43 protein-coding genes and 1 pseudogene (1 of these 44 only partly in view) are annotated in these 57671 nt (G+C 71.5%); 34 read left to right on the top strand and 10 right to left on the bottom strand.

Annotated elements, in window-relative coordinates; all coding sequences use genetic code 11:
• The first annotated feature begins 8 nt into the window (after positions 1 to 8).
• From POF73_RS08185 to lpdA, 3 genes are all read left to right on the top strand, one after another.
• Complete coding sequence (locus POF73_RS08185) at positions 9 to 3194, top strand: amidohydrolase family protein (protein WP_272113855.1); 3186 nt, start codon at positions 9 to 11, stop codon at positions 3192 to 3194.
• Between the two features lie 179 nt (positions 3195 to 3373).
• Positions 3374 to 4252, top strand: a complete 879-nt coding sequence (locus POF73_RS08180) for an SCO2400 family protein (RefSeq protein ID WP_443049462.1) — start codon at positions 3374 to 3376, stop codon at positions 4250 to 4252.
• A gap of 172 nt (positions 4253 to 4424) precedes the next feature.
• Positions 4425 to 5837, top strand: a complete 1413-nt coding sequence (gene lpdA / locus POF73_RS08175; RefSeq protein WP_272113853.1) for a dihydrolipoyl dehydrogenase — start codon at positions 4425 to 4427, stop codon at positions 5835 to 5837.
• Between the two features lie 4 nt (positions 5838 to 5841).
• Here the strand turns inward: lpdA and POF73_RS08170 are convergent, their stop codons facing one another.
• Both POF73_RS08170 and POF73_RS08165 read right to left on the bottom strand, forming a co-directional pair.
• Positions 5842 to 6540 (bottom strand): CPBP family intramembrane glutamic endopeptidase, encoded by a 699-nt coding sequence (locus POF73_RS08170; protein ID WP_272113852.1) that lies wholly within the window; start codon positions 6538 to 6540, stop codon positions 5842 to 5844.
• Between the two features lie 97 nt (positions 6541 to 6637).
• A pseudogene (locus tag POF73_RS08165) lies at positions 6638 to 8574 on the bottom strand (glycoside hydrolase family 5 protein).
• Positions 8575 to 8710: 136 nt separating this feature from the next.
• Here POF73_RS08165 and POF73_RS08160 point away from each other — a divergent pair.
• The 3 genes from POF73_RS08160 to POF73_RS08150 all read left to right on the top strand — a co-directional run bounded on the left by POF73_RS08160 (position 8711) and on the right by POF73_RS08150 (position 12317).
• Positions 8711 to 9487: a class I SAM-dependent methyltransferase gene (locus POF73_RS08160; RefSeq protein ID WP_272113851.1), complete on the top strand. Its 777-nt coding sequence runs from the start codon at positions 8711 to 8713 to the stop codon at positions 9485 to 9487.
• 153 nt (positions 9488 to 9640) lie between these two features.
• A complete protein-coding gene (locus tag POF73_RS08155) occupies positions 9641 to 11701 on the top strand; it encodes a galactose-binding domain-containing protein (RefSeq protein WP_272113850.1) in 2061 nt (686 codons plus the stop codon).
• Positions 11702 to 11720: 19 nt separating this feature from the next.
• Complete coding sequence (locus POF73_RS08150) at positions 11721 to 12317, top strand: TetR/AcrR family transcriptional regulator (RefSeq protein ID WP_272113849.1); 597 nt, start codon at positions 11721 to 11723, stop codon at positions 12315 to 12317.
• A gap of 9 nt (positions 12318 to 12326) precedes the next feature.
• On the opposite strand, the gene POF73_RS08145 is transcribed toward POF73_RS08150, so the two are convergent.
• Positions 12327 to 13424 (bottom strand): acyltransferase family protein, encoded by a 1098-nt coding sequence (locus tag POF73_RS08145; RefSeq protein WP_443049461.1) that lies wholly within the window; start codon positions 13422 to 13424, stop codon positions 12327 to 12329.
• 302 nt (positions 13425 to 13726) lie between these two features.
• Between POF73_RS08145 and POF73_RS08140 the strand changes: the two genes are divergently transcribed.
• From POF73_RS08140 to POF73_RS08125, 4 genes are all read left to right on the top strand, one after another.
• A complete protein-coding gene (locus POF73_RS08140; protein ID WP_272113847.1) occupies positions 13727 to 14266 on the top strand; it encodes a hypothetical protein in 540 nt (179 codons plus the stop codon).
• A gap of 116 nt (positions 14267 to 14382) precedes the next feature.
• Complete coding sequence (locus POF73_RS08135) at positions 14383 to 15099, top strand: class F sortase (RefSeq protein WP_272113846.1); 717 nt, start codon at positions 14383 to 14385, stop codon at positions 15097 to 15099.
• A 116-nt stretch (positions 15100 to 15215) separates the two neighbouring features.
• Positions 15216 to 17114 (top strand): molecular chaperone HtpG, encoded by a 1899-nt coding sequence (htpG, locus tag POF73_RS08130; RefSeq protein ID WP_272113845.1) that lies wholly within the window; start codon positions 15216 to 15218, stop codon positions 17112 to 17114.
• Between the two features lie 100 nt (positions 17115 to 17214).
• Entirely contained in the window at positions 17215 to 17625 is a 411-nt protein-coding gene (locus tag POF73_RS08125) for a VOC family protein (RefSeq protein WP_272113844.1), read from the top strand.
• 18 nt (positions 17626 to 17643) lie between these two features.
• Here the strand turns inward: POF73_RS08125 and POF73_RS08120 are convergent, their stop codons facing one another.
• Positions 17644 to 18207 (bottom strand): hypothetical protein, encoded by a 564-nt coding sequence (locus tag POF73_RS08120; RefSeq protein WP_272113843.1) that lies wholly within the window; start codon positions 18205 to 18207, stop codon positions 17644 to 17646.
• A gap of 217 nt (positions 18208 to 18424) precedes the next feature.
• Here POF73_RS08120 and POF73_RS08115 point away from each other — a divergent pair, with 217 nt between their 5' ends.
• The 7 genes from POF73_RS08115 (at position 18425) to polX (ending at position 27925) form a co-directional block, all read left to right on the top strand.
• Positions 18425 to 19921 carry a Y4yA family PLP-dependent enzyme gene (locus tag POF73_RS08115; RefSeq protein WP_272113842.1) on the top strand — a complete coding sequence of 499 codons (1497 nt, stop codon included), beginning with the start codon at positions 18425 to 18427 and terminating at the stop codon, positions 19919 to 19921.
• Positions 19918 to 21285, top strand: a complete 1368-nt coding sequence (locus POF73_RS08110; RefSeq protein ID WP_272113841.1) for a pyridoxal-phosphate dependent enzyme — start codon at positions 19918 to 19920, stop codon at positions 21283 to 21285. The genes POF73_RS08115 and POF73_RS08110 overlap by 4 nt, the downstream gene beginning before the upstream one ends.
• 4 nt (positions 21286 to 21289) lie before the next feature.
• Complete coding sequence (locus tag POF73_RS08105; RefSeq protein ID WP_272113840.1) at positions 21290 to 22507, top strand: aminotransferase class V-fold PLP-dependent enzyme; 1218 nt, start codon at positions 21290 to 21292, stop codon at positions 22505 to 22507.
• Positions 22508 to 22600: 93 nt separating this feature from the next.
• Positions 22601 to 23365: a class I SAM-dependent methyltransferase gene (locus POF73_RS08100; protein WP_272113839.1), complete on the top strand. Its 765-nt coding sequence runs from the start codon at positions 22601 to 22603 to the stop codon at positions 23363 to 23365.
• A gap of 240 nt (positions 23366 to 23605) precedes the next feature.
• Complete coding sequence (locus tag POF73_RS08095; protein ID WP_272113838.1) at positions 23606 to 24721, top strand: GNAT family N-acetyltransferase; 1116 nt, start codon at positions 23606 to 23608, stop codon at positions 24719 to 24721.
• Between the two features lie 152 nt (positions 24722 to 24873).
• Positions 24874 to 26109 carry a DegT/DnrJ/EryC1/StrS family aminotransferase gene (locus tag POF73_RS08090; protein WP_272113837.1) on the top strand — a complete coding sequence of 412 codons (1236 nt, stop codon included), beginning with the start codon at positions 24874 to 24876 and terminating at the stop codon, positions 26107 to 26109.
• A gap of 67 nt (positions 26110 to 26176) precedes the next feature.
• On the top strand, positions 26177 to 27925 hold the full coding sequence (gene polX / locus POF73_RS08085) for a DNA polymerase/3'-5' exonuclease PolX (protein WP_272113836.1): 1749 nt from the start codon (positions 26177 to 26179) through the stop codon (positions 27923 to 27925).
• Here polX and POF73_RS08080 read toward each other — a convergent pair.
• A complete protein-coding gene (locus POF73_RS08080) occupies positions 27922 to 29103 on the bottom strand; it encodes a flavin-dependent monooxygenase (RefSeq protein ID WP_272113835.1) in 1182 nt (393 codons plus the stop codon). The genes polX and POF73_RS08080 overlap by 4 nt on opposite strands.
• Before the next feature lie 287 nt (positions 29104 to 29390).
• Between POF73_RS08080 and POF73_RS08075 the strand changes: the two genes are divergently transcribed.
• The 8 genes from POF73_RS08075 (at position 29391) to POF73_RS08040 (ending at position 36477) form a co-directional block, all read left to right on the top strand.
• The gene (locus tag POF73_RS08075) at positions 29391 to 30506 is read left to right on the top strand and encodes a Gfo/Idh/MocA family protein (RefSeq protein WP_272113834.1); all 1116 of its coding nucleotides are present in this window, start codon (positions 29391 to 29393) and stop codon (positions 30504 to 30506) included.
• Positions 30503 to 31441, top strand: a complete 939-nt coding sequence (locus tag POF73_RS08070) for a PmoA family protein (RefSeq protein ID WP_272113833.1) — start codon at positions 30503 to 30505, stop codon at positions 31439 to 31441. The genes POF73_RS08075 and POF73_RS08070 overlap by 4 nt, the downstream gene beginning before the upstream one ends.
• Positions 31435 to 32187: a cupin gene (locus tag POF73_RS08065; RefSeq protein ID WP_272113832.1), complete on the top strand. Its 753-nt coding sequence runs from the start codon at positions 31435 to 31437 to the stop codon at positions 32185 to 32187. Before POF73_RS08070 ends, POF73_RS08065 begins: the two co-directional genes overlap by 7 nt.
• A 61-nt stretch (positions 32188 to 32248) precedes the next feature.
• Positions 32249 to 33532 carry an ABC transporter substrate-binding protein gene (locus POF73_RS08060; RefSeq protein WP_272113831.1) on the top strand — a complete coding sequence of 428 codons (1284 nt, stop codon included), beginning with the start codon at positions 32249 to 32251 and terminating at the stop codon, positions 33530 to 33532.
• On the top strand, positions 33529 to 34467 hold the full coding sequence (locus tag POF73_RS08055; RefSeq protein ID WP_272113830.1) for a carbohydrate ABC transporter permease: 939 nt from the start codon (positions 33529 to 33531) through the stop codon (positions 34465 to 34467). The genes POF73_RS08060 and POF73_RS08055 overlap by 4 nt, the downstream gene beginning before the upstream one ends.
• Entirely contained in the window at positions 34464 to 35324 is an 861-nt protein-coding gene (locus POF73_RS08050; RefSeq protein ID WP_272113829.1) for a carbohydrate ABC transporter permease, read from the top strand. Before POF73_RS08055 ends, POF73_RS08050 begins: the two co-directional genes overlap by 4 nt.
• A gap of 5 nt (positions 35325 to 35329) precedes the next feature.
• On the top strand, positions 35330 to 35920 hold the full coding sequence (locus POF73_RS08045) for a hypothetical protein (protein ID WP_272113828.1): 591 nt from the start codon (positions 35330 to 35332) through the stop codon (positions 35918 to 35920).
• A gap of 104 nt (positions 35921 to 36024) precedes the next feature.
• On the top strand, positions 36025 to 36477 hold the full coding sequence (locus tag POF73_RS08040; protein WP_272113826.1) for a phospholipase: 453 nt from the start codon (positions 36025 to 36027) through the stop codon (positions 36475 to 36477).
• A gap of 108 nt (positions 36478 to 36585) precedes the next feature.
• Here POF73_RS08040 and POF73_RS08035 read toward each other — a convergent pair whose 3' ends face one another.
• Together POF73_RS08035 and POF73_RS08030 are read right to left on the bottom strand one after the other, a co-directional pair.
• Positions 36586 to 38877: a heavy metal translocating P-type ATPase gene (locus tag POF73_RS08035; RefSeq protein WP_272113825.1), complete on the bottom strand. Its 2292-nt coding sequence runs from the start codon at positions 38875 to 38877 to the stop codon at positions 36586 to 36588.
• Between the two features lie 67 nt (positions 38878 to 38944).
• Entirely contained in the window at positions 38945 to 39160 is a 216-nt protein-coding gene (locus tag POF73_RS08030; RefSeq protein WP_272113824.1) for a heavy-metal-associated domain-containing protein, read from the bottom strand.
• Positions 39161 to 39370: 210 nt separating this feature from the next.
• Between POF73_RS08030 and POF73_RS08025 the strand changes: the two genes are divergently transcribed.
• On the top strand, positions 39371 to 40333 hold the full coding sequence (locus tag POF73_RS08025; protein ID WP_272113999.1) for a hypothetical protein: 963 nt from the start codon (positions 39371 to 39373) through the stop codon (positions 40331 to 40333).
• Positions 40334 to 40370: 37 nt separating this feature from the next.
• On the opposite strand, the gene POF73_RS08020 is transcribed toward POF73_RS08025, so the two are convergent.
• The 3 genes from POF73_RS08020 to POF73_RS08010 are packed head-to-tail and all read right to left on the bottom strand — an operon-like array spanning position 40371 to position 44120.
• Entirely contained in the window at positions 40371 to 41450 is a 1080-nt protein-coding gene (locus POF73_RS08020) for a FecCD family ABC transporter permease (RefSeq protein WP_272113823.1), read from the bottom strand.
• Complete coding sequence (locus POF73_RS08015; RefSeq protein ID WP_272113822.1) at positions 41447 to 42502, bottom strand: FecCD family ABC transporter permease; 1056 nt, start codon at positions 42500 to 42502, stop codon at positions 41447 to 41449. The genes POF73_RS08020 and POF73_RS08015 overlap by 4 nt, the downstream gene beginning before the upstream one ends.
• A complete protein-coding gene (locus POF73_RS08010) occupies positions 42492 to 44120 on the bottom strand; it encodes a (2,3-dihydroxybenzoyl)adenylate synthase (protein WP_272113821.1) in 1629 nt (542 codons plus the stop codon). Before POF73_RS08010 ends, POF73_RS08015 begins: the two co-directional genes overlap by 11 nt.
• A 148-nt stretch (positions 44121 to 44268) precedes the next feature.
• On the opposite strand from POF73_RS08010, the gene POF73_RS08005 reads away from it, so the two are divergent.
• The 8 genes in view from POF73_RS08005 to POF73_RS07970 are tightly spaced (at most 34 nt apart) and all read left to right on the top strand, a layout consistent with a single transcriptional unit that may run on beyond the window.
• A complete protein-coding gene (locus POF73_RS08005) occupies positions 44269 to 45582 on the top strand; it encodes a salicylate synthase (RefSeq protein WP_272113820.1) in 1314 nt (437 codons plus the stop codon).
• Positions 45583 to 45590: 8 nt separating this feature from the next.
• The gene (gene entS, locus POF73_RS08000; protein WP_272113819.1) at positions 45591 to 46886 is read left to right on the top strand and encodes an enterobactin transporter EntS; all 1296 of its coding nucleotides are present in this window, start codon (positions 45591 to 45593) and stop codon (positions 46884 to 46886) included.
• A gap of 29 nt (positions 46887 to 46915) precedes the next feature.
• A complete protein-coding gene (locus POF73_RS07995; protein ID WP_272113818.1) occupies positions 46916 to 47761 on the top strand; it encodes an alpha/beta fold hydrolase in 846 nt (281 codons plus the stop codon).
• A 34-nt stretch (positions 47762 to 47795) separates the two neighbouring features.
• Entirely contained in the window at positions 47796 to 48251 is a 456-nt protein-coding gene (panD, locus tag POF73_RS07990) for an aspartate 1-decarboxylase (RefSeq protein WP_443049460.1), read from the top strand.
• 3 nt (positions 48252 to 48254) lie between these two features.
• Complete coding sequence (locus POF73_RS07985; protein ID WP_272113817.1) at positions 48255 to 48473, top strand: MbtH family protein; 219 nt, start codon at positions 48255 to 48257, stop codon at positions 48471 to 48473.
• On the top strand, positions 48473 to 51649 hold the full coding sequence (locus tag POF73_RS07980) for an amino acid adenylation domain-containing protein (RefSeq protein ID WP_272113816.1): 3177 nt from the start codon (positions 48473 to 48475) through the stop codon (positions 51647 to 51649). The genes POF73_RS07985 and POF73_RS07980 overlap by 1 nt, the downstream gene beginning before the upstream one ends.
• Positions 51646 to 56283: a non-ribosomal peptide synthetase gene (locus POF73_RS07975; RefSeq protein ID WP_272113815.1), complete on the top strand. Its 4638-nt coding sequence runs from the start codon at positions 51646 to 51648 to the stop codon at positions 56281 to 56283. The genes POF73_RS07980 and POF73_RS07975 overlap by 4 nt, the downstream gene beginning before the upstream one ends.
• Positions 56280 to 57671, top strand: partial view of a non-ribosomal peptide synthetase gene (locus tag POF73_RS07970; RefSeq protein ID WP_272113814.1) — the 5' end (the start) only. 6501 nt of this gene lie beyond the right edge of the window; only the first 1392 of its 7893 coding nucleotides appear in the window; it begins with the start codon at positions 56280 to 56282; its stop codon lies beyond the right edge, outside the window. Before POF73_RS07975 ends, POF73_RS07970 begins: the two co-directional genes overlap by 4 nt.

Genomic DNA, 57671 nt, shown 5'->3' with positions numbered 1-57671 from the left:
GAGCTCTCTTGGACACCGAAGACACCTCCGGCGCCCTCCGTTCCGGCCCGCTCTCCCGTCGCAGATTCCTCCAGGCGACCGCAACGGCCACAGCCGGCGTCGGCGTCACCGGCACGGTGCTCACCACCGCCGGTGCACCGGCTGCGGCCGCTGCATCCGGCACGACCACTGTCTCCCTCACGGCAGCCACCGGTGGTTCCGCGACCCTCGCCCCGGCCGGTGACCGGCTGGTCGCCGAGGTGCAGAACGTGCTGTGGTCCGTCCCGCGCAAGGTCGGCAGCGCCGTCCCGCTCACCCCGCCCGGCCTCGAACCCACCCGCCCGCAGTTCTCGCCCGACGGCAGCCGACTCGTCGTGTGCGCCTATCGCGGCGGCGGCTTCCACCTCTGGACGCTGCGCCCCGACGGCTCCGGGCTGCGGCAGCTCACCGACGGACCGTGGGACGACCGGGGTCCGGCCTGGTCGCCGGGCGGCACCCGGATCGCGTTCGCCTCCGAGCGCGGCGGCGACTCCGTGACCGGCGCCCCGTACCGCATCTGGACCGTGGACGTGCGCACGGGCGAGCTGACCCGGCTCACCGGGCGCCCCGGTCAGCAGGGCCCCGGACAGGACGCCCGCTGGGAGGACTTCGACCCGACGTGGTCTGCGGACGGGGAGCGCGTGCTGTTCGTGCGTGCCGGGGTCACCGCCACGGGCACCCTGCGCGCGACGACCGTCGCGTCGGTGGCCGCCGACGGCTCGGGCCCGGTCATCACCGAGCACACCGACGACTCCGGCGCCCAGCTCATGACGCCCGCCCTCTCGCCCTCCGGCCGCCTGGCCTACCTGCGCACCACCCCCTCACCCGCCGCCTCCTGCACCCTCGTCGTGGACGGCGAGCCGGTCGCCGTGACGGGCGACCTCCTCCCCGCGCCGCCCCGCTGGACGGCCGGCGAGCGTCTGCTCCTCACCGTCGACGGACAGTTCCGCCTGGTCGACCCGGGCGCCCCGGGCAGCGGCGAGGAGATCCCGTTCACGGCCGCACTGCCGGTGGACCGGCCCCGCTACCGCGGCAAGGAGTACGACTTCGAGGGCGCCGGCACCCGCCCGGTGCGCGCGCTGCACCTGCCCGCCCTGTCACCGGACGGCCGCAGCGTGGCCTTCGCCGCGCTCAACGCCCTGTGGATCGGCGGCACCACGGACGGCCGCGCACCCCGCAAGGTCCTTCAGGTCCCCGCCACCCGCTATGTCCTGGCGCCGACCTGGACACCCGACGGTACGGCCCTGGTGTACGCCGACGACCGCGACGGACTGTTCGCCGTACGGCGCCGTGACCTCGGCTCCGGCAAGGAGACCGTGCTCGCACGGGGCGGCCGGGTCTTCCCCGCCCTCTCGCCCGACGGCAACCGGCTGGCCTGCCTGGACATGTCCGGCAACCTCGTGGTGCGCGACCTGCCCGACGGCACCGAGCAGGTGCTCGCCGCACCGCTCGGCGCGGGTGGGCTGCCCGGCCGACCCAGCTTCTCGCCCGACGGCCGGTACGTGGCCCTGTGCGACCGCAACCGCCTCAACCAGCGGTTCCGCGAGGGCTACAACCTCATCCGGGTCGTGGACACCACCACCAAGTCCGCCACCCTGCACGCCCTCGCCCCGCACACCTCCCTCTCCGACCGCTACGACTCCGGCCCCGTCTGGTCCCCGGACGGCCGCTGGATGGCCGTGGTCGCCGAGTCCGCGCTGTGGCTGCTGCCGGTACGGGCCGACGGCACCCCGGACGGCGAGCCCCGCCAACTCACCACCGAACCCGCCGACCACCCGTCCTGGTCCGCCGACGCCCGCACCCTGCTCTACCTCTCCGCCGGCACCCTGCGCCTGATGGACGTCGGCAACGGCAGGACCCGTACCGTCCGCGTCCCGCTCGACCACCGCCGGCCGCGCCCGGCCGACACGGTCGTGCACGCGGGCCGCTTCTGGGACGGCACCGGCTCGGACGTACGCGAGGACATCGACGTCGTCATCCGTGACGGCCGTATCGCCGAGGTGACCCCGCACCGCACCGGCCGCCCGGCCGTACACCGCGTCGACGCGAGCGACCGCACCGTGATCCCGGGCCTGTGGGACGCCCACACCCACCCCTGGCAGTCCACCTACGGCGGCCGCCAGACCGCGCTTCAACTCGCGTACGGCATCACGACGGCCGTCTCGCTGGGCGGCTTCGCCTACGAGCAGGCCCGCGTCCGGGAGGCGGTCGCCGCCGGTGCCCTCGCCGGCCCCCGGCTGCTCACCACCGGCGAACTCCTCGACGGGGCCCGGGTCGCCTACAGCATGGGCCGCGCCCACCGCACCCACGAGGGCCTGCGCCGTTCACTGGCCCGCGGGGAGGCGCTGGACTGGGACTTCGTGAAGACGTACGTACGTGCCCCCGGCTGGGTGATGAGGGAGGCCGCCGCATTCGGGCACGACCGGCTCGGCGTGCGCAGCGGCAGCCATCTGTGCACCCCGGGTGTCCAGCTGGGCCAGGACCTCACCACCCATCTGCAGGCGACACAGCGACTTGAGTTCGGGCACGCGACCTCCGCGACGGGGCGCTCCTACCAGGACGTCGAGGAGATCTACACCCGCGCGGGCTTCCATCTCGTCGCCACCCCGTTCACCTCGCTTCCCCTGCTCGGCGCCGACCCCGCGCTCGCGGACGACCCGCGCGTCACCACGCTGATGCCGCCGTGGGACACCGCGCTCGTCCGCGAGCAGGCCGGACAGCCGCCCACCGAGGCCCAACTGGCCACACTGGGACGGGAGATGGGCGTCTACCGGCGGATCCTCGCGGGCGGCGGCCTGATCGCCCTCGGCACGGACCAGCCGCTCGTCCCGGTCGGACTGCATCTGCACCTGGCCCTGCGCGCCCTGCACCGCTCCGGCCTGACACCGGCCGAGGTGCTGCGCACCGCCACACTGCTGCCCGCGCGCGTCTTCGGCGCCGACGCCGACCTGGGCACCGTGGAGGAGGGCAAGCTCGCCGACCTCACGGTGGTGGACGGCGATCCGTTCACCGACTTCTCCGCACTGATCCGTACGGTGGCGGTCCTGCGCGGCGGCGTCCCGTTCGAACAGAGGGACCTGGTCGACGCCTTCGGCACCGGCACGGAGCGGCGGGCGGAGCAGGAGTGGCTGGAGGTGAGCCGCCTCATGCGCCGCGAGGGGTGCTGTGATCTGTGACCTGTGAGGCGGTCATGGTCCACACACACTTCCTGGTACATCTGCGCAGGAGCATCACTTTGGCTGCACACAGCCTGGCCAAAGCCTCGTTAGCGTTGCGGCCGTTCGACCCTTTATACGAATGTGACCAGGCCGCGGCCCAACGGGCCGGTGGCGCAGTCAAGCCAGAAAGACCGCAGATGGACTACTGCTCCTCGTGCCGGCGGCATCTCAACGGGGCCCTCGTGTGCCCCGGGTGCGGTGCCTACGCCCCGGACATCGCTCCCTCCGCGGCAGCGGGTGCCGCCATGCCGGTCTCGTCCGGCGCGGCGGCGACCGGGACGGCGGCGTGGGAAACTCCCGCCGGGACCCCCGCCGACACCAGCTGGTACGACGGCTACTTCCGGGACGAGACCGCGTCGCCGGCCCGCCCGGAGGAGACCGCGCCCGGAGCCCCCTCCGGTGACGTGGAGGGCGACGTGGAAGGCGTGGCCGTCGCCCCCGAGGGGCGGGCGGCGCGGCGTCGGCAGCGGGCCCGCTGGAAGAAGAACCAGCGCCGGGCCGTGGTCGCGACCGCCGTCGCACTGGTCGGCGGCGGCCTGACCGTCTCGGCGATGAACCGGGGCACCGCGGACAAGGCCCAGGCGGCCACCGCGCCGGAACGGCCGAACGTGGGGCTCCCGCAGCAGGAGTCGGAGCTCACCCGCCCGGCGTCCACTCCGTCGGACACGCACAAGGAGTCGCGCGCCGACACGCCCTCTTCACATCCGACCCCGACGAACGCCGCCCGGGAGCCCGTCACCACGCCGCGCACCACGCGCCACTTCACCCGACCGGACGCGGCCGGCACGCCGAGCCCCGCGGCGACCACGGTCCCGCAGACGCAGACCGTCTCCCCGGCCCCCGGAGGGGCGAACTCCGGTGACAGCACCGGCGGCGAGGCGGCCGAGCAGCCGCCGCCGGCCACCACGCCGACCGACGACTCGGACTCCGCGGCGACCCCGGCGCCGACGAGCCCGGCCCCGGAAGAGACCACGCCCGCGCAGCTCTGCGTGCTCAACCTCGTCTGCCTCGGCTGACCGCGGCGGGAACCGACCCGACCACCGCAACACACCCATCTGAGATCACCGTCACCCCGCCGCACCGCCGCACAACCCCGCGGATGCGGTCATGCTGGAAGAAGCCGGACGCCGTCCTGACGGGGTCCGGCACCGGTAGAGCAGGACGACGCGCTCAGAAAGGGAACTCCCCATGGTCGAGCAGGACGATCGCTTCGATGTCGTGGTCCTCGGAGCGGGCCCCGGCGGCTATGTCGCCGCCATCCGCGCCGCCCAGCTGGGCAAGCGGGTGGCGGTCGTGGAGGAGAAGTACTGGGGCGGCGTCTGTCTGAACGTGGGCTGCATCCCCAGCAAGGCCCTGCTGCGCAACGCCGAACTGGCGCACATCTTCACCCGCGAGGCGAAGACCTTCGGCATCAAGGTGGACGGGCAGGTCAGCTTCGACTTCGGCGAGGCGTTCCGCCGCAGCCGCAAGGTCGCCGACGGCCGGGTCAAGGGCGTCCACTACCTGATGAAGAAGAACAAGATCACCGAGATCGACGGCCGCGGCACCTTCCTCGACCCGCACACCCTCCAGGTGGCCGGCTACGACGGCGAGACCCGCACCATCGGCTTCGACCAGTGCATCATCGCCACCGGCGCCACCCCGAAGCTGCTGCCCGGCACCCGGCGCAGCGCCCGAGTGGTGACCTTCGAGGAGCAGATCCTGGCCGAGGAGCTGCCGGGCTCGATCGTCATCGCGGGCGCCGGCGCGATCGGCGTCGAGTTCGCCTACGTCCTGCACAACTACGGCGTGAAGGTCACCATCGTCGAGTTCCTGGACCGCATGGCCCCGCTGGAGGACGCCGAGGTCTCCGCCGAACTCGCCAAGCAGTACCGCCGGTTGGGCATCGACGTGCTCACCTCCACCCGGGTCGACACCGTGGACGAGTCCGGCGAGCAGGTGCGCGTCACGGTCACCGGCAAGGACGGCGCCCAGCAGGTCCTGGAGGCCGACAAGGTGCTCCAGGCGATCGGCTTCGCGCCCAACGTCACCGGGTACGGCCTGGAGAACACCGGCGTGACCGTCAACGGGCGCGGCGCGATCGACGTCGACGGCCGCTGCCGTACGTCCGTCCCGCACATCTACGCCATCGGTGACGTAACGGCGAAGCTGATGCTCGCGCACGCCGCCGAGGCGATGGGCATCGTCGCCGCCGAGACCATCGCGGACGCCGAGACGATGGAGCTCGACTATGTGATGATCCCGCGCGCCACCTACTGCCAGCCGCAGATCGCCAGCTTCGGCTGGACCGAGGCACAGGCCCGCGAGCAGGGCTTCGACGTGCAGGTGGCGAAGTTCCCGTTCACCGCGAACGGCAAGTCGCACGGCCTGGGCGACGCGACCGGCTTCGTGAAGCTGATCAGCGACGCCAAGTACGGCGAGCTCCTCGGCGGCCACCTGATCGGCCCCGACGTCACCGAGCTGCTGCCCGAGCTGACGCTCGCCCAGCAGTGGGACCTCACCGTCCACGAGGTCGCCCGCAACGTCCATGCCCACCCGACCCTCGGCGAGGCGGTCAAGGAAGCGGTGCACGGACTCGCCGGCCACATGATCAACTTCTGAGGCTTCAACCGAGCCACCAGCGGGCCGCCGCCCAGGCCAGCGCATAGCTGAGACCGTTGACCGCCCAGTGCAGGGCCATCGGTGCCAGCAGGCTGCCGGAGCGGCGGCGCAGCTCGCACAGGACCACTCCGGCCAGGGCCGTGGCGACGACCGCCATGGCCACGGTCGGTGCCACGCCAGCCGGGCCGTCGCCGAAGACCGAGCCCACCGCGGCGTTGGAGCGGTTGATGCCCCGCGAGGGCATCACATGCCACAGCCCGAACAGCAGCGACGACAGGCCGGTCGCCCACGCCGTTCCGAGCCGGCGCCGGATCATGGCCCACAGCACCCCACGGAAGGCGGTCTCCTCCAGCAGCACGGTCCCGAACGGCACCCGCACCAGCGCTCCGAACAGCATCCGCCCCACGGACAGATCCGTGGCCCTCGCGTCCCGGAACGCCTCCCGCCCGGCCGGAACGGCGAGGAGGACCACCATGACCAGCAGGACGATTCCGGCCAGCACGGGGGCCCACCGCATCCCCCGGCGCAGCCCCTCCGCGTCGAGCCCCAGGTCGGCCCGGGTGAGTCCGTCCCAGCGGGCGATGAGCAACAGGACCGCGGTCGCGGTCACGCAGATCACCACATACATGCCGGTGCTCCGCGCGAGCCAGTTGTTCAGCAGGTTCGCGACGGCGAGCACGGCGACAGCACATACCATCCGCATCCGGGTTCCAGCATCCCCCGGCGCGATCGTGCCGACGCCCCTGCCCGGGCCCGCCCGTCGGCGTGTCGTCCCGATCCGGGGGCTTGTGCACAGACTCTCAGCCCAGCTTCCGGCAGTACAACGCGTCCGGCGTCCGCGACGACCCCACCCGGCCCGTGTACGCGATGCCGGCCGCGTACTCGTCGTCCGCACACCGCCCCTTGGAGCGGCCGTACGCGAAGTCACCGCCCTTGGGCGCCGCCCCCCGGTTGTCACCCCGGTCGAACCAGACCGTACGGCCGCTGGTGCCGAGCCTCCCGGCCGAGGCGCTCGCGCACAGGGCGGCGGAGACGGCGGAGCCGCGGACGCTGTATCCGATGAGGAACCGGCCGTCGGCGCACTGGAGTTTCGTGTACCCGGAAGCCCAGTCCCGCCCCGGCGCGACATACCGCTCGTCGACGACGACCTCGTGTCCGCCGGCCCGGTCCCACAGCGCACCGGCCATCACGTCCGAGCACAGGCCCCGGTTGCCGGTGTGGGCGAGGCCGAGCAGCCGCTGTCCGTCGGGACAGACCGCCTTGCGGGCGCCGGTGTCCCAGTCGGGCAGGGCGCGCATGCGCCGTGACTGGACGAAGTCGCCGTGGTCGGGGCTGAGCATGGACCACTCGGCGACCGGCGCCACCGGCCCCGTGCGGCCGTCCGCCTCGATGAGCCGGGTCCAGGCCGCGGCCCGCCAGTCGTCCCCGTCGTAGAGGCCCATACGCCGGCCCGCGGCGTCCCAGTGCAGCAGGGCCCAGCCGTTGCCCTTGCGGTCCTGGTGCAGGCCGACGAGCGGCCAGTACGCGAAGTCGGCGTCGGTGCGGATCAGTTGGTCCACGAAGCCCTCGAACCAGGCGCGCTGCTTGTGGCCGGTCTCGGCGCGGCCTCCGACGCCGAACTCGCTGATCCAGACGGGGGCGGTGAAGTGCTGGTCCTGTTCGGCGGTGACGAAGAAGGCCTGGCGGTTCAGTACGGCCATCAGTTCGGCGGGACTCAGGTCCCGGTAGCGGGGGTCGCTGGTCTCGCCCGTTCCGGTGGCGCCGCTGTGGTTCGGGCCGGTGTAGTCGTAGAAGTGGGCCGAGTACACGAGCTTGCCGGAGTCGACGAGGGTGTGCGAGAGGCGGCGTACGGGCTCCAGGGTGGGGCGTTCGTGCGGGAGGCCGTCGACGGGGATGCCGGTCCAGTTGATGCCCTCGACGATGATCAGCAGATCCGGGTCGGCCTCGGCCAGGATGCGGTCGCCGACGCGCTGCGAGGCGGCGAACCAGTCGTGGTCGTCGCCGAGGCCCCAGTTGGGGTCGTCCCAGATGGTGCGGCGGACCTCGTTGTAGAGGTCGGCGCCGACGACGCGCGGGTTGTCCCGGTAGCGGCGGGCCATGAGGACCAGTCGCTCTCCCACGTCTGCGTGCTCCGGCTCGCGTTCCAGCGTTCGTTGCCGTCGACGCCGCAGCACCAACGGGTGGTGTTGGTGTGGTTGTTGAGGATCACGGCGAGGCCGGCGCCGGTGAGCTCACGGACCACGGCGTCGTAGACCTGGAGCGGGGTCAGGCCGCGCAGCGCGGGATTGGCCGCGACGGCTTCGTCCGTGACGGGCACGGCGTCGTGGATCATCTCGTTGGAGAAGGGCAGCCGGACGCTGTTGATCCCGATCTCCCGGAACCCGGCGATGATCTCCGCCATCGGCGCCCGGTCCAGCCCGAGCGGCATCCGGCCGGAGTTCTCACCGGCGTGGTGGTCGGCGTCGTCCTCCGGATCGCCCGAGCCGTTCCAAGTGCCGCTGGCGCCATGCCAGTTGCCGGAGCGCAGCTTGAAACGGTCACCGTCGGCGTCGACGATCCAGCGGCCACGGGTGCTCAGGGGCGCCGTCCACTCCTCCGGGGCGGGTGCGGGGCGCGGCTCGGCCGCGGCCTCGGCCCGCGGGAGCGGCGTCAGTGGGACCAGCAGGAGCACGGCGGCAAGGACTGTTCTCACCAGGGAGCCGCGCACGGTCGTCACCCCCAGGGGCGTTATTGTCATGGCGCCGTCATCATGAGGCATGGGGCGGCATTGGTCCAGACTGGGCACGGGTGATCCGCCGATCCCCACCTGTGGCGCCCCGCCCCACCAGTGCGCATCCTCGGTGGTACCGCGACCCCAGGGAGGCACGATCCCCATGCCGGCCAAGAACCTCACCGTCAACCGCGCCGCCCTCGGCCACCGCCTCGCCTACGCCCTGCGCCACCCCGACCGAGTGCCCCGCCATCTGGTCCGCACCGCCCGGGACATGTGGCTGCGCCGCCGCCACCCGGACCACGTCTCCTACTACCGTGCGGTGATGCGCTCCGACACCCGGGCCGACCCGGACGCGGCGGTCGGCAGCCACAGCAGGGAACGGTGGCTGGCGCTCGGGGAGATGCAGTTCGACTACCTCGTCGGGCACGGTCTGCGCCCCGAGCACCGGATGCTGGAGATCGGGTGCGGCAATCTGCGGGGCGGCTGGCGCTTCATCCGCCATCTCGGCCCCGGTCACTACTACGGCATCGACATCTCGCCCGACATCCTCTTCGCCGCGCAGGACACCGTCGTGGAGATGGGCCTGCGGCAACGGCTCCCCACGCTGACCCCGGTGCGCGACCTGACGCTGCGCTTCCTGCCCGACGCCCACTTCGACGTCGTGCACGCGCACAGCGTCTTCTCGCACTCTCCGCTCCCGGTGATCGAGGAGTGCCTGGCCAACGTCGGCCGGGTGCTCGCCCCCGGCGGCTGGTTCGACTTCACCTTCGACCGCACCGAGGGCGAGGAACACCAGGTCCTGCGGGAGGACTTCTACTACCGCACCGAGACCCTTCTCGCGCTGGCCGAAGAGCACGGGCTGCGGGCCCGCTTCATGGCGGACTGGGAGGAACTCCCACACGGCCAGTCCAAGATCCGGGTCACTCACGCGGCGTGAACCGATTCGCCGTCAGCGGTTCTTTTGTTTCCCGCGAGTAGGTCATCTGTCCCGGACTCTTGACTCGGCATGCGGTAGTGGCCATCCTCGTCGCATATATTGCGAGGTCATGACAATCCGACCTCGCTATCCGCCGACCGAGGGACGTGGGCCGTGACCACCGCCGGACGCCCGTATCGCAGACGCAAGAACGTCACCGTGGTGTCGATCCTCCTGCTCGTGCTGTCCATCGCGCTCGGACCCACCCCGAGTTCGGCGGCCGGCAACTGGTGGGACCCGACCGCACGGCCCGCGCCGGACTCGCAGGTCAACGTCACGGGGGAGCCCTTCACCGGCACCAACGCCAGGGGCGAGGTCCGCGGCTTCGTCGACGCGCACGACCACATCCTCGCCAACGAGGCCTTCGGTGGCCGTCTGATCTGCGGAAAGGCGTTCTCCGAACAGGGCGTGGCCGACGCCCTCAAGGACTGCCCCGAGCACTACCCCGACGGCTCACTCGCCATCTTCGACTTCATCACCAACGGCGGTGACGGCAAGCACGACCCGGTCGGCTGGCCCACCTTCAAGGACTGGCCGGCCCATGACTCGCTGACCCACCAGCAGAACTACTACGCCTGGGTGGAGCGGGCCTGGCGCGGCGGCCAGCGCGTCCTGGTCAACGACCTCGTCACCAACGGCGTGATCTGCTCGGTGTACTTCTTCAAGGACCGCAGCTGCGACGAGATGACGTCGATCCGGCTGCAGGCCAAGCTGACGTACGACATGCAGGCCTTCATCGACAAGATGTACGGCGGCACCGGAAAGGGCTGGTTCCGGATCGTCACCGACAGCGCGCAGGCCCGTCAGGTCATCCAGCAGGGCAAACTGGCGGTCATCCTCGGCGTCGAGACCTCCGAGCCGTTCGGCTGCAAGCAGATCCTCGACATCGCGCAGTGCGGCAAGGCCGACATCGACAAGGGCCTGGACGAGCTGTACTCGCTGGGCGTGCGCAGCATGTTCCTGTGCCACAAGTTCGACAACGCCCTGTGCGGCGTCCGCTTCGACTCGGGCGGGCTCGGAACGGCCATCAACGTCGGCCAGTTCCTGTCGACCGGCACCTTCTGGAAGACCGAGACGTGCAAGGGCCCGCAGCACGACAACCCGATCGGCAACGCCTCGGCTGCCGAGGCCGAGAAGAAGCTCCCCGCGGGCGTGGACGTGCCCTCGTACAGCGCGGACGCCCAGTGCAACGTCCGGGGGCTCACCGACCTCGGCGAATACGCCGTACGCGGCATGATGAAACGCAAGATGATGCTGGAGATCGACCACATGGGCGTCAAGGCCGCCGGCCGCGCGCTCGACATCTTCGAGGCCGAGTCCTACCCCGGCGTGCTCTCCTCGCACAGCTGGATGGACATGGACTGGACCGAACGGGTCTACGGCCTCGGCGGCTTCATCGCCCAGTACATGCACGGCTCCGAGGGCTTCGTCTCCGAGGCCAAGCGCACCGAGGCGCTGCGCGACAAGTACGGGGTGGGCTACGGCTACGGCACCGACATGAACGGCGTCGGCGGCTGGCCGGGACCGCGCGGCGCGGACGCCCCGAACAAGGTGACGTACCCCTTCAAGAGCGTCGACGGCGGCTCCGTCATCGACCGCCAGACCACCGGCGAGCGCACCTGGGACCTGAACACCGACGGCGCCGCCCACTATGGCCTCGTCCCGGACTGGATCGAGGACATCCGCCGCGTCGGCGGCCAGGACGTGGTCGACGACCTCTTCCGGGGCGCCGAGTCCTACCTCGACACCTGGGCGTCGTCCGAGAACCACAAGGCCGGGGCCAATCTCGCGCGCGGCGCGAGCGCGTCGGCCAGTTCCTCGGAGTGGAGCCTGTTCACCAGCTACCGGCCGGGCAGGGCCGTCGACGGCGACGGCGGCACCCGCTGGGCGAGCGACTGGAGCGACGACCAGTGGTTCCAGGTCGACCTCGGCTCCACCCAGCTGGTCAAGCGGGTCACCCTCGACTGGGAGCGCGCGTACGGTAAGGCGTACCGCATCGAGCTCTCCACCGACGGCGTGAACTGGCGGACCGCCTGGTCCACGACGTCCGGCGACGGCGGCCTGGACACGGCCAGGTTCACCGGCACACCGGCCAGATATGTACGCGTCCACGGGCAGGAGCGCGGCACCGACTGGGGCTACTCCCTCTCCGAGGTCGGCGTCCACAGCAGCTGACACCCACGAGAGGGACTCCATGGCACGGTTGCCGTCCGCCGAGCGGCGGCGACAGCTCACCGAGGCGGCGATCAGGGCGATGGCCCGGGACGGCGTACCCAACACGACGACCCGGTCCATCGCCGCCGAGGCAGGCGTCTCGCTGAGCGTCTTCCACTACTGCTTCGACTCCAAGCAGGAGCTGATCGAATCCGTCATCACGACCATCACCGGCCACTATGTGACGGTGGTGCAGGACGCCCTACGGCCCCGGGCCACCCTGGAGGAGACCGTCCGGGCCGGCTTCCAGGCGTACTGGGACCATGTGCGCGCCCACCCCGACGAGCACATGCTCACCTACGAGCTGACCCAGTACGCACTGCGCCGGCCCGGATTCGAGCATCTGGCCCGACGGCAGTACGAGCTGTACGCCGAGACGTACGCCGACCTCATCGATCAGCTGCGGCAGACCATGGGCCTGCGCCTGCGTGTTCCCGCCCCCGTCCTGGCCCGCTACCTGGCCGCCATGACCGACGGACTGACCCTCAACTACCTCGTGCTCGGCGACGAGGCCGCCTGGAACGACATCCTCGACACCGTCACCGCGCACATGGCCGGACTCGTGAGCGAGCCCTGACGGGGGACGTCACCCGGGTACGGCGACCCGGTCCCGGCCTGCTTCCCCCGACTCCCGCCGGAACAGCCATCTCGGATCCGGCTCCACCACGAAGCGCAGGGCACGCCGCACGGGCGGTGTGCACAGCAGCGTCACGATCACGGCGGCCACGACGGTGACGGCGAGCGCGCCGAGCGGCCGGTGGATCCAGGCGGGGTCGTACCAGCCCCAGTACTTGGCGCCCTGCGCGAGGAAGCCGTGCAGCAGGTAGCCGTACAGCGTGCCCGTTCCCAGCACCGTGCACCACATCCGCCGCCCGGGCACCCAGGAGAGGAAGTAGACCACCAGCACCAGCGAGCAGACGAACAGGACCGGCGTCATCACCACCCCGTACCACGCGGGCGCGCCCAGCTGCTCGGCGCTTTCGCGGTGGTAGAACCAGCCGCCCGTCATCCGCGGCACCGCCCAGTACGCCACCACGAACGCACCCGCGAACACGGGGACGGCCGCGATCCGCACAGCACGACGCCTGACCAGCCGGAAGTGCTCCGGCTTCAGCAGCAGACCCAGCACGAAGTACGGCAGGAACTGCAGGGTGCGCTGCAGATCGAGATCACTGCCGATGGACGACGAGACGGTGGCCAGCATCGCCACGGCCAGCGCGAGCGCCAGCGGCATGCGCACCCGCAGCCACAGCGGGGTGGTCAGCCGCCACAGGAACAGTGCTGCCAGGAACCAGGTCAGATACAGCGGGTCCAGCAGGCTGACCGGGCGGTCCGGCTCCTGGTCGGTCCACCGGGTGAAAAGGGTGTATGCCGTTTCGAAGACGACATAGGGGATGAAGAGCCCGGTCACCAGGCGTTTGAGGCGTTCCGGACGGCCGTCGAAGCCGCGCGAGAAATAGCCGGAAATGATGATGAATGCGGGCATATGGAAGGCGTACACAAGCATGTACATGGCGGTGACGAACCGGCTGCCGTCCCGCAGCGGCTCCCACGCATGACCCACCGCCACCAGCACGATCGCCGCGTACTTGGCGTTGTCGAAGAACGCGTCCCGCTCCTTGGCGGGCCTGGGCGGCGCGGCCGTGGCACGGCCGGGAGCGGCCTTTGTGCCCGCGCTCACCACACGGCCCCCTGGGCGCCGCGCGGGAAGCCCACGCGATCGCGTGCGGGTCTGACGGAGGTGACGGCTGCGTGGATGTGCTGAGACATCCCACGCGCCTCACCACTTCCGGGCGGCGTAAACCTCGCCGCGCGGTCATCCACACGCGCGGGGCAGGCCGCAGGGCCGTAGGGGTGTGGCCGTAACCCGTGTGATCGCTCCGAATGGTGCGTCCGGGAGGAATGGCTGACGGTGGATCACGTCAAGGTCTGGCACCAGTGGTGATGACGTGTCAGCCACCCAGGCCATGACGGAAGGACTCACCTATGCGCTCTGTCCGTATGCTGCTCGCCACCGCGACGGCCACGGCCGCCTTGGCGATCGCCCCCGCCGCCTACGCCGTCACGGCAGGTGACTGGGACCAGGAAGACAGCTCCTCCCACGGCGAGGAGCACGGCAAGGACTCCGGCAACGAACACGACAAGGACTACAGCAAGGAGCACGGCGAGGAAAGCAAGCACGACGGTCCGCGTGGCGGGATGCACACGGGTGGCGGAGCGCTGGCCCTCGTGAACAACGAGGACGACTGGGGCGGCGACCACGACAAGGGCTCCTGGGGTGGCGACCACGAGCAGGGCAAGGACGACTCGTGGAAGGGCGACCACGAGAAGGACGACTGGGGCGGTGACAACGACGAGGAGTCGTGGGGCGGCGGCCATGGCAAGCCGCACGGCGGCATGCACACCGGTGGCGGCGGCCTCGCCGACAACCCGGGTGTCACCGCCGGTGGTCTGGCCGCGCTGGCCGTCGCGGGCACCGGTGTGTACGCCATGCGCCGCAAGAAGGCCTCCGGCTCCGTCGCCTGACCCGATGCCGGACGCCATAACCGCTGTGGCCGTCGCACGTGCGCCCCACGTCGCGACGGCCCCGCTCGCTTTCCCCCGCCGTATCCACAGCCATGCCTGAATGAGGTGGTGCTCCGATGGCCGCCGGCCCTCCCTCGCCCCCCGATGCCGACCCGGCCTTTCCCTGCGACGGCTCCGCGACCTCACGGCGGACAAGACGTACGGCCGTGACGATGTTCTGGAGCGCGGTCGCCGCCGTCGTCCTGGTCGTGACCATGTCCGGTCGCGACACCGACACACCCGGAGCCGGCCGTGCCCCCCACGCCGCACCGGCGGTCGAGTCGTCCGCCCCCTCGACGGCCCGGTCCGCCCCGCCCGACCGACAGACCGAGGGCGAGCATCTGCCGCGGGCCCGGCCGCTCCGGCTGCTCATCCCCAAGATCGCCGTCAGCGCGCCCTTCACCGACCTCGCCATCGGCGGTACGGGCCAGCTCGAACCCCCACCGGCCCACAACACCAACCTCGTGGGCTGGTACGCCAAGGGCGCGTCCCCCGGCGAGCCGGGCACGTCGATCATCGCCGGGCACGTGGACACGGCGACGTCCCCCGCGGTGTTCGCGAGACTGAGCGAGCTGGAGCAGGGCGACAGCTTCCAGGTGCTGAGGGCGGACGGGCGCAGCGCGGCCTTCGTGATCGACAGCGTGGAGACGTTCGACAAGAACACCTTCCCCAGCAGACGCGTGTACGGCGACACCTCCCGGAGCCTGGTCCGGCTCATCACCTGCGCCGGGGACTACGACCGCCAGGCCAGGGACTACACCGCGAACCTGGTCGTCTTCGCCCATCTCGCCTGAATCGCCCCCCGCCCGGGCCGGACTCCTTCCCGAACCGCCGCACTCCGCGCTGACCTCGTGTCTTACAGTGACTGCGACCCATTCCGGTGACTGAGCCTGTGAGGTAGTCGCGAACCATGCCGACCGAGACGTTTGAGTTCCAGGTAGAGGCCCGTCAGCTGCTCCAGTTGATGATCCATTCGGTCTACTCGAACAAGGATGTCTTCCTGCGGGAGCTCGTCTCCAACGCCTCCGACGCGCTGGACAAGCTGCGCCTGGAGAAGCTGCGGGACGACACCCTGGACGCCGATGTGACCGATCTGCACGTCCGGATCGACCTCGACAAGGAGGCCCGCACCCTCACGGTCCGGGACAACGGCATCGGGATGTCGTACGACGAGGTCGGGAAGCTCATCGGCACCATCGCCAACTCGGGGACGGCCACGTTCCTGAAGGAGCTGCGCGAAGCGCAGGACGCGGCCGGGGCCGAGGGGCTCATCGGCCAGTTCGGCGTCGGCTTCTACTCCGGCTTCATGGTGGCGGACGAAGTGACGCTGGTGACCCGGCGCGCCGGTGAGGGCCACGGCACCCGCTGGACGTCGCGCGGTGAGGCCACCTACACGCTGGAGACGGTGGACGACGCGCCGCAGGGCACGTCCGTCACCCTCCACCTCAAGCCCGCCGACCCCGAGAACCAGCTCCACGACTACACCTCCCCCTGGACCGTCAGGGAGATCATCAAGCGCTACTCGGACTTCATCACCTGGCCGATCCGCATGGTCCCGGAGACCGGCGACGGCGACACCACGCCCGAGCCCGAGACGCTGAACTCGATGAAGGCCCTGTGGGCGCGTTCGCGTGACGAGGTGTCCGACGACGAGTACCACGAGCTCTACAAGCACATCAGCCACGACTGGCGCGAACCCCTGGAGACGATCCGCCTCCAGGCGGAGGGCACCTTCGAGTACCAGGCCCTGCTCTTCGTGCCCTCGCACGCCCCGCACGACCTGTTCACCCGGGACTTCAAGCGCGGCGTCCAGCTCTATGTGAAGCGCGTCTTCATCATGGACGACTGCGAGGCGCTGCTGCCGCCCTACCTGCGCTTCGTCAAGGGCGTCGTCGACGCGGCCGACCTCTCGCTCAACGTCTCCCGCGAGATCCTCCAGCAGGACCGGCACATCCGGATGATGCAGCGCCGGCTGACCAAGAAGGTCCTGTCCACGGTCAAGGAGTTCATGACCAAGGACAGCGACCGCTACGGCACGTTCTGGCGGGAGTTCGGCACCGTCCTCAAGGAGGGCCTGGTCACCGACTCCGAGAACCGCGAGGCCATCCTCGCCGTCGCCTCGTTCGCGACCACCCACTCCGACGACGAGCCGACCACGCTCGCGCAGTACGTGGAGCGCATGAAGGACGGCCAGGACGACATCTACTACATCACCGGCGAGTCCCGGCAGAGCATCGAGAACTCCCCGCACATGGAGGCGTTCCGGGACAAGGGCATCGAGGTCCTGCTGCTCACCGACGCCGTCGACGAGGTGTGGGTCGACACCGTCGGCGAGTACGAGGGCAAGAAGCTGCGGTCCGTCGCCAAGGGCGAGATCGACCTCGACACCGAGGGCGACGAGAAGGCCGACGGGGAGCGGGAGAAGCAGGCCGAGGAGTACGCCGGTCTGCTCGGCTGGATGCAGGAGCAGCTGGACGAGGACATCAAGGAGGTGCGGCTGTCGGCGCGGCTCACCGTATCCCCGGCCTGCGTCGTCTCCGACGCGCACGATCTGACGCCGGCCCTGGAGAACATGTACCGGGCGATGGGCCAGGAGGTGCCGCGCACCAAGCGGATCCTGGAGCTCAACCCCGGTCACCTGCTGGTGAAGGGCCTCCACCAGGCGTACCGGGAGCGCGAGGACCGCTCGGGGCTCGCCGAGTCCGCCGAACTGCTGCACACGCTGGCGGTGCTCGCCGAGGGCGGTCAGCCCAAGGACCCCGCCCGGTTCGTGAAGCTGGTGGCGGACCGGCTGGAGCGCACCCTGTAGCCGACGGCGCGTGAGCCATGTGGACGTGTGCGCGGGCCGTTGTCAGTGGCCCGCGCTACCTTCCTTGGAGTCGGCTTCCAGCCCCGTTCCTGGAGGATTCATGGCCACGCGTCTCAACCCCTACATCACCTTCGCCGGCGACGCCCGCCAGGCGATGGAGTTCTACCAGGAGGTCCTGGGCGGCACCCTGACGCTCAACACCTACGGTGATTTCGGCCAGAAGGACACCCCCATGGCCGACAAGATCATGCACGGCATGCTGGAGACCCCCAGCGACTTCACCCTCATGGGCGCCGACACCCCGACGGACGACCACAACCCCGGCAACAACTTCTCCGTGAGCCTGAGCGGCGACGACGAGGCCGAACTGCGCGGCTACTGGGAGAAGCTGTCCGAGGGCGCCCATGTGACCGTGCCGCTGGACAAGCAGATGTGGGGCGACGTCTTCGGCATGTGTACGGACCGCTTCGGCATCACCTGGATGGTCAACATCGCCGGAGAGGGCCGCTGAGCGGGCCTGCCCGGGGCGTCACTTCGGCAGCCATGCGCGCAGGGCGTCGATGAGCCGGCCGAGGGCGGGCTCATCGGTGGAGCGGTCGGTCATCACCGTACGGCCGTCGAACCGGAGCGTGTACTGGAACAGGTCCGCCGCCTCCGTGTTCTTCGTGAGGTCGGCGACATCGTCCAGGGCCGGATCGCCGAGCAGCGTACGCAGCTCGGTGAACTGGGCCGTGTCGGTACGGCGCACAGTACGTTCGCCCTTGTCGGCGGTGTGTATGGTGCCGTCGCCCCGTAGGGTCACCTCCTGGTGCACCCCGGCGAAACCACCGGTGACCTCCATGGTCACCAGCTTCTGGTCCGGTCCGGTGACGGGGACCGGCGAGGGGGCCGGGGAGGCCGGAGGCGGTGCCGAAGAGGGCGCCGAGCCGGATGCGGCGGGCGGGCTGCCGGCCGCCGCATCCGTCGGCTCCACCGCGCTGCCGTCCCCTTCGAAGGAGCAGCCGGCCGGCCCCAGCACCGCGGCCACCACCATGACAACCGCCCCCGCCGTCCGCCTGCCGAACACCGCGCCCCCAGCCGTCGATGGCGTCAACTGGAGTGTCCCTACCACGGAATGAGCGCCTCCGGACCCCGTGCGCGGCCGGTCGTCGGACAGCGGTGATTTTCGGCCCACCTGTTCACGTACCGCCCAGGAGTGCAGGTACGGGGCGTAAACACCGCGGGGGAAGGGAAGCAGCTATACGGCGAACCGCGGGGAGTGGTCGGCTGCGCCCGGGATGTCGGGCCCGAAGCGCTGGGAGGGTCCGTGCATGGGCGGGCAGCCCCTGTATCTCGCACCGCGGCTGGCAGCGCGGCTGCGCTCGTTACTGGACGCCCCGGATCTGCTGCACACGCTCACCGACGGTCTCGGGTCTCCGCTGAACCTGGTCGTGCCGGACCAACTCGTCGACAATCTCCGGCAGTTCCGCTCCGTGTACGGCAAGCACCACCTGGCCGGCCAGGTGTTCTTCGCCCACAAGGCCAACCGCTCCAGCGCCCTGCTGCGGCGGCTCGCCGCCACCGACGCCGGCGTGGACGTCGCATCGCTGGGGGAACTGCAACACGCCCTGGGCGCCGGCTTCACCCCTGACCGGATCACCGCCACCGGCCCGAAGAACCCGGAGTTCCTGTGGCTGGCGGCCCGGACCTCGGTCACCGTCAGCCTGGACACGCGCGGCGAACTGGACCAACTCGCCACGCTGATACGCAAACACACGCTGCCCAGGGCTCGCATCCTGCTGCGGCTGTCGGGCTTCGAGACGTCCGGCGTACGGGTACTGAGCAGACGCAGCCGATTCGGCACCGCGGCGGGGGAGTCGGGCCCCCTGCTGGAGGCCGTCGAGCGGCACACCGACGTGGTCGACCTGCTCGGCGTGGCCTACCACCTGGACACGACGAGCCTCACCGAGAAGGCTACGGCGCTCGAAGGCTGTCTTCGCATGCTGGAGGAGTGCCGCCGACGGGGGCTCAGGCCCCGGGCCGTCGACATCGGCGGCGGATTCGGCGTCGACTACCTTGCCGACGGCGGACAGTGGGACCGGTACACGACCGAACTCACCGAGGCCGTACTGGGCACCCGCCCGCCCCTGACCTACGGCGGTCACGGCTACGGACTGCGCAGCGAGGCCGGCACCCTGCGCGGCACGCTCGGCCTGTACCCCGCTCACCGTCCGGTCGCCGGAGCCCGCTACCTCGACGAACTGCTCTCGCACCCGGCCACGTCCATGGACGGCCGCCCTCTGGCCGCGCTGCTCCTGGAGCACCTCTACGACCTGCACACCGAACCCGGCCGAGCACTCCTCGACCAGTGCGGAGTGACGCTGGGCAAGGTGCTGGAGGTCCGCGACCAGGAGACCGGCGGCCCGCTTGCCGTACGGCTCGCGGCCAAGGCCGACGACGTGGCGCTGGAGGAACACGGCGTGCTGATGGACCCCCTCGTCATCCCCCGGGACACGGCAGGCGCGGTCACAGGTCCGGGAACCGGCCCGGTCGCCGGGGCCGAACCGGTCGCCGTCCATCTCTTCGGCAGCCGGTGCCTGGAGTCCGACCTGATCACCCGCCGTACGGTCTTCCTGCCCCACCGCCCCGAACCGGGCGATCTGTTGGCCTTCGCCAACACGGCCGGATACTGCATGGACTTCCACGCCACCCGTGCCCAGCACCAGCCCGTCGCGCGCAAGGTCGCCGCCTGGCAGGAGGGCGGCACCTGGCGCTGGTGCCTGGACGACCAGTACTGGCCGACCACACCCGTGGGGGGAGCGCAGTGAGGTACGACAGCATCACCGAGGCCATCGGCAACACACCGCTGGTACGCATCGATCCGGCCGTGCACGGCCTCGGACACATCGACCTGTACGCCAAGCTGGAACTGCTCAACCCCTTCGGTTCGGTGAAGGACCGGGCCGCCTGGAACATGGCCCGACCGCACCTGACAGCCACAGCAGCATCTGCATCCGGAGCCGCATCCGCAGGGTCGTCATCCGCCTCGGCCGGAGAACGCGGCCAGGTCGTCGAGCTGTCGAGCGGCAACACCGCCAAGGCCCTGGCCGTCCTCGCGGGTATGCACGGCCTGTCCTTCAAGAGTGTCACCAACCGGATGCGCATCCCGGAGATCAAGGACCTGCTCCTGCTGCTCGGCGCGGAGATCGAGGAACTGCCCGGCCAGAGCGAGTGCCTGGACCCGACCGCCACCGACGACCCGCTCACCCTCTTCCACCGCACGCTCGCCGAGCCCGGCAGCACGTATCTGCACACCGACCAGTACTTCAACCCGCGCAACACCGAGGCCCACTTCACCGGCACCGGACCGGAGATAGTCAAGGACCTGGACGGCCGGGCGCCCGACTGGTTCATCGCATGCGTCGGCACCGCCGGCTCCTCCACCGGAGTCGCCCGCGCCCTGCGCGAACACGACCCCGCCGTACGGGTCGTCGGCCTGGTCGCCGCCAAGTCCGACTTCATCCCCGGCATCCGCACCATCGACGAGGCGCACGAGGTGGGCCTGTTCGACCCCGGCACCTACGACACCATCGAGTCGGTGAGCGCCGACGAGGCCATCGAGGGGATGCTGACCCTCAACCGCCGCTGCGGCATCCTGGCCGGGCCCACCGGAGGGGCCGCCTACTTCGGTGCCGTACGCCAACTACGGGCCGTCGAAACGGAACTGACGGCACGCCAGTCAGCGGTCTTCATCGTCTGCGACCGCGTCGAGAGCTATCTCAGCTACGTCCGCCGACGGCGCCCCGACCTCTTCGGCGGCCCGCGCCGCAGGAACTCCCCGGCAGACCTGCCGGACGCCGAGATCCGCACGGCACCGGCCATCGGCGTCGCGGACGCCCAGGCGTGGATCGGCACCGGAGAACCGCTCGTCGTGGACCTGCGCAGCCCCTACGCCTACGCCGCCCTGCACATCGACGGCTCGCTCAACATCGTCGACGAGCTCTTCGAGGAACTCCTCCACGGCGGTCTGCCGTTCAGCCGCAACCGCCCGGTCCTGCTGGCCTGCCCGGTCGGCGAGAAGTCCGCCCGCTACGCCGCCCTGCTGACCCGGATGGGCCACCCGGACGTCCGCAGCCTGACCGGCGGCATCATCGCCTGGCGCGACGCCGGCGCACCCCTCGTACGGGACTGAGCCCATGACCGTACCCAGGACGGACGCCCACGTCCCTTGTCTCATCGATGAGTTGAGGGAGTGGCAGCGCACCCTGCGCGCCCAGTTCCCGATCATCACCGGGCACCCGGAACTGGCCTACCTGGACAGCGCGGCCACCGCCCAGAAGCCGCAGGCCGTACTGGACGCCGTGCACGCCTACCTCACCACGACCAACGCCAACGCCGGACGCGGCACCTACCCCTGGGCCAACCGGACCACGGCCCTGGTCGAGCAGGCCCGCGACCGGGTGAAGGGGTTCCTGGCCGACCCCGCACCGGAGCGCTCGGCCGTGCACTTCACCAGCGGCACCACCGAGGGCCTGCGCACCGTCGCCCGTGACTGGCTGCCCGGGCTCCTCGCCGACGGCGACGAGATCGTCGTCCCGGTCGCCGACCACGAGGCCAACATCGCGCCCTGGCTGGAGGCCCAACGGGACCTGGCCCGGCAGGGCGTGCACATCCGGGTCCGGCCGATGCCGTACCAGCGGTCGTCCGGCGACTACGACCACATCGCGCTCGCCGAACTCGCCGGTGAGCGAACCCGGTTCGTCGCCGTCACCCACGTCCACCACGTGTACGGCGGCAACATGAACATCCACCGCATCCGCCGGGCCGTCGGTCCGGACGCGGTCATCTGTCTGGACGCCGCCCAGAGCGTCGGTCATCTACCGGTGTCCGTGGCCGACCTGGACGTCGACTTCCTCGTCTTCTCCGGGCACAAGGCCATGGCCCTGCCCGGCACCGGAGCCGTCTGGGCCCGCCAGGCGCGCGGGCCGGAGTTCGCGCCGGGCGGCTGGTCCGGCACCCCCAACACGGTCGGTATCGCTTCCCTCGCCGCCGCCCTGGACTGGCTCGACACCGTCGGTACCGACCGGATCGAGCAGTGGACGGTCGCCCTGGCGGCCCGGCTCACCGACGCCCTGCGCCACCTGGACGCCTACGAGATCCTCGGCTGTCGGAGCAGCCTGGCCGCCGACTCGTCCGTGCAGCGGCGCCAGGGCATCGTGACTTTCCGTCATCGCGCCGTCGACTCCGCCGACCTGGGCTTCATCCTTTTCAGCCACGGCTTCATGGTCCGCTCCGACCACCACTGCCAGGGCGGGGCGGGGGAGCGGACCGGCTCGGTGCGGGTGAGCCTGCACATCCACAACACCGCCGAGGAGATCGACCGGCTGCTGACCGTCCTCGCCGCGCTCGGGTGAGGTGCCGCCATTAGAGCTAATGGGAACCGTTTCCACCTGTAGGGTCGGCGGCGGCAGGGGAACAGGTGCGAGACGGCAAGGTGGCACGACCGGATGGGGCTGAGTCTGGCAACGGCGGAGCGCTGGGTGGAGCGCTGGGAACGCCAGCAGCAGCGGTACGCCGTGGACCGTGAGGAGCGGTTCACGGTGATCGCCGACGTGGTGGAGCGGGCCGTGACCGGCCGGTCGGCCAGGCCGCTCGTCGTGGATCTCGGCTGTGGCCCCGGATCGCTCGCGGCGCGGCTGGTGCGTCGGCTGCCGGACGCCGACATCGTTGCCGTGGACCGCGACCCCCTGCTCTTGGAGCTGGCCCGCACCCACCACGCCGACGCCGCCCGCTACGTCGACGTCGTCATCGGCGAGGAGGGTTGGACGCACGCCCTTCGCCTCGACCGCCCGCTGGACGCGGCCGTGTCCACGACTGCCCTGCACTATCTGAGCCCGGACGCCCTGCACCGCACCTACCGGCAGCTCGCGGCACTGCTGCGGCCCGGCGGTGTCCTCGTCAACGGCGACCACTTCCCGCACGACGACACCGCGCTCGCCGAACTCGCCGGGTGGGTGGGGCGCCGGCACGCCGAGCGCCGGCACGCCCTGGCGCACGAGGACTGGGACTCCTGGTGGACGGCGGTCGCAGAGGACCCCGAGCTGGCCGACCTCCTCGCCGAACGGCGGCGCCGGGAGCCCGTCACCGGGACCGACTGCGCGGCGCGGCTGTCCGTGTCCGCACACGAACGGCTGCTGTGGCGGGCGGGGTTCGGGCATGCCGGGGTCGTCTGGCAGTACGGCGCCAGCCATGTCGTCGTCGCCGTCCGCTGACGCGGGCCGCCGCTCGCGCCCACAGCGGTCGATGTGCGCAACGTCGGCCTCACCAGGTTCCAGCTGTCGTCTGTCGGCCGGGGCCACACCAAGCACAGCTAAAGGTTCACACCGACACCTTGACAGCGTGCGTACGGTTTCGCGACGTTTGAGCCTCGCCACAAAGTTCGACATGGGGGAAAATGTGGTGAGGCGCCAGTAAGTGCGTCTTGGGGGGATTCTGGGGGGAGCGGTATCGCCATGCGATCCACTAGCGCCATCACGATTCACAGACCCGAGGAGCTGAGCGAGTCGCTGCGCCGGGCGTGGCACCGGGCGATGGACGAGTCGCCCGACTACGCCAACCCCTTTCTGTCGCCGGAGTTCACGAGGGGCGTGGGCAGGTACCGCGGTGGGGCCCGGGTGGCGGTGCTGCACGAGAACGGGGAGGCCGTCGGCTTCTTCCCGTACGAGCGCAACGCCTACGGTGTCGGCCGCGCCATCGGCTTGGGGCTCTCCGACTGCCAGGCCCTGGTGCACCGGCCGGGCGTCACCTGGGACACCCGGCAGCTGCTGCGGGCCTGCGGGCTGTCCGTCTTCGAGTTCGACCACCTCGTCGAGGAACAGCAGCCGTTCGGGCCGTACGTCACGGGCACGTTCGCCTCGCCCGTGCTCGACCTGAAGCCCGGCGAGGGCGGCTACCCGGAGTGGCTGCGCGCCACCTACCCGGGGCTGGCCAAGACGACGCTGAAGAAGGAGCGCCGACTGGGCCGGGACGCCGGCGAGGTGCGGTTCGTGTACGACGAGCGCGACCCGCGTGTGCTGCGCACCCTCATGCGCTGGAAGTCCGCCCAGTACCGCAGGACGGGGCGCATGGACCGGTTCTCCAGACCCTGGATCGTCGATCTGGTGGAGCACTTCTTCCAGGTCCGCGAGGAGTACTTCACCGGCATCCTGTCCGTCGTCTACGCCGGTGACCGGCCGGTCGCCGCGCACTTCGGGCCGCGGTCGCGCTCGGTGTTCGCGGCCTGGTTCACGGCGTACGACCCCGAGTTCGGCTACTACTCGCCCGGCCTGATGATGCACCTGAGGATGGCGGAGGCCGCGGGCCGGGACGGCGTGACGCTGATGGACATGGGGCGCGGCGAGAAGGAGTACAAGGACTGGCTCAAGACCCGTGAACTGCGTGTCGCCGAAGGGTTCGCGGCCCGGCCGCACCCGGTGGCGGCGGCCCACCGCATGTGGCGCAGACCGGTGCGCGGCCTGCGGAACACGGTCCTGGCCCACCCCAGGCTGCGTGAGCCCGCCGACCGCCTGCTGAAGACCGTCGGCACCCTGCGCACCCACCCGCCGGGTGTGGGGGCCCGCGCCCGCTGAGCGGACCCCCTCCCGTCACTCGTCATGCGAGGGCGCCGTATCGACGGCCCGTCGCGGTCCCCCATCTCCCAGCGGAGGCCTCGAACGACGTTCGAGAAGCCGCACCGCCCGCCTCGCGACCTTCTACGGACGCTTCCACGGAAGAGGTGACCATGCCGTACGGATCGCGGCTCGCCGCGATGATGACACGGCGCATCGGACGCGAATGCGTCTACACGCCCTCGGCCCGACTCGCCCTGTACCTGGCGCTGCGGCGCTGGTGCCGGCCGGGCGCACGGGTGCTGATGTCCCCGGTGAACGACGACGTGATCCTCTTCGTCGTCCTCGCGGCCGGACTGCGCCCCGTCCAAGCCCCCGTGTCCCGGTGGGACGGCAACATCGACCCGGCCGCCGTACCGGAGTCCACCTGGCGCAACGTGGACGCCGTCCTGACCACGAACCTGTACGGCCTGCCCGACCGCGTCGTCGAACTGCGCCGCCGCTGCGACGCGTTGGGGATCCCGCTGATCGAGGACGCGGCGCACGCCATCGGCACGCACGTGGACGGACAGCCGATCGGCACCTTCGGACGAGCGGCGGCGTTCAGCCTCTCCAAGCACGTCGCGGCGATGGCCGGCGGCTTCCTCGCCGTGGACGACGCGCGCACCCGGCGGGAGCTGGAGCTGCTGCGCGACGACCTGCTGACGCCGCGCCGACTGCGCGACGACCTGTCCACCACCCTGCGCCCACTGGCCCGCTCCACCGTACGCACCCTCCACCTGGTCCGCCCGGTGTGGCGCACCATGCAGCGCCTGGGCCTGCTGGAACGAGACGACTTCCGCATGGCCCTGCACGCACCCCGCCTCGCCGGCACTGCACGCAAGGCGCCGAGCCTGACCGCCTACGAGCCCTGGGTACGGGTCGACCTGCACGGCTTCCGCTCCCGCCACGGGGCCATGGTCCGGGGGCAGTTGGGGCTGCGGATGTCCCTCATCGACGGCGACCTGGCCCGGCGCAGGACCGGTGTCTCCCTGCTGTCCGGCACCACCTGGGCCTCCCCGGCACTGCGCGACCAGCCCGGCGACGGCCCGCCGTCCCTGTTCCGGGTGCCGCTCCTGGTGCACGACCGCGACACCCTCCTCGAACGCCTGGTGAACCACGGCGTGGTCGCCGGATACGTCTACGACCCGCCGCTCGACGACTACGCGGGCGCCGAGTTCGTCGAACCGTCCCCCGACCCCTCGGCCGCTCGCTGGTTCGCCGCTCACTCCCTGCCGGCCGACCCCCTCCTGGCCCGCAGGATCGCGGGCGCCCTGACGAAGGAGCGGGCCACGCCCGCACACGCGCCGCTCCCGGCCAAGCCCGTGCTGGACACCACGCCCACACCGCCCACCCCGCTGGGCCAGTAGAGACCGCATCGGGGGCCCGCCGGCGCCGGCCCGCGCCGCCGGGCCCCACCTTGCCTACCCTGGAGATGTGGCTCGGTCCAACGACGAGGTCGCCGCACTGTTCCAGGAGTACGCGGACCTGATCTCGATCACCGGAGGGGACGCGTTCAGGGCGCGTACCTACGAGAAGGCCGCCAGGTCGATCGGCGGCTACCACGCCGACGTGTCCACGCTCGACGTCAAGGGGCTCCAGGAGATCCCCAACGTCGGCAAGTCGACCGCCCAGAAGATCATCGAGTACTTCACCGCCGGCCAGGTGTCCGCCGTCGAGGAACTGCGTGCGAAGATCCCCGCCGGCGTCCGGCAGCTGACCGCCATCCCCACCCTCGGCCCGAAGAAGGCCCTCGTCCTCTACGAGGAACTGGGCATCTCCACCATCGAGGAGCTCGCCGACGCGATCCACGAGGAGCGGCTGCGCGACCTCAAGGGCTTCGGGCCGAAGACGGAGGAGAACATCCTGCACGGCATCGGCCTGCTGAAGTCCTCCGGCGACCGGGTCCTGATCGACGTCGCCATGCGCCTCGCCGAGGACATCGTCGCCGAGATGTCACAGGTCACCGGCTGCGAACGCTGCGCCTACGCCGGATCGCTGCGCCGCGTCCGCGAGACGATCGGCGACATCGACATCCTCGTCGCGTCGAAGAAGCCGACGCCGGTCATGCGTGCCTTCACCGAGCTGCCGTACGTCGCGGAGGTCATCGCACATGGCGAGAAGAAGACGTCGATCCGTACCGACAAGGGCCTCCAGGTCGACCTGCGGGTCGTGCCGCCGGATTCCTGGGGTGCGGCGATGCAGTACTTCACCGGGTCGAAGGCGCACAACATCCGCACCCGCGAGATCGCGGTCCATAAGAAGCTCAAGCTGTCCGAGTACGGGCTCTTCGACACCGAGACCGGCGACAGGATCGTCTCCAAGACGGAGGAGGACGTGTACGCCCGGCTCGGCCTGCCCTGGATCCCGCCCTCCCTGCGCGAGGACCGGGGCGAGATCGAGGCCGGGCTGCGCGGTGAGCTGCCCGAGCTGATCCAGGAACAGGACATCCGGGGCGACCTGCACACCCACACCGACCTCACCGACGGGCTCGCCCCGCTGGAGGAGATGGTCGCCGCGGCCGCCGAGCGCGGCTACGCCTACTACGCGGTCACCGACCACGGCCCCGACATGGCCATGCAGCGCATGACCGACGAACGCATCCTGGCGCAGCGCGAACGCGTCCGCGAGCTCGACGGGGAGTACGGCGGGCGGGGCGGCCGGGGAGGCATGCGGGTGCTGCACGGCGCGGAGCTGAACATCGGCCCGGACGGCGACGTGGACTGGCCGCCGGAGTTCCTCGCCGGGTTCGACCTGTGCGTGGCGTCGGTGCACTCGCACTTCAACCAGGGGCGCGAGGAGCTGACCCGGCGGATCGTCCGGGCCTGCGAGAACCCGCACGTCCACATCATCGGCCACCCCACCACGCGCCTCCTCGGCAGGCGGCCCGCCATCGACGCCGACCTCGACGCGGTCTTCGCCGCCTGTGCCCGCACCGGCACCGCCCTGGAGATCAACTCCCACCCGGACCGGCTCGACCTGCGCGACGAGGACATCCTGCGGGCCCGGCGGCACGGCGTGCGGTTCGCCGTCGACAGCGACGCCCACGCCGTACTCCACCTGGCCAACCTGCGCTACGGCGTCGGCACGGCGCAGCGCGGCTGGCTCACCAAGGACGACGTGATCAACACCTGGCCGCTGACCAGGCTGCGACGCTTCCTGAAGAAGTCCCAGAAGAAGTCCTAGAGGAACGGCGTACCCGGATCGAGCCCGGACAGGACCCGGCCGTAGATCTCCAGGTTGGTCGCGGGATTCACGAACGAGTGCAGACTCAGCGCGTGCAGATCGCGCACCGCCCGCTGCATCGGCACCTCCCGGTGCAGCGACGACGCCCCGGACGCCGAGCCCAGCAGATCGACGGCCTCCTTGCACAGCCGCGCCACATAGCCGCTCTGCGCCCGGATCCTGGCCCGCTCCTCGGGCGTGTACGGCTCGCCGGACTCGGCCCGCGACTCGATCAGGGCGACGAACTCGGCGGTCAGCAGCTCGGCGCAGGAGATCTTCATGGCCGCCTCGGCCGCCTGCAGATGGGTGACCGTCGCCTCGTTCTGCCGCTGGTGGAAGGTGTACGTGATGCCCCGCCGGTGGCTGCGCTCGGTGAACTCCGCCAGCGCCGAGCGGGCCAGACCGAGCGCGTTCGGCGCCGTCCACGCGCAGAACAGCAGCAGGACGGGCATCCGGTAGAACGGGTCGTCGGCGTTGGTCTTCGACGGGAAGCCGCCCGTCAGCAACGGCCCGACCGGCAGGACCCGGTGTGCGGGGACGACCACGTCCCGTGCGACGACGCTGTTGCTGCCACTGCCCGCCAGTCCCGAGACGTACCAGTCGTCGAGGATCTCCAGCTCGGCCATCGGCACGGCCGTCCACAGCACCTCGGGCGGACCCCCGCCGGACTCGGACTCGACCCGGACCGTCAGCAGATGCCAGTCGGCGTCGTGACAGCCGGTGGCGAAGGCCGACGTGCCGTTGACGACGTAGCCGCCGTCCGACCGGACCGCCGTCGCGTCCGGGATCAGGGTGCCGCCCACCCTGACGTCGGGGCCGGTGAAGATCTCGTCCTGCGCCTCGTCCGGGAAGAGCGCCGCGATGTAGGAGCAGCCGGCCTGGATCAGCGTCTTGAACGCGGTCGAGCCGCACGCCGCCGCGATCTCGGTCACCGCGTCCACCTGGGTGCGCAGCCGGCTCTGGTAGCCGCCGTAGCGCCGGGGGACGTTCATCCGGTGGATCCCGGCCTCCGTCAGTGCCGCGGCGACCTCGGGCGCCACCCGCCGCTCCTGTTCGGTGCGCAGCGCGTGCTCGCGGACGAGAGGGCGCAGCGCCCGTACGCGTGCGACCAGATCGACGTCGGTTCCAGCTGGCGCCATGGGTGACCTCCCGGGCACGACGAGCCCTCACCGTGACGCGCTTCCCGTGCACTGTCAACGGCCCCTGTGGAAGCCGGAGTTGAAGCCGGTCACCGGGTGGCGCGGTCCGTGAAATTCGTCCGTTTGGGCGGGTGCCGGGAAGGGGAGCGGGCCGGGTCGTCCGGGTCAGGCTTTGCCCATCTCGCCGCAGAGGGGTTGTCCTGACATTCCGTCCCTGCCTAGGGTCATCTTCGTAGTGCAAGCGCTTTCTGGTGCGGGCTGTCCGCCGGCCGTCCGAGGAGAACTGCATGTCCCGAAGTCCCGCCCACCGCCGCGTCGCCGTGATCGGTACCGGCGCCATCGTCAGCGGAAGCCATCTGCCCGCGCTGAGACACCACGCGGACCGGGCGGAGCTGGTCGCCGCCGTCGATGTGGACCAGGCCCGGCTGGACGCCTTCCGGCAGCTCGCGGGCGAGGAGGTCGCCGGGTACACCTCGACGGACGCCATGCTGGACGCCGTACGCCCCGATCTGGTGCTGATCGGCACGCCGCCGTCGCTGCACCGGGAGCAGACCGTCGCCGCGCTCAAGGCGGGGGCCTGGGTGCTGTGCGAGAAGCCGCTGTGTCTGTCGCTGTCCGAGTACGACGACATCGCGGCGGCCGAGGAGGCGTCGGGGGCGTATGCGTCGGTGGTGTTCCAGCACCGCTACGGCTCCGGAGCCGTGCACGCCCGGGAGCTGATCGCGAGCGGTCAGCTGGGCGCCCCGCTGGTGGCGCACTGCCAGACGACCTGGCACCGCGACGCCGCGTACTACGCGGTGCCCTGGCGCGGACGCTGGGCCAGCGAGGGCGGCGGGCCGACGATGGGGCACGGCATCCACCAGTTCGACCTGCTGCTGCACCTGCTCGGCCCCTGGTCGGAGATCCGGGCCATGGCCGCGCGGCTGGTCCACGACACCGAGAGTGAGGACGTCTCGACGGCCCTCGTACGGTTCGAGAACGGCGCCCTCGCCACCGTCGTCAACAGCGTGCTCTCCCCGCACGAAGTCAGCCGTATCCGTATCGACTGCGCCGACGCGACGGTCGAGCTCACGCACCTGTACGGCCACCGCAACGACGACTGGGTCTACACCCCGGCCCCGCACGTCCCCTCCGAGCGCGCCACCGCCTGGCGCACCCCCGCGACGGACGTGCCCAGCTCGCACACGGCACAGCTCGGCGCCCTCCTCGACGCCTACGACAACGGTGTGCGGCCGCCCGGCAGCGGCCCCGACGCGCGGGTCACCCTCGACTTCGCCGCCGCCCTCTACAAGGCCGCGTTCACGGACCGCACGGTGCTCGCAGGGGAGATCGGGCCGTGCGACCCCTTCTACCCGGCCATGCACGGCGACGACCCCCACTGGGCCCCCAAGGAGCGCGCATGAGCATCCGCGTCACCCACGCGCACGGCGACCACATCGCGGTCACGGCCGCGAACGGCACCGAGATCCTGCGGTACGTCTACCGCCCCGACCCCGACGCGTTCGAGTCCCGCAAGCCCTACGCCCACCCGGTGCGCACCCTCGCCGGGCACACCGTGACCGGCTACCGGCCCAGCGACCACCGCTGGCACAAGGGCCTGCAGATGACCGCGAGCCATCTGTCCGGCCAGAATTTCTGGGGCGGCAACTCCTACGTCCACGGCGAGGGCTACCTCCCGCTGCCCGAGCGCGTCGGCTCGATGCGGCACGACGGCTTCTCGCTGTTCACGGCGGACGACGACCGGCTCGCCGTCACCGAGGACCTCACCTGGGTCGAGAACGGCGGCGAGGAGTGGGCACGCGAGGTGCGCGGGCTCACCGTCCACTCGGTGGACGAGGCGGCCGGTGCCTGGGCCCTGGACTGGTCGATCCGGCTGACCAACCTCCGAGCCGAGCCGTTGGCCTTCGGCTCGCCCACCACGGCGGGCCGTGAGATGGCCGGCTACACCGGACTCCAGTGGCGCGGGCCCCGCGACTTCACCGGGGGCACTGCCTTCGGACCCGACCTCGACGGGGGAGCGGGCGCGGACGCGGGCAAGCTGATGGGCACGCAGGCCCCGTGGCTCGCGTTCACCACCGAGCACGACGACGTCGACGGGCACTCCACACTCGTCTTCGCGCACGCCCCCGAGAACCTGGACGAGCGCTCCGCGATCCACGAGTCGCACTGGTTCGTGCGCTCTGAGCCGATCCCGACGGTCGCGTTCTCCTGGGCCTTCTTCGAGGAGTTCGAGCTGCCGCCCGGTGAGTCCTTCGCCTACCGCTACCGGGTGGTCTTCGCCGACGGGGCCTGGGACCGGGAGCGGGTGGGCGCTCACCTGGAGGCACTGCCGTGGTGAAGCCGAACCTGCCGCACCCGCTGCCCGGCGCGGTCGGCCTGTCCCACCTCAGCGCCTACGACTGGGAGGCCGCCGACGGAGTGTGCGGCGGCAGCCCGCATCTGCACCTGGTGTGCACCGAGGCGTACGTCGTCACCGCAGGCCGGGGCGCGGTGCAGACGCTGAGCCCCGACGGCTACCGGGACATCCCGCTGGAGCCGGGCTCGGTCGCCTGGTTCACGCCCGGGACCGTGCACCGGATGGTCCAGGGCGGCGATCTGCGCATCACGGTGCTGATGCAGAACAGCGGACTGCCCGAGGCCGGGGACGCCGTCTTCACCTTCCCGCCCGAGGTCCTCGCGGATCCGCAGCGGTACGCGGCCGCGGCCACGCTGCCGCCCGGCACCGGCCCGAAGACGGCGGCCGCCGCACGCCGCCGCAGGGACCTCGCCGTCGAGGGTTACCTCGCCCTGCGCGAGAGGCTCGTCGCCGGGGACGACGGGCCGTACCGGGAGTTCCAGCGCGCCGCTGCCCGGCTGGTGCGCGCCAAGGTGCCGAACTGGCGGGAGCTGTGGCGGGCCGGCGCCCTGGCCACGGCCGAGCGAACGGGCGCCCAGCTCGACGCCCTGGAGGCGGGGGAGCCGGCGTACCTCGCCGACGCGACCGCTCACGAGACGGCGCCCACCCGGCTCGGCGGCTTCGGGATGTGCGGCCACCGGGACGAGTACAACCTGCCCGGGACGACGCTGCCGTACGGCGGCGAATAGGGGATCAGGGGGACCGAGGGGGGCCAACGGAAAGCCCGAGGAGAGGAGAGGTGACCTCGGCATGCCCGGACACAGGACAAAGGGGTTCTGCGCGTCGGCCGCCGCACTAGCGCTCTGCGCGGTGCTGGCGGGCTGCGGAGGATCCGGGGAGTCGGTCGGCGGCGGCAAAGTCGTGCTGCGCTACACGTGGTGGGGCAACCCCGACCGCGCGGAACGCACCGAGCAGGCCCTGGCCCTGTTCGAGAAACAGCACCCGGACATTCAGGTGCAGACGTCGTTCTCCGCCTACGAGGCCTACAAACAGAAGCTCGCCACCCAGGCCGCCGGCGGCGACGCCCCCGACGTGATGCAGCTGGACTACCGGCAGATCGACCAGTACGCCTCCGGCGGCGTGCTGCTCGACCTCGCGCAGCAGAAGGCCGTACTGCGCACCGGTGAGATCGACGCGGGCCTGCTCGCCACCGGCCGGCTGGACGGCACGCAGTACGCGATCCCGCAGGGCCGCGGCACCGAGACCGTCGCCTACGACGTCAAGGCGTGGAAGGCGAGCGGGGTGCCGCTCCCCGGCAGGAGCTGGACCTGGACCCAATGGGCCGACACCATGCGCGAGTTGGCCGAGAGGACCGGCAAGCCCGGCGCCACCGACCCCGGCCAGAGCGAGGACTGCTTCGAGGTGTGGCTGCGAGGCCGGGGCAAGTCCCTCTACACGAAGGACGGCGGCCTCGGCTTCACCTCCGACGACCTGACCCGCTGGTGGACGTTCACCGACGGGCTCCGGCGCGAGGGCGTCGTCTCACCGGCCGAGCAGACGACCCAGCTCGACGGTTCCGTCGAGAACACTCCGCTCGGGCGCGGCGAGGCCACCACCGACGCCAACTGGGACGCTCCGGCCAGCGGATTCCTCGCCCTCATACCGAGCGGTGTCGCACTCGCACCGATGCCGTCGGGGGAGGACGGCACCCCCGGTCAGTACTTCAAGCCGTCGATGTTCCTCGGCGTCGGCGCCAACACCGCTCACGCCAAGCAGGCCGCCCAGCTCGTCGACTTCCTCGTCAACGACGCACAGGCCGCGAAGATCCTCGGCGCCACCCGCGGCATCCCCGTCAACGACGCCCTCCGCAAGGAGGTCGAGCCCCGGCTCAAGGACTTCGACCGGACGATCGCCGCCTACCAGACCTCCCTGGAGGGCACCCTCCAGCCCCCGCCACAGGCACCGCCCTCCGGTGACAACGCCCTGCAGACTACCTTCCAGCGCGACTACGACCAGGTGTCGTACGCGCGCATGTCGCCCCGCGAGGCGGCCGAGAACTACGTCACCGAGGCGAAGGCGGAGCTGAGGTCATGACCACCACCACGATCCGCACCGGGACGAAACCCGCCACTTCAGCCACCCCGAAACGCCGCCCCCGGCGCGAACGCCAGGGCCCCGCCTGGGTGTTCCTCTCCCCATGGGTGCTCGGCGCGACCGTGCTGACCCTGCTGCCGATGGCCGTGTCGCTGTACCTGTCCTTCACGGACTACGACCTGTTCAACCCGCCGCGCTGGGTGGGCCTGCGCAACTACGTCCAGATGTTCACCGAGGACCCGCGCTACTGGCGGTCGGTGCTGACCACCGTGACCTACGTCGTGATCGCCGTGCCGCTGCAACTGGCCCTGGCGCTGGCCGTCGCCCTCGCCCTGAAGTCCATGAAGCGCGGCAAGGGCTTCTACCGGTCCGCGTTCTACGCCCCCTCGCTGCTCGGCGCGTCGATGTCCATCGCGCTCGTCTGGCGGGCGATCTTCAACGACGGCGGCACGGTGGACAACCTGTTCGGCACCGGCGGCTGGGTGAACCGGCCCGGCTGGGCACTGCTCGCCGTGGCACTGCTGACGGTGTGGCAGTTCGGGGCACCGATGGTCATCTTCCTCGCCGGCCTCCAGCAGATCCCCGGTGAGCTCTACGAAGCGGCGGCCGTGGACGGCGCGGGGAAGTGGCGGCAGTTCCTGTCCGTCACGGTGCCCATGCTGTCCCCGGTCCTGTTCTTCAACCTCGTCCTCCAAACCATCCAGGCCTTCCAGGTCTTCACACCCGCCTTCGCGCTGAGTGCCGGCAAGGGCGGCCCCGCCGACTCGACACTCGTCTACACCCTCTACCTCTACGACCGCGGCTTCGTCGCCTCCCACATGGGCTACGCCTCCGCCATGGCCTGGGTGCTGCTGATCGTGATCGGCGCCGTCACGGCGGTGCTGTTCCGCACCTCGCGCTCCTGGGTCTTCTACGCCTCCGAGGGGGACCGATGACCACAACTGCCTTGACACGCAAGCCGGTTCGCTGGGGCCGTGTCGCCCTGCACCTCGGCTGTCTGGCCGCCCTGCTGGTGATGCTCTACCCGCTGGCCTGGCTGCTGGCGACCTCGCTCAAGCCGGCCGACGAGGTCATCGCGAGCCTGGACCTGCTGCCCCGCCACCTGGAGTGGTCGAACTACTCCACGGCCCTGGACGGCGTCAACGACGTCTCCATCTGGCGCCTGTTGGCCAACTCGCTGCTGATCGCGGGCGGCGCGGTCCTCGGCAACGTGATCAGCTGCTCGCTCGCCGCCTACGCCTTCGCGCGCCTGCGGTTCCGGTTCCGTGGGCCGCTGTTCGCGTTCATGATCGCCACGATCATGCTGCCGCACCACGCGGTGCTGATCCCGCAGTACATCATCTTCAACCAGCTCGGCCTGGTGAACACCTACTGGCCGCTGATCCTGCCGAAGTTCCTGGCGACGGAGGCCTTCTTCGTGTTCCTCATCGTGCAGTTCATGCGCGGTCTGCCGCGTGAGCTGGAGGAGGCGGCCCGCATCGACGGCTGCGGCCCGTTCCGCAGCTTCTTCCAGGTCGTACTGCCGCTGACCCGCCCCGCGCTGATCACGACCGCCATCTTCACCTTCATCTGGACGTGGAACGACTTCTTCACCCAGCTCATCTACCTCTTCGACCCGGACAAGTTCACGCTCACGCTCGCCCTGCGGTCGTTCGTGGACGCCTCCAGCACCTCGGCGTTCGGCCCGATGTTCGCGCTGTCCGTGATCGCGCTGCTGCCGATCGTGCTGTTCTTCCTCGCTTTCCAGCGCTTCCTGGTGGAGGGCATGGCCAGCTCCGGGCTGAAGGGGTGAGCGGGATGCCGACACGTGAGGCGGGTGAGGTGTTCGGCCCGCGCATGACCCTGTTCGCCGACGTACTGAGCGTCGGCCTCGCCACAGCCGTGGCAGGCCTGCCCCTGCTGACCGCACCGGCCGCGCTGTCGACGGCGTGTGCGGTGCTGCGGGGAGCCCGGGAGGGTGAACCGGCCACCGCCGGGCGGTACTTCGCGCTGCTCCGGCGGCGGCTGCGGACCGGCGACCTGACGGCGGGCGTCCTCGCACTGGCGGGTGCGCTGCTGCTGGCCGCCGATCTGGCGCTGGCCGGGGCGGGGCTGCCGGGTGCGCCGGTGTTCGCGGTGACGGCCGCCGCGATCGGCGCGTGCGCCGCGGTGGTGGGCCTCAGGGCCTGCGCCCGCCCCGAGTCGCTCACCGACTGGCGGGCGGCCGTACGGGAGGCCGCCCGGGACGCCGTACAGGACGTGGGCGGCAGCGGCCTGGTGCTGCTCGCGGTGGCGACCGCCGCCCTGTGTGCCTGGATGCTGGTGCCGCTCGCGTTCCTCGCCCCGGGGCCGTTGGCCCTGGCGCTGACTGCTGTTCATGTCCGACGGACCGTCATGTCCAAGAGTTAAGAGCGCATTGGGGCACCTGCGGTGTGAAGGATGGTTGGCGCGTAAATCATCTTGTCATGAACCTGCGATCCGATGGACGGGTCGCAGTCTCATGGAGGTGTGCCATGCACCGCAGACTCGCCACCGCACTGACCGCCTCGGCCTTCTCCCTCCTCACCGTCATCGGCGCCGCCTCGGCCGCCGAGGCCGCCCCCGCCGACAAGCCCCAGGTCCTCGCCGGCTGGACCCAGACCAGCGCGTCCAGCTACAACGCCTGGGTCACCGCCCGCGGCAACCAGTCCGCCTGGGCCGCCTACGGCTTCGACTGGTCCACCGACTACTGCTCCTCCTCGCCCGACAACCCCTTCGGCTTCCCCTTCGCCACGTCCTGCGCCCGCCACGACTTCGGCTACCGCAACTACAAGGCGCTGGGCACCTTCAGCGCCAACAAGGCGCGCCTCGACAGCGCCTTCTACGAGGACCTCAAGCGTGTGTGCGCGGGCTATGGCGGGGCGACGAAGTCCGCCTGCGACAGCACCGCCTGGACCTACTACCAGGCCGTGAAGGCCTTCGGCTGAGAGCGGCTGAGAGCGGCTGAGAGCGGCTGAGAGCGGCTGAGAGCAGCAGAGAGCAGCGCAACGCGGAGGGGGCGCCGCGCGAGCGGCGCCCCCTCCGTCCGTGGGCGGTCAGCCCGCGGCCCGGAACGAGCGCAGCCGCAGCGAGTTGCCCACCACGAACACCGACGAGAAGGCCATCGCCGCCCCGGCGATCATCGGGTTGAGCAGTCCGGCCGCGGCGAGCGGCAGGGCGGCGACGTTGTAGGCGAAGGCCCAGAACAGGTTGGACCGGATGGTGCCGAGCGTCCTGCGGGCGAGCCGGATGGCGTCGGCGGCGACGCGGAGGTCACCGCGCACCAGGGTGAGGTCGCCGGCCTCGATCGCGGCGTCCGTGCCCGTGCCCATCGCCAGTCCCAGGTCGGCCTGGGCCAGGGCGGCGGCGTCGTTGACCCCGTCGCCGACCATGGCGACCGAACGGCCCTCGCCCTGAAGGCGCTTGACCACGTCGGCCTTGTCCTGTGGCAGGACCTCGGCGACGACGTCCTCGGGCGCTATGCCGACCTCGCGGGCCACCGCCTGGGCGACGGCCTTGTTGTCGCCGGTCAGCAGCATCGGGGTGAGACCGAGGGCGCGCAGCCGCCGTATCGCCTCGGGGCTGGTCTCCTTCACCGCGTCGGCGACCTCCAGGACCGCCCGTGCCGCACCGTCCCAGGCGACCGCGATGGCGGTACGACCGGCGGTCTCGGCCTCGGACTTGGCCCGCCGCAGATCCTCGGGCAGCTCCATCGCCCTCCCCCGCTCTCGACTCCGCGAGAGCGGGGGGACCCCCATCGCCAGCAGCCGCTCCCGGCCGACGAGCACCGCATGCCCGTCCACGATGCCCTGCACCCCGAGCCCTGGCACGTTCGCGAAGTCCTCCGGCGCGGGCAGCGAACCCAGCTTCTCCAGCGCCCCGTCGGCCACGGCACGGGCGATCGGATGCTCGGAGGCGTGCTCCAACGCGCCCGCGAGCCGCAGCACCTCGGCCTCGTCGGTGGTGTCGGCGGTGTGCACGGCCAGCAGGGTCATCCGGCCCGTGGTCACGGTGCCCGTCTTGTCCAGGACGATCGTGTCGACCTTGCGCGTGGACTCCAGCACCTCAGGCCCCTTGATCAGAATGCCGAGCTGTGCGCCCCGCCCGGTGCCCACCATCAGCGCGGTCGGCGTGGCAAGGCCCAGCGCGCACGGGCAGGCGATGATCAGTACGGCGACCGCCGCGGTGAAGGCGGCGGCCACACCGGGGCCGTTGCCGAGCCAGAAGCCGAGGGTGCCCAGTGCCAGCGCGATCACGACCGGCACGAAGACGGCGGAGATCCGGTCCGCGAGCCGCTGCGCCGCGGCCTTGCCGTTCTGCGCGTCCTCCACCAGCCGGGCCATCCGGGCGAGCTGGGTGTCGGCGCCCACGCGGGTCGCCTCCACGACCAGGCGCCCGCCCGCGTTGATCGTCGCGCCGGTGACCGGGTCGCCCTCGGCCACCTCGACCGGTACGGACTCGCCGGTGAGCATCGAGGCGTCCACCGCCGACGAACCCTCGACGACCGTTCCGTCGGTGGCGATCTTCTCGCCGGGGCGCACCAGGAAACGGTCGCCGACCTTCAACTCGGCGACGGGGACGGTCCGTTCGATGCCGTTCGCACCCAGCACGGTGACGTCCTTGGCGCCCAGTTCCAGCAGCGCCTTCAGTGCCGCGCCCGCCTTGCGCTTGGAACGGGCCTCGAAGTAGCGCCCGGCCAGAATGAAGGCGGTGACTCCGGCGGCCGCCTCCAGGTAGATGTTCCCGGAGCCGTCACCGCGGGAGATGGTCAGCTCGAAGGGGTGGGTCATGCCCGGCTCGCCCGCCGTGCCGAGGAACAGCGCCCACAGCGACCACAGGAACGCGGCCGACGTGCCGACCGAGATCAGCGTGTCCATGGTGGCCGCGCCGTGCCGCAGATTGGTGAACGCCGCCTTGTGGAAGGGCCAGGCGGCATACGTCACGACGGGCGCCGCCAGCGTGAGCGACAGCCACTGCCAGTACTCGAACTGCAGGGCCGGGATCATGGCCATCGCGACGACGGGCACGGCCAGCGTCACCGCGGTGACCAACCGCTGCCGCAGCGGCCGTAGTCCGTCGTCCTCGTCGGTGTGCTCGGCCTCGTCCCGCTCGGGCGGCGCCGGCTCCTGCGCGGTGTAGCCGGTCGCCTCGACGGTGGCGATCAGGTCCTGGACGGAGACGTCACCGTCGTAGCTCACCTTCGCCTTCTCGGTGGCGTAGTTGACGGTGGCCGTCACCCCGTCCATCCGGTTCAGTTTCTTCTCGATGCGCGCCGCGCACGAGGCGCAGGTCATGCCGCCGATGGCGAGCTCTACCTCGGTGGCGGGGTGGGACGCGGTGGTGGTCATCGCTGCTCCTCGTGCGGGTGGGGCCCGAAGGCCCGGTGCGGTCGGGCCCGGGCGGTTCGGGACGGGGTCAGGCGGCGCGGCCGGTCAGCTCGTAGCCGGCCTCGTCCACGACGTCGGCGATCACGGCGTCGTCGGGCTCGGTGGCACTGGTGACGGTGACCCGGCCGGTCGCGAGATCGACGCCGACCTCGGTGACGCCGTCCAGCTCGCCTATGGCCGTGGTGAGCGTGGCCTTGCAGTGGGCGCAGCTCATGCCGGAGACGGCGTATGTGGTGGTGGCCATGGGGTTCCTCCTGAGAAGCGGGGCCGAAGCCGGGTCCGTGACGGGTCGGGTTCGACCCGGATACGGGGTGGGGGTATCCTTCCGGTGTCATGTATACCCCCAGGGGGTAGGTAAGGCAAGGCTGGGACCGGGTTGACTTGATACCCCCCAGGGGTATGGTGAAGTGCATTGAAGGACCGTACCGAGGCATCCGACCCGCAGGAGACCGTCATGCATGCCGGACTGAGGATCACCGCGTTCGCCGCCGCACTGGCCGCGACCTTCGGCACCGCCTACGGCGCGGGCCAGGGCATCGACCCCGTCGTGAAGGACCCCGCACCCGCCCGCCACGAGAGTCACGGCGAGGCGTCGCCCGAAGCGGAGGGAGCGGGCGGCCATGCCGGGCATGAGGCCCCGCCGGCGGGCGGGCTCCAGATCTCCGAGGGTGGCTACACCCTCGACCTGCGCACGCCGAGCGTCACCGCCGGAAAGCGCTCCGACCTGAGCTTTGTGATCCGCGACAGCGGAGGCCGCGCCGTCACCGCGTTCCAGCGCGAGCACGACAAGGAACTGCACCTCATCGTGGCCTCACGCGACCTGGCCACCTACCGTCATCTGCACCCCGTCCGCGCCGCCGACGGCACCTGGAGCATCCCCGTCGACCTGCCTCGCGCCGGCGGCTACCGCGTCTTCGCGGACTTCACCCCGGCGAAGCAGGACGCCGAGAACCTCGTCCTCGGCGCGGACCTGGCGGCGTCCGGCTCCTACGACCCGCAGCAGCTGCCCGCCCCGAACGCCACCGCGAAGATCCACGGCTACGAGGTCCGCCTGGACGGCGGCCTGCGCCCGGGCAAGGAGAGCGAACTCAAGCTGAAGGTCACCCGAGACGGTCGCCCGGTCACCAACCTCCAGCCCTACCTGGGTGCCTACGGACACCTGGTGGCCCTGCGCTCCGGCGACCTCGCCTACCTGCACGTCCACCCGAACGGCGAACCCGGCGACGGCGAGACGAAGCCCGGCCCGCAGATCTCCTTCGCGGCCACGGCACCGAGCAGCGGCACATACCGCCTGTTCCTCGACTTCAAGCACGAGGGCAAGGTGCACACCGCGGCGTTCACGGTCCGCGCCGGCGCCGGAGCGACCACCGCAGAGACGCCCGCGCACGACGACGGGGCCGAGGAGCACGCGCACTGAGCGGCTCGGACGCGGCGGGGCACGGGCGCTCGGGGGCTCAGATCCGCCCCGCCCGCCGCTGCCCGCGCAGCAGCAGCCCCAGGTACACCCCGCCGACGACCGCGGTCACCACGCCGACCGGCAGCTGGGCCGTCTCGTGGATGTGCTGGGAGGCGAAGTCCGCCGTCACCACGAGGAAGGCGCCGGTACAGGTGGCCGCGAGGAGGTTCGGGCCGGGGGTTCGGGTGAGCCGTCGGGCCAGTTGGGGGGCGATGAGGGCGACGAACGGGATGGGGCCGGCCGCGGCGGTGGCCACCGCGCAGGCCGCCGTGGCCAGGACCAGCAGCACGAGCCGGGTCCGCTGGACGGGCACCCCGAGGCCGCCCGCCACGTCGTCGCCCATCTCCAGGACCTTCAGCCTGCCGGCGACGAGCGCCACCAGCGGCAGTACGACGAGCAGTCCGAGCGCGGCCGGGCGGACGTCCGCCCAACTGCGGCCGTTGAGGCTGCCGTTGAGCCACACCATCGCCTGCGCGGCCTGGGTGAAGCGGGCCTTGGCGAGGAGATAGGCGTTCACGCCCTGGAGCAGGGCGCTCACCCCGATGCCGACCAGGACCAGCCGGTAGCCGTGGATGCCCTGCCGCCAGGCCAGCAGATACACCAGGATCGCGGTCGCGAGGCCTCCGCCCACCGCCCCCACGGCGATCTGCCCGCCGGTGCCGCCGACGAGCAGGACGACCAGCAGACCGCCGGTCGCCGAGCCGTACGTGAAGCCCACGATGTCGGGGCTGCCCAGCGGATTGCGGGTCAGGCTCTGGAAGAGGGCGCCGCTCAGCCCGAGCGCCGCGCCGACCAGGATGCCGGTGAGCAGACGGGGCAGCCGGAGGTCGTTGATCACGAAGTCGGTGCGCGGGCTGCCGTTGCCCAGCAGGGTGCGGACCACGTCCGCCGGGGAGATCGTGTACTCGCCGGTGCCGAGCGCCAGGACGCCGACGCCGGCGGTCGCGGCGAGCACCAGCACGCAGACGGTCACCGCGCGTACGTCCACCCGCAGGGAGAAGCGGTGCGAGCGGCTCCGTACGACATGCGCGCGGCTGCGTGGACCGGTGCGGGTCGGCGCCGGTGCCCGGGCCGTCATGCGGACACCGCCCTGCGGTAGCGGACCAGGGCGATGAACACCGGGGCGCCGACCACCGCGGTGACCACGCCCGCGTCGAGTTCGTCGGGGCGTACGACGACCCGGCCGAGGACGTCCGCGAAGAGCAGCAGGGCGGGAGCCAGCAGCATCGACAGCGGCAGCGTCCAGCGCTGGTCGGCCCCGACGATCAGGCGCGCGATGTGCGGGACGGCGAGGCCGACGAAGACCAGCGGCCCCACGGCCGAGGTCGCCGCGCCGCACAGCAGTGTCATGGCGGCCAGGCCGAGAAAACGGGTGCGGTCCACGTGCGCGCCCAGTGCCCTGGCGCCGTCGTCGCCCAGCGCGAGCGCGTTCAGCGGCCGGACCAGCGCCAGCGCCAGCGCCAGGCCGACCACGACGAACGGCGTGATCGTCGTCAGGGTCTCGCGGTCGGCCCGGGCGAGCGACCCCACGCTCCAGAACCGCAGTTGGTCCAGCGCCTGCGCGTCGAGCAGCATCAGCGTCTGGCTGATGCCGGTGAACACGGCGGCGATCACCGCACCGCCGAGCGCCAGCCGCTCCGGGGTCGCGCCGCCCCGGCCGCCCGAGGCCAGCGAGTACACCAGCAGACCCGCGACGACGGCGCCCACCATGGCGAACCACACCGACGCCCACAGGCTCGTGATGCCGAGGGCCGTGATGGACAGGACCACTCCGGTGGCGGCGCCCGCGTTGATGCCGAGCAGCCCCGGATCGGCGAGCGGGTTGCGGGTGAGCGCCTGGATGAGCGCGCCCGCGACGCCCAGCGCGGCACCGGCCGCGATGCCCGCCAGGGTGCGCGGCACCCGGACGTCCCAGATCACCGAGGCGGCCGTCGACCCGTCGTCGTGGCGCAGCGCGTCGACCACGACGGCGGGCGGCAGCGCGCGCGAGCCGATCGCGAGGCTGAGCATGGCGGCGACGACCAGCAGAAGCAGGGCGCCGGCCACGGCCAGGGTGCGCGTGGAGTTGCGGCGCCTTCGGGGCTGCTGCTCCGCCTGTACAAGTGGGGCCGTCCCGGCCTCAGTCGCCACCGGTGCCCTCCGCGCGGAGGCGGTCGGCGATCAGCCGGCCGAGCGCCTTCTTGTCGATCTTGCCCACCGAGGTCCGGGGAAAGGACTCGATGACCTCCACCCGGTCGGGGAGCTTGTACGCGGCGACTCCCCGCTCGGTGAGAAATGCCGCCAACTCCCGTTGTCCCGGGGCCTGTTCACGCGGGACGAGATAGGCGCAGGTGCGCTCGCCCATCGTCTCGTCGGGCATGCCGACCACGGCCGCGTCGTGCACACCCGGGTGCGCGAGGATGTGGTTCTCCAGCTCCTCGGCGGAGATCTTGTCGCCGCCCCGGTTGATCTGGTCCTTGGCCCGGCCTTCCACGACCAGGTGCCCAGAGGGCAGGATCCGCACCAGGTCGCCGGTGCGGTAGTAGCCGTCGGTGGTGAAGGCGCGGGAGTTGTGCTCGGCGGCGCGGTAGTAGCCGCGCAGGGTGTAGGGGCCGCGGGTGAGCAACTCGCCGCTCTCGCCGGGCGGTACGTCGCGGTCGTCCTCGTCCACCACGCGCAGCTCGTCGGCGGGGGACATCGGTCGGCCCTGGGTGCCGATCACCAGCTCGGGCGGATCGTCGAGCCGGGTGTAGTTGAGCAGGCCCTCGGCCATCCCGAACACCTGCTGGAGGGTGCAGCCGAGGGCCGGTTCGACCCGGGCCGCGGGCTCGGCGCCCAGCTTGGAGCCGCCGACCTGGAGCAGGCCCAGCGAGGTGAGGTCGGCCTCCTCCCACTCCACCGCGTCCAGCCACAGCAGCGCGATCGGCGGGACCACGGCGGTGACGGTGACCCTCTCCCGTTCGATGAGCTCGAAGGCGTCCTCCGGGCTCGGCGTGGGGGAGAGTACGACGGTGCCGCCCGCCAGCAGCGTGCCCAGCAGCCCGGGGCAGGCGAGCGCGAAGTTGTGCGCGGTCGGCAGCACCACCAGATAGACGGTGTCGCGGTCGAAGCCGCAGACCTCGGCGCTGGCGCGGATGTTGTACGCGTAGTCGTCGTGGGTGCGCGGGATGAGCTTCGGCCTGCCGGTCGTGCCGCCGGACAGCAGCAGTACGGCCACGTCCCCGGGGTCGCGCGCGGGCAGCGAGGTCGGTTCGGCGTCCACCTCGGCCAGCGCGGTGAACTCGGCGGCGTCGCCCGCCACCAGGACGTGCTCGACACCGGGCACGGCCTTGCGCAGGGCCCGGGCGAGCACACGGTGATCGAAGCCGTCGTGCAGATCGGGGATCGCGTACGCCGTCGCGCCGGCCACCTCGGCGACATGCACGATCTCGCTCTCGCGGTGCGCGGGCAGCGTGAGCACCGGTATCGCACCCGCCCTCAGCAGCGCGAAAAAGAGCACGACGAACGCGTCGGTGTTGGGCAGCTGGACCACCACACGGTCGCCGTCCCCGATGCCGAGCCGTCGCAGCCCCGCCGCCATGCGGTCGGCGCGCAGATCGAGTTCGGCGTATGTCCACCGGTTGCCGTCGGCGTCCACGAGCGCCGTCCGTGTCGGCTCGTGCTCGGCGCTGTCCCTGAGCAGCCGGTCCAGTGGCCGCCCCTCCCAGTAACCGTTCGCGCGGTACTTCTCGGCCAACAGGTCCGGCCAGGGCACCCAACCGTCGAGCATGCTCAACTCCCGCCTGCTGTTTAGGAAAGGCTTGCCTAATGAATCAGCGCGGTCAAGCCTGGGGGTGCGATCTGGACGGCGCCGCGCCGTGGCGGCTAGGGTCGGTGCTGATTAGGTTAGGTTAACCTAAGTCCAGGGAGGTAGGTCCTTGCTGCGTTATCGGAGCGCGGAGACGGAACTGCCGGGAGACCCCGTCCAGTTGGCGGCGAGACTGGCGGAGTCGGGCTTGTTCGACCAGTACGTGATCTACGAACAGAACGGTGACGTCTGGTTCGCCGGAGGGGCGCTCGGCGAGATCCTGGTCGGCCGCTCCGAGATCCGCCGCCGATGGCTCGACGAGGAAACCGTGGCCCCGCTCGGGTCGCATCCGCTGCGCCAGGTCCACGAGGAACTCGAACGGACGGCCGTCGAGGGCTGGAACGCCTACGGCTGGATGGCCTTCGAGTTCTCCCACCTCCACGCCGGCCGCCCCGACCGCGCGGGCGACGACGACCTGCTCCATCTGCTCGTCCCGCACAGCGAAGTGAGGCTCGGTCGGAAAACCGCCCTCGTCCGCAGCGCGGACCAGGAGACGCTGGACGCGCTGCTCGCGTTACTCGACCGCACCGACGCCCACCCCACCGCCGTGCCCCGCCCCATCGACGTGTCGGACACCGAGAGCCGCTACCCGGACATGGTCGCCCAGGCCATCGAGGAGATACGGACGTCCGACCTCCAGAAGGTCATCCTCTCCCGCTCCGTCGACGTGCCCTTCCCGGTCGACTTCGTCGCCACCTACGTCCACGGCCGCTCGCACAACACCCCCGCCCGCTCCTTCCTGTTGAGCCTCGGCGGACGCCGGGTCGCCGGCTTCAGCCCCGAGACCGTCGCCGAGGTGAGCGCGGACGGCGAGGTCGTCACCCAGCCGCTCGCCGGCACCCGCGCCCGCGGCTTCGGTGAGCGGGAGGACGAGCGGCTGCGCGCCGAACTCCTCGCCGATCCCAAGGAGATCTCCGAACACGTGCTGTCCGTCAAGCTCGCCGAGGAAGAGATGGCCACCGTCTGCCGCCCGGGCACGGTCTCGGTACGCGATCTGCTGAGCGTCCGCAGACGCGGCAGCGTGCAGCACCTCGGCTCCAGCGTGCACGGCCTGCTGGCCGACACGGCTACCGCCTGGGACGCCCTGCGTGCGGTGTTCCCCGCGGTGACCGCCTCCGGCATCCCCAAGGCCCCGGCCTACGACTGCATCGCGCGCCTGGAGAAAGAACCGCGCGGTATCTACAGCGGGGCCGTCCTCCGGGCCGGCGGCGACGGATCCCTCGACGCGGCCCTGGTGCTGCGCAGCATCTTCGAGGAGGACGGCCGCACCTGGCTGCGGGCCGGCGCCGGCATCCTCGCCGGTTCGACTCCGGCCCGGGAACTGGAGGAGACCTGCGAGAAACTGCGCAGCGTCGCCCCCTACGTCGTTCCCGCACAGGGTTAGGGGCGCGCGTGCGACTGGGAGAAGTGGTCGTCGACGTAGCGCCGTTGCGCTCCAGCCGGGACTTCAGGCTGATCTTCGCCACCCAGGCGATATCCATGGTGGGCACCCACCTCACCTCGGTGGCGGCCAGCCTGCAGATCTACACCCTCACCGGCTCGTCGGTCCAAGTGGGCCTGATGAGCCTGGTGCTGGGCCTGTCGCTGCTGGTCGGGCTGATCACCGGCGGCCTGCTCGCCGACCGGGTCGACCGGCGCCGGGTCATGCTCGTCACCCGGGCCGTGACCGCGATCGTGATCGCGGGGCTCGCGGTGAACGCGGCGCTGCCCGACCCGCAGGTGTGGTTCGTCTTCGTGGCGGCCGTACTGGCCGGCTTCACCGCCGGGCTGGGCGGACCGGCCCTGATGGCCGCGACGCCCGCCCTGGTGCCCCCCGGACAACTGGCCGCCGCCGGCGCGCTGACCACCCTCACCGCCCAGCTCGGCGGCATGGTCGGGCCGTCTCTCGCGGGCGTGATCGCGGCCGGGCCCGGCGTCGCCTGGTGCTTCGCGATCGACGCGGCCATATACGTCGTGGGACTGGCCCTGCTCGCACCGCTGCCGAAGCTTCCCCCCGAAGGGTCGGCCGGGGCGCAGCATCCGCTGAAGGCGATGGGGGAGGGGCTGCGCTTCCTGCGCGGCAACCAGGTGGTGGCAGGACTGCTGCTGATCGACGTGTGCGCGGTCGTCTTCGCGATGCCGTACGCCCTGTTCCCCGAACTCGGTACCGAGCACTTCGGCGGCGGCCCGTCCACCGTCGGACTGCTCTACACCGCGCCCGCGGTCGGTTCCTTCTTCGGGGCGCTGACCAGCGGCTGGACCGGCCGGGTGCACCACACCGGGCGGGCGCTGATCGGAGCGGTCGCGGTGTGGGGCGCGGCGATCACCTGCTTCGGTCTGAGCGCCGACCTGGGGTTCGCACTGGTCTTCCTGGCCCTCGCCGGCCTGGGCGACACCGCCTCGGAGATCCTGCGCCGCGCCCTGCTGCAGCACTACACGCCGGACCGGCTCCAGGGCCGGGTCGGCAGCCTGTGGCTCGCCCAGGCCACCGCCGGGCCCTCCGTCGGCAACGTCGAGGCGGGCCTCGTGTCCAGGGCGCTCGGCTCGTCCAGCGGGGCCGTGGTGGTCGGCGGACTGGTCTGCCTCGCGGGCGTCGGGGCCCTGGCCCTGGCCATGCCGGGGCTGCGCAGGGCCACGCTCAGCCGGCCGCCGGACACCGACGGGGACGACCGGGCGGCGCCCGCCGAAGCGTCCCCGGCAGCCGACTGACACAGCCTCGGACGACAGGGCGGTGAACCATGCCGAGCGCGCGGATCAACGGAATCCGGCTGCACTACGAGGACACCGGCCACGGCGATCCGGTGGTCCTGGTCATGGGCCAGGGCGCCGCAGGCCGGGCCTGGCACCTCCACCAGGTGCCGGAACTCGTCGACGCCGGATACCGGGTCGTCACCTTCGACAACCGCGGCATCCCACCGACCGACGAGTGCCCGGACGGCTTCACCGTCGACGACCTGGTGGCCGACACGGCAGGCCTGGCCGAGCACCTCGGCCTCGCGCCGTGCCGGTTCGTCGGCGTCTCCCTGGGGGCGTACGTCGTCCAGGAACTGATGCTGGCCCGGCCCCGCCTCGTCCGGCAGGGCGGACTGATCGCCACCCGCGGCCGCACGGACGCACTGCGCGCCGCGATGGCCGAGGCCGAACGCGCCCTCCACGACAGCGGGTTGCAGCTGCCGCCCGCCTACACCGCATGGATCCGCGCCCTGCAGAACCTGTCACCCGCCACCCTGGACGACGAGCGGCAGGTCCAGGACTGGCTGGAGCTCTTCGAGTTCTCACCGCAGCCCCAAGGCCCCGGCGTCCGGGCCCAGTTGGACCTTGAGGTCCCGGACGGCCGACTGGAGGCCTACCGGGCGATCGACGTGCCCTGTCTGGTCGTCGGCTTCGCGGACGACGTCATCCTTCCGCCGCACCTGAGCCGCGAGGTCGCAGACGCCATCCCCGGTGCCGTCCACCGCGAGATCAAGGGCTGCGGGCACTACGGCCACCTGGAGCGCCCGGACGAACTGAACCGGGTGCTCCTGGAGTTCTTCCGCGACCGTTCTTCCGCGACCGCCCTTCCCCACCCGGCGAAGTTAATTTAGGTTAGCCTCACCTAAGTAGTCTCCTCAGGGGGTCATGGTGCACCGCACCTTGCTGAACGGCAAGATCCACCGAGCCACCGTCACCCAGGCGGACCTGCACTACGTGGGATCCCTGACGATCGATCAGGACCTCATGGAGGCCGCCGACATCGTCGAGGGAGAAGCGGTCCAGGTCGTCGACATCGACAACGGCACCCGCCTCACCACCTACGCCATCCCCGGTGACCGCGGCAGCGGCGTCATCGGGATCAACGGCGCCGCCGCCCATCTCGTCCACCCCGGTCACCTGGTGATCATCATGTCCTTCGCCGCGCTCGCCGAGCCCGAGCGCGCCACCCACCGGCCCCGGGTCGTCCACGTCGACAAGGCCAACCGGATCGTCGCACTCGGCGCCGACCCCGCCGAACCGGTACCGGGCGCGGCCGACCAGTTCACCGGAGCCTTCACCCACGCCACGTCACGTCCGTCCGGCGAGCAGGAGAGGAACTGAGCCATGGCCAACCCCTTCGACGACGACAGCGGCGTCTTCCGTGTCCTGGTCAACGAGGAGGGCCAGCACTCCCTGTGGCCGGACTTCGCACCCGTCCCCGACGGCTGGACCTCCGCGCACGGCCCCGCCGGCCGGGTCGCCTGCCTGGAGTACATCGAACGGCACTGGACGGACATGCGCCCGCGCAGCCTGGCCGAGGCCATGCGCCGGGCCGAGGGGTGATGGCCGGCCGCCCGGCCGTGGAGGACGTCCTCCCCCTGTCGCCCATGCAGGAGGGGATGGTCTTCCACGCGCTGTACGACGAGCAGGGCCACGACGTCTACACCGGCCAGATGACCCTCCGTCTCGACGGCCCGGTGGACCAGGAGCGGATGGGCACGGCGGTCGCGCGGCTGCTCGTCCGGCACGCCAACCTGCGGGCCGCGTTCCGCACCCGACGCTCCGGGCGCCCCGTCCAGGTGATCAGGAGCGCGGTCAGGGCGCCCTGGCAGGTCACCGACCTGTCCACCCTGCCGCCGCGGGAACGCGAACCGGCCCTGGACCGGCTGCTCGCACAGGACCGGGCCGAGCGGTTCGACCTGGCCCGGCCACCGCTGCTGCGGTTCCGCCTGATCACGCTCGACGCGCGCGACCACCGCCTGGTGATCTCCTCCCACCACCTGCTCTGGGACGGCTGGTCCGCACCCGTCCTGGTACGCGAACTCTTCCAGCTGTACGCCTCGGACGGCGACCTCGACGCGCTGCCCCGCGTACGGCCGTACCGCGACTACCTCGCCTGGCTGGCCCGACAGGACCGGGCGGCCGCCGAGCGTTCATGGCAGTCCGCGCTGACCGGACTTGACGACCCGTCACTGATCGCGCCGGATGCCCGGGACATGCCCGCCGAGGGGCCCGAGAGGCTGGTACGGGAACTCTCCGAGCGGGACACCGAGGCCCTCACCGCCACCGCCCGGGCCCGCGGTCTCACCGTCAGCACCGTGCTCCAGGGCCTGTGGGCCGTCCTGCTCGGCAGGCTGACCGGCCGCACGGACGTCGTCCTCGGCGCCACCGTCTCCGGGCGCGACGCCGACGTCCCCGGCATCGAGTCGATGGTCGGCCTCTTCATCAACACCCTGCCGGTCCGCGTGCGGTTACGCCCCGCGGAGTCCCTCGCCGGCCTGCTGACCCGGCTCCAGTCCGAGCAGTCCGCCCTCCTCGACCACCGTCACCTCGGTCTCGCCGACATCCAGCGCGCCGCCGGACACACCGTCCTGTTCGACACCCTGGTCGTCTTCGAGAGCTACCCCGTCGACGACGACGGCATCGCCCGCGCCCTGGGGTCCGACGGGCTGCGCATGGCGGGGGTCTCGGTCCGTGACGCCACGCACTACCCGCTGACCCTCACCGCGTTGCCCGGCACCCGGCTGACGCTGGCCTTCAGCCATCGGCCGAGCGCGCTGGATCGTGCTGCGGTGACCCGCATCGCGTCCCAACTGGGCGGACTGGTAGGCGACTTCATCGAGCGGCCGGAAACGCCCGTGGCTCTGCTCGGCCCGTCCCACGCGCACGTACCGCACGCCCGGAGCGAGCACCCTCTCCCGCACCTCACGGTCCGCGACCTGTTCGAGGACCAGGCGGCCCAGACGCCCGACGCGCCCGCCGTCCTCCACGACGACACCATTCTGACCTTCGCCGAACTCGACGCCCGCGCAGACCGGCTGGCGGCCGCCCTGACCGCACGGGGCACCGGCCCGGAGTCCGTCGTCGCCGTCGCCCTGCCCCGCAGCCCCGACCTGGTCGCCGCGCTCCTCGCGGTACTGAAGGCCGGAGCCGCCTGTATGCCGATCGACCCGGGCTACCCGCCGGACCGCATCGCGCTGATGCTGGACGACGCCGAGCCCCGACTGGTGATCTGCGATCCGCCCACGGCCCGACAGCTGGGCATCAAACGGGAGTTGACCTGCCCGCCGGACGCGGAGGCCGACGTACGAGAACGACCGCTTCTGTCGCCCGAACACCCGGCGTACGTCATCTACACCTCCGGCTCCACCGGCCGCCCCAAGGGGGTGATCGGAACCCAGCGGGCGCTGGCCAACCGGCTCCACTGGGGACGGGAGCTGGGGGACACCGGGCACGGTGTCCGCGTCTCGAAGAGCCCGCTGAGCTTCGTCGACGGCCTCACCGAACTGCTCGGCGCCCTCGTCGCCGGCGAAGCGGTGACACTCGCCGACGACGAGGCGACCGGCGACCCGACGGCCCTCGCCGCACTGGCCGACCGCCACCGCGCCACCCTCCTCACCGCCGTCCCCAGCCTCTACACCACCCTGGTCGAATCCGCGCCGCCGGACGCCTTCGCCTCCGTCCGCACCTGGATCTCCAGCGGCGAACCCCTCCCCGGTGAACTGGCCGAGGCGATCACCCGGCGCTGGCCACAGGCACGGCTGGTCAACCTCTACGGCTGCTCCGAGGCGGCCGGCGACAGCCTCGTCCATGTCCACGACGGCGGCGCAGGCCCGGTGCCGCTCGGACAGCCGATCGCGCACACACGCGTCCACGTCCTCGACCCGTTCCTGCGACCGTCCCCCGTCGGCGCCGTCGGCGAGCTGTACCTGGCCGGAGCCGGTCTGGCCCGCGGCTACCTCAATGAGCCGGGCCGCACCGCCGAACGGTTCGTCGCCGACCCCTTCGGCCCACCGGGCAGCCGCCTCTACCGCACCGGCGACCTCGCGAGGCTGAGGGCCGACGGCACTGTGGAGTTCCTCGGCCGGGCCGACGACCAGGTCAAGATCAGGGGCTTCCGGATCGAACCCGGCGAGATCGAGGCGGCGATACGGGCGCTGCCGGATGTCGGCAGGACCGCGGTCGTGGTCCGGGAGGACGGCTCGGCCCCACGACGCCTGGTCGCCTACGTCACAGCCGCTCCCAGCACCGTCCTCGACCCCCGCGCCCTGCGGCGCACCCTCGCCGAGCGGTTGCCCGGCCATCTCGTCCCGTCGGCCGTGGTGGTGCTGGACGACCTGCCGCGCACCCCCAGCGGCAAACTCGACCGACGCGCGCTGCCCGCCCCCGACTTCACGGAGACCAGCACCTTCGAACCGCCGCGCACCGAACCGGAGAAGGTGCTGTGCGGGCTGTTCGCGGAGGTGCTCGGGCTGGAACGGGCCGGCGTCCACGACGACTTCTTCGAACGCGGCGGCGACAGCATCGTCTCGGTCCGCCTGGCCGACCGCGCCCGCAGAGCCGGACTCGCCCTGTCCCCCCGGGACGTGTTCACCCACCGCACCCCGGCCGGGATGGCCCGGGCAGCGCCCGACGAAACCGGCCCCGGGCCCGAGGAGTTCACTCCGACCGGTGCCCCACTGGTGTCACTCAGCCAGTCGCAGCTCGACAAGGTCAAGGCGAGGTGGAGGACACGATGAGCAAGACACCCGGGGACGACGGCACGATGAGCAAGACACCCGGGGACGACGGTTCCCTGGTCGAGGACGTTCTGCCGCTCTCCCCGCTCCAGCAGGGCCTGCTGTTCCACGCCCTGTTCGACGAGGGCGTCCAGGACGTCTACACCATGCAGTCCCTGGTGGAGATCGAGGGCCCGCTGCGCCCGGCCCTGCTGCGCACCGCCGCCGAGGAACTCTTCGCCCGGCACGCCAACCTGCGCAGCGCCTTCCTGCATGAGGAGCTGGACGAGCCGGTGCAGGTGGTGCTGAAGCAGGTACCCGTGAACTGGACCGAGGAGGAGGGCGACCCCGCCGCCCTGATCACCGCGGATGCCGCCGCCCGCTTCGACCTCACCGACCCACCCCTGCTGCGCCTGACGCTCGTGCGCCGCGCCGCCGGCCGCTGGCTCCTGATCCTCACCAACCACCACCTCCTGCTGGACGGTTGGTCCATCCCCCTCCTGGTCCGCGAACTCCTCCAGCTCTACGCCGCCCAGCTCGCCCCCGGCACCACGGACCCGCTGCCCGCCGTACGGCCGTACCGGGACTTCCTCGCCTGGCTGGCCTCCCGCGACCGCGACGCCTCCGCCGACGCCTGGCGCAAGGCGCTGGCCGGCGTGACACCGACGGTCCTGGCGCCGTCGTCCGCCGGGCCGGTCCCGGTACCGCCCGAGCTGCACACCCTGCGGTTGACCGGGCAACTGACCGGCCGAGCAGAGGAGTTCGCGCGGAGCCGGGGCGTCACCGTCAACACGGTCGTGCAGGGTCTGTGGGCGCTGCTGCTGGCCCGGCTGACCGGCCGGGACGACGTCGTCTTCGGCGCGACGGTGGCCGGACGGCCCGCCGAACTCGCCGGTGCGGAGTCCATGATCGGCCTGTTCATCAACACGGTGCCGGTCCGCGCGACCGTGCCGCCGGCCGAACGGGCGGGCGACTTCCTGCGCCGACTGCAGGACGAACAGTCCCGCCTGATGGGCCACCAGCACCTCGGCCTCACCGAGATCCAGCGCCTCGGCGGCGCGGGTGACCTCTTCGACACCCTCCTCGTCTTCGAGAACTACCCCATCGACGAGACCGCGGTGGCCGAGGCCGAGGCATCCGCCGGCCTGCGGATTCTCGATGTGAAGGGCGCGGGCGCCACCCACTATCCCCTGACCCTGGCCGTACTGGCCGAACACCAGCTCGGCGTCGTCTTCGAGTTCCGCCCCGACTGTTACGAGCGGGCGGCGGTCGAGAGGCTGGCAGCACGCTTCGAGCGCCTGCTCCTGGCTGTGCTCGCCGCCCCCGACGTCCCCCTGGCCCGCCTGGACGCCCTCGCCCCCGAGGAGCGGACAGCGCTGCTGGCGGGCGGGGCGGGGGAGCGGCTGCCGGTGCCGTACCGCACCATGCCGGAGGTGTTCGAGGCACAGACGGCGCGCACACCGGACGCGGTGGCGGTCGTCGGAGGCGGCCGCAGCCTGACGTTCGCGGAACTGAATACGGCCGCGAACCAACTGGCCCGACACCTGGTCGAGTTGGGGGCGGGCCCGGAACGGATCGTCGCGTTCGCGCTGCCGCCGACTCCGGACATCATGACCACACTCCTGGCGATTCAGAAGGCGGGCGCGGCCTATCTGCCTCTGGACCCGGAGTGGCCGGCCGAGCGCATCGCGGGCATGTTGGAGGACGCGCGCCCAGTCGCACTTGTCACCACGACGACTGCAACGCCCTGCTCTAAGGGGCGCGGGGCTGTGACATATGCGGCTCCGCCGCGTGGGCGCGACCAGCCACAACCAACCGGCAGTCGTCAACCGGAAATACCACCCACCCGCTTCGTGCTCCTCGACGCCCCCGATACACGTGAACGCCTAGCCCACACCAGCCCCTCCAACCTCACCGACACATCACTACTCCCAGAAAACCCCGCCTACGTCATCTACACTTCCGGCTCCACCGGCCGCCCCAAAGCCGTAGTCATCCCGCAGCGAGCCATCACCAACCTCTTCACCGCCCACAACGCCGCACTCCACAACCCGGCCTCCACGGCAACCGGTGGACGCCAACTCCGTATAGGCCACGCCTGGCCCATCGCCTTCGACGCCTCCTGGCAACCCATGCTGTGGATGTTCGCCGGCCACGAGCTGCACATGGTCCCCGAGGACGTCCGCCGCGACCCCGCTGCCCTCCGGGACTTCCTCGCCAGGCACGGCATCGAGTTCATCGAGCTGTCTCCGTCGCTGCTCGGCGAACTGGTCGCCCAAGGCGGGGACTGGCAGGCGGAGTTGAAGGTCCTCGGCGTCGGCGGCGAGGCCGTACCGCCCGACCTCTGGCGCACCCTGCGCGACACCGACGGACTCACCGCGCACAACCTCTACGGCCCCACCGAATGCACCGTCGACTCGGCCGACTGCGACCTCGCCCTCACCGACCGCCCCGCCATCGGCCGCCCCGTGGCAGGCGGCACCCTCTACATCCTGGACGGACACCTCAACCCCGTCCCCGTCGGCGTCGAGGGCGAGCTGTACGTGGCGGGCGCCGGCCTGGCCCGCGGCTACCTCGGCCGACCGGCGGCCACCGCGAGCCGTTTCGTCGCCGACCCCTTCTCCGGCGACCCCGGCGAACGCATGTACCGCACCGGCGACATCGCCCGCTGGACCGAGGCCGGTCTGGTGGAGTGCCTGGGCCGGGTCGACGACCAGGTCAAGATCAGGGGCTACCGGATCGAACCCGGCGAGATCGAGGCGGTCCTGCTGGAGCACGACCTCGTCGAGCGTGCGGCGGTCGTCGTCCGCGAGGACACTCCAGGGGTACGGCGCCTGGTCGCCTACGTCATCCTGGCCGCACCGCCCGCCGAGGAGACCGCGGAGCTGCTGCGCCGGGCCGTGGCCGCCATACTGCCCGACTACATGGTGCCGTCGGCCTTCGTCCCCGTGGACGGCTTCCCGCTCACCCTCAACGGCAAGCTGGACACCGCCGCCCTTCCGGCGCCGACCCGGTCCGGAGGGCCGGCCGCGCAGCCGCCCCGGAACCCGGCCGAGGAGCGGCTCGCCATCCTGTTCGCCGAGGTCCTGGGGCTGGACTCGGTCGGGGTGCACGACAGCTTCTTCGCGCTGGGCGGCGACAGCATCGTGTCGATGCGGCTGGTCAGCCAGGCGCGGGCGGCCGGGTTCGCATTCTCGCCGCGGGACGTGTTCGAACGGCCCACGATCGCCGAACTCGCCGAACTCGCCGAACTCGCCGAACTCGCCGAACTCGCCGAACTCGCCGAACTCGCCGAACGGGCGGACCCCGGCGCATCCCGTGCCGGCACCACAGAACACCGGACCCCCGACCTCTCCGCCGGCACCGGCGACATCCCCCTCACCCCCATCCTGACCTGGCTCACCGAGCAGGGCGGCCCCTTCCGTGCCCTCAGCCAGGCCCGCTTCCTGCGCACCCCGCCCGGCATGGACCTCGACGGCCTGTATCGCACGGTCCAGTCGGTCCTGGACCGGCACGACCTGCTGCGCTCCACTTTCACCCCGGCAGCGGACGGGACCTGGCGTTTCCATGCCGCACCCGCAGGCACGGCCCGCGCCGCCGACCGCGTACGCCGGATAGATGCCGAGCGCATGGACCACACGGCGATCGGCACGCTGGTGCCGGAGGCGATGGACGAGTTGGTGACCGAGCTCGACCCGGCGGCCGGGGCGATGGCGAGGTTCCTGTGGTTCGACGCCGGCGGCGGTCGTGAGGGGCGGCTCCTGGTCGTGCTGCATCACCTGGTGGCCGACGCGGCGTCCTGGGGTGTCCTGGGCGCCGACCTGGCCGCCGCCTGGGAGGGCAGGGACCTGTCGCCCGTCGGCACCTCCTTCCGTGAGTGGGCACGGGCGCTTCAGGAACTGGCACCGACCCGATCGGCCGAACTCGCCTACTGGAAGGGCGTACTGGACCGACCCGAACCGCCCTTGGGAGCCGGGCCCCTGGACCCCGCCCGGGACACCAGGGCCACCATCCGCAGACACTGGACGACGCTGGGTGCGGACGACACCGCAATCCTGGCCGGGGCCGGAGTCCAGGAAGTGCTGCTGACCGCGCTGGCCCTCGCCGTACCGTCCTGGCGGGGCGGCCCCGACTCCTCGGTCCTGATCGCCCTGGAGGGCCACGGCCGAGAGGAGCACCTCCTCCCCGGCGCCGACCTCACCGCCACCCTCGGCTGGTTCACCAGCGTCTTCCCGGTCCGGCTCGACCCCGGCCCCACGGACCACGTACGCCGCGTCCGCGACCAGCTGACCGCCCTGCCCGACAAGGGAATCGGCTACGGCCTGCTCCGCCACCTCAACCCGGAGACCGCTCCGCAACTCGCCCGACTCCCCGAGCCGCAGATCCAGTTCAACTACCTGGGCCGGATGACGATGGGCGAGCGCCGTGACGCCGCGGTGTTCACCGGCGCTCCCGAGACCGGTGCCATGGGCAGCGGCGCCGACCCCGCCATGCCCGCCCCCTACGCCCTCGTCGTCGACGCGGTGATCACCGGGACGGGACTCTCGGTCTGCTGGCAGTGGCCGGAGCGGCTGTTCACGCAGGCCGGGATCGAGCGGCTGGCCGCGCTCTGGACCACGTCCCTCGAACTGCTCCTGAAAGGCGGAGACCAGTGACGCAGCCCCCCGCCGCCGACCTCGCCGCACGCAAGCGTGAACTCCTGCGCCGCAGGCTGGAGAGCGCCGGTCTGGCCGACGCCGCCGCCCGCCTGGGGGCACCTCCCACGCCCTTTAGGCAGTGGGGGAGGATCCCGCCCCGGCCCACGGACACGGCACGGCTGCCGCTGTCGTACGCCCAGTCCCGGATGTGGCTGCTCCAGCAGCTCGACCCGGCCGGCCCCGCCTACAACGTCTGCCTCGCCATCCGCCTGCGCGGCCCGCTCGACCCGGCCGCCCTGCGCACGGCCCTGCAAGGGCTGCTCGACCGGCACGAGATACTCCGTACCCGCTACCCGGCCACCGCCGACGGCACCCCCGAGCAGATCGTGGACGCCGGGGCGGAGGTGGAGTTCGCCACGGCCGACCTGCGCGGGCGGGAAGGGGAGGAGCAGGATCGCAGGGCGACGGAACTGGCCCGTGCCGCCTCGGCGACGCCTTTCGACCTCGCCGCCGACCACCCGCTGCGTGCGCTGCTGGTCCGGCGCGCGGAGCAGGATCACACCCTCGTCCTGACCGTTCATCACATCGCCTGGGACGGAGGCACGTTCAACGTCCTTTCCCGCGATCTGACCGCCCTCTACCGCGCGGCGGCCGACGGCGAACCCTCCCCGCTCGATCAACTGCCCCTCCAGTACGGCGACTTCGCGCACTGGCAGCGCACCACCTGGACGGACGAGCGACTGTCGGACCACCTCGACCACTGGCGCACCACCCTGGTCCCCGAACCCCGCCCTCTCCCCCTCCCTGTCGACGCACCACGCACCGCCCGCCCCACCGCGCACGGCGACCGCCGCTTCCACACCTTCGCCCCCGACGTCACCGACCGGCTCACCGCGTTCGCGCGGGGCGCGGGCGCGACGCCCTTCATGGTGCTGTTCGCCGGTCTGGCCGCACTGCTGCACCGCACCACGGGCGCCACCGACATCCCCATCGGCTCGGCCGTCATGAACCGCGACCTCCCCGGCCTCGAAAAGCTGATCGGCAACTTCGGCAACACTCTCGCCCTGCGCGCCGACCTCGAAGGCGACCCCGGCTTCGCCGAACTGGTAGAGCGGGTCAAGCCGGTGTGCACCGACGGCTACGCCCACCAGGACATGCCGTTCGACAAGCTGGTGGAGCGACTGAAGCCGCAACGGCAGCCCGGCCGGTCCGTCTACTTCGATGTCATGCTGCTCTTCCTCACCCAGGGGCTCGAAGGACCGCAGCTTCCGGGCGTGACCGCCGAGTGGGAGACCGTCCACAACGACACCACCCAGTTCGACCTGTCCCTGGAGGCCTTCCTCACCGGCGGCCGCCTGCGGATCGAGGCCACCCACCGCAGCGGCCTCTTCACCCCGGACACCGTC

Origin of the sequence: Streptomyces sp. HD, from assembly GCF_028369295.1 — a bacterium.
GTDB lineage: Bacteria > Actinomycetota > Actinomycetes > Streptomycetales > Streptomycetaceae > Streptomyces.
The sequence above is the reverse complement of the archived record's forward strand: the minus strand, read 5'-3'. Positions and strand labels throughout refer to the sequence as shown.

Excerpts from the sequence above, each read along its gene's own strand:
- POF73_RS08055 (WP_272113830.1), top strand. The coding sequence starts at position 33,529 with ATGACCACCACCACGATCCGCACCGGGACGAAACCCGCCACTTCAGCC.
- POF73_RS08125 (WP_272113844.1), top strand. The coding sequence starts at position 17,215 with ATGGCCACGCGTCTCAACCCCTACATCACCTTCGCCGGCGACGCCCGC.
- POF73_RS08150 (WP_272113849.1), top strand. The coding sequence starts at position 11,721 with ATGGCACGGTTGCCGTCCGCCGAGCGGCGGCGACAGCTCACCGAGGCG.
- POF73_RS08170 (WP_272113852.1), bottom strand. The coding sequence starts at position 6,540 with ATGCGGATGGTATGTGCTGTCGCCGTGCTCGCCGTCGCGAACCTGCTG.
- POF73_RS08010 (WP_272113821.1), bottom strand. The coding sequence starts at position 44,120 with ATGCTCGACGGTTGGGTGCCCTGGCCGGACCTGTTGGCCGAGAAGTAC.
- POF73_RS07985 (WP_272113817.1), top strand. The coding sequence starts at position 48,255 with ATGGCCAACCCCTTCGACGACGACAGCGGCGTCTTCCGTGTCCTGGTC.
- POF73_RS08160 (WP_272113851.1), top strand. The coding sequence starts at position 8,711 with ATGCCGGCCAAGAACCTCACCGTCAACCGCGCCGCCCTCGGCCACCGC.
- POF73_RS08025 (WP_272113999.1), top strand. The coding sequence starts at position 39,371 with ATGCATGCCGGACTGAGGATCACCGCGTTCGCCGCCGCACTGGCCGCG.
- POF73_RS08140 (WP_272113847.1), top strand. The coding sequence starts at position 13,727 with ATGCGCTCTGTCCGTATGCTGCTCGCCACCGCGACGGCCACGGCCGCC.
- POF73_RS08135 (WP_272113846.1), top strand. The coding sequence starts at position 14,383 with ATGGCCGCCGGCCCTCCCTCGCCCCCCGATGCCGACCCGGCCTTTCCC.
- POF73_RS08045 (WP_272113828.1), top strand. The coding sequence starts at position 35,330 with ATGCCGACACGTGAGGCGGGTGAGGTGTTCGGCCCGCGCATGACCCTG.
- lpdA (WP_272113853.1), top strand. The coding sequence starts at position 4,425 with ATGGTCGAGCAGGACGATCGCTTCGATGTCGTGGTCCTCGGAGCGGGC.
- POF73_RS08030 (WP_272113824.1), bottom strand. The coding sequence starts at position 39,160 with ATGGCCACCACCACATACGCCGTCTCCGGCATGAGCTGCGCCCACTGC.
- POF73_RS08035 (WP_272113825.1), bottom strand. The coding sequence starts at position 38,877 with ATGACCACCACCGCGTCCCACCCCGCCACCGAGGTAGAGCTCGCCATC.
- POF73_RS08075 (WP_272113834.1), top strand. The coding sequence starts at position 29,391 with ATGTCCCGAAGTCCCGCCCACCGCCGCGTCGCCGTGATCGGTACCGGC.
- POF73_RS08105 (WP_272113840.1), top strand. The coding sequence starts at position 21,290 with ATGACCGTACCCAGGACGGACGCCCACGTCCCTTGTCTCATCGATGAG.
- POF73_RS08080 (WP_272113835.1), bottom strand. The coding sequence starts at position 29,103 with ATGGCGCCAGCTGGAACCGACGTCGATCTGGTCGCACGCGTACGGGCG.
- htpG (WP_272113845.1), top strand. The coding sequence starts at position 15,216 with ATGCCGACCGAGACGTTTGAGTTCCAGGTAGAGGCCCGTCAGCTGCTC.
- POF73_RS08115 (WP_272113842.1), top strand. The coding sequence starts at position 18,425 with ATGGGCGGGCAGCCCCTGTATCTCGCACCGCGGCTGGCAGCGCGGCTG.
- POF73_RS07980 (WP_272113816.1), top strand. The coding sequence starts at position 48,473 with ATGGCCGGCCGCCCGGCCGTGGAGGACGTCCTCCCCCTGTCGCCCATG.
- POF73_RS08060 (WP_272113831.1), top strand. The coding sequence starts at position 32,249 with ATGCCCGGACACAGGACAAAGGGGTTCTGCGCGTCGGCCGCCGCACTA.
- POF73_RS07975 (WP_272113815.1), top strand. The coding sequence starts at position 51,646 with ATGAGCAAGACACCCGGGGACGACGGCACGATGAGCAAGACACCCGGG.
- panD (WP_443049460.1), top strand. The coding sequence starts at position 47,796 with ATGGTGCACCGCACCTTGCTGAACGGCAAGATCCACCGAGCCACCGTC.
- POF73_RS08020 (WP_272113823.1), bottom strand. The coding sequence starts at position 41,450 with ATGACGGCCCGGGCACCGGCGCCGACCCGCACCGGTCCACGCAGCCGC.
- POF73_RS08050 (WP_272113829.1), top strand. The coding sequence starts at position 34,464 with ATGACCACAACTGCCTTGACACGCAAGCCGGTTCGCTGGGGCCGTGTC.
- POF73_RS08180 (WP_443049462.1), top strand. The coding sequence starts at position 3,374 with ATGGACTACTGCTCCTCGTGCCGGCGGCATCTCAACGGGGCCCTCGTG.
- POF73_RS07995 (WP_272113818.1), top strand. The coding sequence starts at position 46,916 with ATGCCGAGCGCGCGGATCAACGGAATCCGGCTGCACTACGAGGACACC.
- POF73_RS08070 (WP_272113833.1), top strand. The coding sequence starts at position 30,503 with ATGAGCATCCGCGTCACCCACGCGCACGGCGACCACATCGCGGTCACG.
- POF73_RS08100 (WP_272113839.1), top strand. The coding sequence starts at position 22,601 with ATGGGGCTGAGTCTGGCAACGGCGGAGCGCTGGGTGGAGCGCTGGGAA.
- POF73_RS08040 (WP_272113826.1), top strand. The coding sequence starts at position 36,025 with ATGCACCGCAGACTCGCCACCGCACTGACCGCCTCGGCCTTCTCCCTC.
- POF73_RS08095 (WP_272113838.1), top strand. The coding sequence starts at position 23,606 with ATGCGATCCACTAGCGCCATCACGATTCACAGACCCGAGGAGCTGAGC.
- POF73_RS08090 (WP_272113837.1), top strand. The coding sequence starts at position 24,874 with ATGCCGTACGGATCGCGGCTCGCCGCGATGATGACACGGCGCATCGGA.